The 55,794-nt window shown below is 63.8% G+C and carries 57 protein-coding genes (1 of these 57 only partly in view); 21 read left to right on the plus strand and 36 right to left on the minus strand.

What is annotated here, in order from left to right; genetic code table 11:
- Positions 1-972 (plus strand): alpha/beta hydrolase (locus AWB70_RS33380; protein ID WP_235024408.1); only part of this gene is annotated, 972 nt, incomplete at its 5' end.
- Here the strand turns inward: AWB70_RS33380 and AWB70_RS33385 are convergent.
- A complete protein-coding gene (locus AWB70_RS33385) occupies positions 969-1,784 on the minus strand; it encodes an exodeoxyribonuclease III (protein ID WP_053569889.1) in 816 nt (271 codons plus the stop codon). The genes AWB70_RS33380 and AWB70_RS33385 overlap by 4 nt on opposite strands.
- Positions 1,785-1,896: 112 nt before the next feature.
- Between AWB70_RS33385 and AWB70_RS33390 the strand changes: the two genes are divergently transcribed.
- Entirely contained in the window at positions 1,897-3,117 is a 1,221-nt protein-coding gene (locus tag AWB70_RS33390) for an MFS transporter (protein ID WP_053569826.1), read from the plus strand.
- On the opposite strand, the gene AWB70_RS33395 is transcribed toward AWB70_RS33390, so the two are convergent.
- On the minus strand, positions 3,114-4,118 hold the full coding sequence (locus AWB70_RS33395; protein ID WP_053569825.1) for an aldo/keto reductase: 1,005 nt from the start codon (positions 4,116-4,118) through the stop codon (positions 3,114-3,116). The genes AWB70_RS33390 and AWB70_RS33395 overlap by 4 nt on opposite strands.
- Positions 4,119-4,215: 97 nt before the next feature.
- Here AWB70_RS33395 and AWB70_RS33400 point away from each other — a divergent pair, with 97 nt between their 5' ends.
- Positions 4,216-5,109 (plus strand): LysR family transcriptional regulator, encoded by an 894-nt coding sequence (locus AWB70_RS33400; protein WP_053569824.1) that lies wholly within the window; start codon positions 4,216-4,218, stop codon positions 5,107-5,109.
- Positions 5,110-5,119: 10 nt separating this feature from the next.
- Here AWB70_RS33400 and AWB70_RS33405 read toward each other — a convergent pair whose 3' ends face one another.
- The 6 genes from AWB70_RS33405 to AWB70_RS33430 all read right to left on the minus strand — a co-directional run bounded on the left by AWB70_RS33405 (position 5,120) and on the right by AWB70_RS33430 (position 10,739).
- Positions 5,120-5,998, minus strand: a complete 879-nt coding sequence (locus AWB70_RS33405; RefSeq protein WP_053569823.1) for an ABC transporter permease — start codon at positions 5,996-5,998, stop codon at positions 5,120-5,122.
- Positions 5,995-6,819, minus strand: a complete 825-nt coding sequence (locus AWB70_RS33410) for an ABC transporter ATP-binding protein (protein ID WP_053569822.1) — start codon at positions 6,817-6,819, stop codon at positions 5,995-5,997. Before AWB70_RS33410 ends, AWB70_RS33405 begins: the two co-directional genes overlap by 4 nt.
- Before the next feature lie 102 nt (positions 6,820-6,921).
- Positions 6,922-7,944, minus strand: coding sequence for an ABC transporter substrate-binding protein (locus AWB70_RS33415; protein ID WP_053569821.1), 1,023 nt, complete (start codon positions 7,942-7,944; stop codon positions 6,922-6,924).
- 31 nt (positions 7,945-7,975) lie between these two features.
- Positions 7,976-8,881, minus strand: coding sequence for a TauD/TfdA dioxygenase family protein (locus tag AWB70_RS33420; RefSeq protein ID WP_053569820.1), 906 nt, complete (start codon positions 8,879-8,881; stop codon positions 7,976-7,978).
- A gap of 128 nt (positions 8,882-9,009) precedes the next feature.
- The gene (dinB, locus tag AWB70_RS33425; RefSeq protein ID WP_053569888.1) at positions 9,010-10,188 is read right to left on the minus strand and encodes a DNA polymerase IV; all 1,179 of its coding nucleotides are present in this window, start codon (positions 10,186-10,188) and stop codon (positions 9,010-9,012) included.
- 185 nt (positions 10,189-10,373) lie between these two features.
- Positions 10,374-10,739, minus strand: a complete 366-nt coding sequence (locus tag AWB70_RS33430) for a hypothetical protein (protein WP_014251744.1) — start codon at positions 10,737-10,739, stop codon at positions 10,374-10,376.
- A gap of 273 nt (positions 10,740-11,012) precedes the next feature.
- Between AWB70_RS33430 and AWB70_RS33435 the strand changes: the two genes are divergently transcribed.
- Positions 11,013-11,198 carry a DUF3563 family protein gene (locus tag AWB70_RS33435; RefSeq protein WP_053569819.1) on the plus strand — a complete coding sequence of 62 codons (186 nt, stop codon included), beginning with the start codon at positions 11,013-11,015 and terminating at the stop codon, positions 11,196-11,198.
- A 23-nt stretch (positions 11,199-11,221) separates the two neighbouring features.
- Here AWB70_RS33435 and AWB70_RS33440 read toward each other — a convergent pair whose 3' ends face one another.
- Both AWB70_RS33440 and AWB70_RS33445 read right to left on the minus strand, forming a co-directional pair.
- Positions 11,222-11,905 carry a response regulator transcription factor gene (locus AWB70_RS33440; protein ID WP_014251742.1) on the minus strand — a complete coding sequence of 228 codons (684 nt, stop codon included), beginning with the start codon at positions 11,903-11,905 and terminating at the stop codon, positions 11,222-11,224.
- A gap of 172 nt (positions 11,906-12,077) precedes the next feature.
- A complete protein-coding gene (locus AWB70_RS33445; RefSeq protein WP_053569818.1) occupies positions 12,078-13,430 on the minus strand; it encodes a sensor histidine kinase in 1,353 nt (450 codons plus the stop codon).
- 372 nt (positions 13,431-13,802) lie between these two features.
- On the opposite strand from AWB70_RS33445, the gene AWB70_RS33450 reads away from it, so the two are divergent.
- Both AWB70_RS33450 and AWB70_RS33455 read left to right on the plus strand, forming a co-directional pair.
- Positions 13,803-15,320 (plus strand): MDR family MFS transporter, encoded by a 1,518-nt coding sequence (locus tag AWB70_RS33450; protein WP_053569817.1) that lies wholly within the window; start codon positions 13,803-13,805, stop codon positions 15,318-15,320.
- A gap of 10 nt (positions 15,321-15,330) precedes the next feature.
- The gene (locus AWB70_RS33455) at positions 15,331-16,086 is read left to right on the plus strand and encodes an AAA family ATPase (protein ID WP_045452879.1); all 756 of its coding nucleotides are present in this window, start codon (positions 15,331-15,333) and stop codon (positions 16,084-16,086) included.
- 45 nt (positions 16,087-16,131) lie between these two features.
- Here the strand turns inward: AWB70_RS33455 and AWB70_RS33460 are convergent, their stop codons facing one another.
- From AWB70_RS33460 to AWB70_RS33475, 3 genes are all read right to left on the minus strand, one after another.
- On the minus strand, positions 16,132-16,359 hold the full coding sequence (locus AWB70_RS33460; protein ID WP_041732039.1) for a hypothetical protein: 228 nt from the start codon (positions 16,357-16,359) through the stop codon (positions 16,132-16,134).
- Between the two features lie 802 nt (positions 16,360-17,161).
- Positions 17,162-18,292, minus strand: a complete 1,131-nt coding sequence (locus tag AWB70_RS33470; RefSeq protein ID WP_053569816.1) for an FUSC family protein — start codon at positions 18,290-18,292, stop codon at positions 17,162-17,164.
- A 36-nt stretch (positions 18,293-18,328) separates the two neighbouring features.
- Entirely contained in the window at positions 18,329-19,267 is a 939-nt protein-coding gene (locus AWB70_RS33475; RefSeq protein WP_053569815.1) for a LysR family transcriptional regulator, read from the minus strand.
- Between the two features lie 116 nt (positions 19,268-19,383).
- On the opposite strand from AWB70_RS33475, the gene AWB70_RS33480 reads away from it, so the two are divergent.
- Positions 19,384-19,797, plus strand: coding sequence for a VOC family protein (locus AWB70_RS33480; protein WP_041732036.1), 414 nt, complete (start codon positions 19,384-19,386; stop codon positions 19,795-19,797).
- A 106-nt stretch (positions 19,798-19,903) separates the two neighbouring features.
- Positions 19,904-21,469 carry a serine hydrolase gene (locus AWB70_RS33485; RefSeq protein ID WP_053569814.1) on the plus strand — a complete coding sequence of 522 codons (1,566 nt, stop codon included), beginning with the start codon at positions 19,904-19,906 and terminating at the stop codon, positions 21,467-21,469.
- A gap of 89 nt (positions 21,470-21,558) precedes the next feature.
- Here the strand turns inward: AWB70_RS33485 and AWB70_RS33490 are convergent, their stop codons facing one another.
- The 10 genes from AWB70_RS33490 to phnG all read right to left on the minus strand — a co-directional run bounded on the left by AWB70_RS33490 (position 21,559) and on the right by phnG (position 31,061).
- A complete protein-coding gene (locus tag AWB70_RS33490; RefSeq protein ID WP_053569813.1) occupies positions 21,559-21,840 on the minus strand; it encodes a hypothetical protein in 282 nt (93 codons plus the stop codon).
- A gap of 139 nt (positions 21,841-21,979) precedes the next feature.
- Complete coding sequence (locus AWB70_RS33495) at positions 21,980-23,488, minus strand: methyl-accepting chemotaxis protein (protein WP_232355485.1); 1,509 nt, start codon at positions 23,486-23,488, stop codon at positions 21,980-21,982.
- A 297-nt stretch (positions 23,489-23,785) separates the two neighbouring features.
- Positions 23,786-25,150 carry an MFS transporter gene (locus AWB70_RS33500; protein ID WP_014251733.1) on the minus strand — a complete coding sequence of 455 codons (1,365 nt, stop codon included), beginning with the start codon at positions 25,148-25,150 and terminating at the stop codon, positions 23,786-23,788.
- A 179-nt stretch (positions 25,151-25,329) separates the two neighbouring features.
- On the minus strand, positions 25,330-26,463 hold the full coding sequence (locus AWB70_RS33505; RefSeq protein WP_014251732.1) for an alpha-D-ribose 1-methylphosphonate 5-triphosphate diphosphatase: 1,134 nt from the start codon (positions 26,461-26,463) through the stop codon (positions 25,330-25,332).
- Positions 26,457-27,227, minus strand: coding sequence for a phosphonate C-P lyase system protein PhnL (gene phnL / locus AWB70_RS33510; RefSeq protein ID WP_053569812.1), 771 nt, complete (start codon positions 27,225-27,227; stop codon positions 26,457-26,459). Before phnL ends, AWB70_RS33505 begins: the two co-directional genes overlap by 7 nt.
- 7 nt (positions 27,228-27,234) lie before the next feature.
- A complete protein-coding gene (phnK, locus tag AWB70_RS33515; RefSeq protein ID WP_053569811.1) occupies positions 27,235-28,005 on the minus strand; it encodes a phosphonate C-P lyase system protein PhnK in 771 nt (256 codons plus the stop codon).
- Complete coding sequence (locus AWB70_RS33520; protein ID WP_014251729.1) at positions 28,002-28,856, minus strand: alpha-D-ribose 1-methylphosphonate 5-phosphate C-P-lyase PhnJ; 855 nt, start codon at positions 28,854-28,856, stop codon at positions 28,002-28,004. Before AWB70_RS33520 ends, phnK begins: the two co-directional genes overlap by 4 nt.
- Entirely contained in the window at positions 28,853-29,953 is a 1,101-nt protein-coding gene (locus AWB70_RS33525) for a carbon-phosphorus lyase complex subunit (protein ID WP_053569810.1), read from the minus strand. The genes AWB70_RS33520 and AWB70_RS33525 overlap by 4 nt, the downstream gene beginning before the upstream one ends.
- A complete protein-coding gene (phnH, locus tag AWB70_RS33530; RefSeq protein ID WP_053569809.1) occupies positions 29,953-30,576 on the minus strand; it encodes a phosphonate C-P lyase system protein PhnH in 624 nt (207 codons plus the stop codon). Before phnH ends, AWB70_RS33525 begins: the two co-directional genes overlap by 1 nt.
- Positions 30,573-31,061, minus strand: a complete 489-nt coding sequence (gene phnG / locus AWB70_RS33535) for a phosphonate C-P lyase system protein PhnG (protein WP_053569808.1) — start codon at positions 31,059-31,061, stop codon at positions 30,573-30,575. The genes phnH and phnG overlap by 4 nt, the downstream gene beginning before the upstream one ends.
- A gap of 161 nt (positions 31,062-31,222) precedes the next feature.
- Here phnG and phnF point away from each other — a divergent pair, with 161 nt between their 5' ends.
- The 8 genes from phnF (at position 31,223) to AWB70_RS33575 (ending at position 37,579) form a co-directional block, all read left to right on the plus strand.
- On the plus strand, positions 31,223-31,978 hold the full coding sequence (gene phnF, locus AWB70_RS33540) for a phosphonate metabolism transcriptional regulator PhnF (RefSeq protein WP_014251725.1): 756 nt from the start codon (positions 31,223-31,225) through the stop codon (positions 31,976-31,978).
- Positions 31,975-32,682 (plus strand): DUF1045 domain-containing protein, encoded by a 708-nt coding sequence (locus tag AWB70_RS33545; RefSeq protein WP_053569807.1) that lies wholly within the window; start codon positions 31,975-31,977, stop codon positions 32,680-32,682. The genes phnF and AWB70_RS33545 overlap by 4 nt, the downstream gene beginning before the upstream one ends.
- The gene (gene phnN, locus AWB70_RS33550) at positions 32,679-33,239 is read left to right on the plus strand and encodes a phosphonate metabolism protein/1,5-bisphosphokinase (PRPP-forming) PhnN (protein ID WP_053569806.1); all 561 of its coding nucleotides are present in this window, start codon (positions 32,679-32,681) and stop codon (positions 33,237-33,239) included. The genes AWB70_RS33545 and phnN overlap by 4 nt, the downstream gene beginning before the upstream one ends.
- A gap of 169 nt (positions 33,240-33,408) precedes the next feature.
- Complete coding sequence (gene glnH / locus AWB70_RS33555) at positions 33,409-34,155, plus strand: glutamine ABC transporter substrate-binding protein GlnH (RefSeq protein WP_014251722.1); 747 nt, start codon at positions 33,409-33,411, stop codon at positions 34,153-34,155.
- Between the two features lie 22 nt (positions 34,156-34,177).
- Entirely contained in the window at positions 34,178-34,834 is a 657-nt protein-coding gene (gene glnP, locus AWB70_RS33560) for a glutamine ABC transporter permease GlnP (protein WP_014251721.1), read from the plus strand.
- Positions 34,831-35,580 (plus strand): glutamine ABC transporter ATP-binding protein GlnQ, encoded by a 750-nt coding sequence (glnQ, locus tag AWB70_RS33565; protein ID WP_041732028.1) that lies wholly within the window; start codon positions 34,831-34,833, stop codon positions 35,578-35,580. The genes glnP and glnQ overlap by 4 nt, the downstream gene beginning before the upstream one ends.
- A gap of 24 nt (positions 35,581-35,604) precedes the next feature.
- The gene (locus AWB70_RS33570) at positions 35,605-36,657 is read left to right on the plus strand and encodes a C45 family autoproteolytic acyltransferase/hydrolase (protein ID WP_053569805.1); all 1,053 of its coding nucleotides are present in this window, start codon (positions 35,605-35,607) and stop codon (positions 36,655-36,657) included.
- Positions 36,614-37,579, plus strand: coding sequence for a MurR/RpiR family transcriptional regulator (locus AWB70_RS33575; RefSeq protein ID WP_053569804.1), 966 nt, complete (start codon positions 36,614-36,616; stop codon positions 37,577-37,579). The genes AWB70_RS33570 and AWB70_RS33575 overlap by 44 nt, the downstream gene beginning before the upstream one ends.
- A gap of 6 nt (positions 37,580-37,585) precedes the next feature.
- Here the strand turns inward: AWB70_RS33575 and phnE are convergent, their stop codons facing one another.
- From phnE to phnC, 3 genes are read right to left on the minus strand one after another with little or no spacing between them, the layout of a single operon-like run.
- Entirely contained in the window at positions 37,586-38,404 is an 819-nt protein-coding gene (phnE, locus tag AWB70_RS33580; RefSeq protein WP_053569803.1) for a phosphonate ABC transporter, permease protein PhnE, read from the minus strand.
- Positions 38,405-39,373, minus strand: a complete 969-nt coding sequence (gene phnD, locus AWB70_RS33585; RefSeq protein ID WP_045452829.1) for a phosphonate ABC transporter substrate-binding protein — start codon at positions 39,371-39,373, stop codon at positions 38,405-38,407.
- Between the two features lie 35 nt (positions 39,374-39,408).
- Positions 39,409-40,251, minus strand: a complete 843-nt coding sequence (gene phnC / locus AWB70_RS33590; RefSeq protein ID WP_053569802.1) for a phosphonate ABC transporter ATP-binding protein — start codon at positions 40,249-40,251, stop codon at positions 39,409-39,411.
- Positions 40,252-40,479: 228 nt separating this feature from the next.
- Here phnC and AWB70_RS33595 point away from each other — a divergent pair, with 228 nt between their 5' ends.
- Complete coding sequence (locus AWB70_RS33595) at positions 40,480-41,868, plus strand: dihydrolipoyl dehydrogenase (protein WP_053569801.1); 1,389 nt, start codon at positions 40,480-40,482, stop codon at positions 41,866-41,868.
- 2 nt (positions 41,869-41,870) lie between these two features.
- Here the strand turns inward: AWB70_RS33595 and AWB70_RS33600 are convergent, their stop codons facing one another.
- Positions 41,871-42,317, minus strand: coding sequence for an SRPBCC family protein (locus tag AWB70_RS33600; protein ID WP_053569800.1), 447 nt, complete (start codon positions 42,315-42,317; stop codon positions 41,871-41,873).
- 268 nt (positions 42,318-42,585) lie between these two features.
- On the opposite strand from AWB70_RS33600, the gene AWB70_RS33605 reads away from it, so the two are divergent.
- A complete protein-coding gene (locus tag AWB70_RS33605; RefSeq protein ID WP_053569799.1) occupies positions 42,586-43,461 on the plus strand; it encodes a glycine betaine ABC transporter substrate-binding protein in 876 nt (291 codons plus the stop codon).
- 55 nt (positions 43,462-43,516) lie between these two features.
- Here AWB70_RS33605 and AWB70_RS33610 read toward each other — a convergent pair whose 3' ends face one another.
- The 7 genes from AWB70_RS33610 to AWB70_RS33640 all read right to left on the minus strand — a co-directional run bounded on the left by AWB70_RS33610 (position 43,517) and on the right by AWB70_RS33640 (position 50,782).
- On the minus strand, positions 43,517-44,620 hold the full coding sequence (locus AWB70_RS33610; protein ID WP_053569798.1) for a mandelate racemase/muconate lactonizing enzyme family protein: 1,104 nt from the start codon (positions 44,618-44,620) through the stop codon (positions 43,517-43,519).
- Positions 44,617-45,720, minus strand: a complete 1,104-nt coding sequence (locus tag AWB70_RS33615) for an alcohol dehydrogenase family protein (protein WP_053569797.1) — start codon at positions 45,718-45,720, stop codon at positions 44,617-44,619. Before AWB70_RS33615 ends, AWB70_RS33610 begins: the two co-directional genes overlap by 4 nt.
- A 40-nt stretch (positions 45,721-45,760) precedes the next feature.
- Positions 45,761-46,702, minus strand: a complete 942-nt coding sequence (locus AWB70_RS33620; protein ID WP_053569796.1) for a DMT family transporter — start codon at positions 46,700-46,702, stop codon at positions 45,761-45,763.
- Between the two features lie 93 nt (positions 46,703-46,795).
- Entirely contained in the window at positions 46,796-47,767 is a 972-nt protein-coding gene (locus AWB70_RS33625; RefSeq protein ID WP_053569795.1) for a LysR substrate-binding domain-containing protein, read from the minus strand.
- Positions 47,768-47,780: 13 nt separating this feature from the next.
- Positions 47,781-49,106, minus strand: a complete 1,326-nt coding sequence (locus AWB70_RS33630) for an NAD(P)/FAD-dependent oxidoreductase (RefSeq protein ID WP_053569794.1) — start codon at positions 49,104-49,106, stop codon at positions 47,781-47,783.
- 18 nt (positions 49,107-49,124) lie between these two features.
- Positions 49,125-50,015 carry a dihydrodipicolinate synthase family protein gene (locus tag AWB70_RS33635; protein WP_053569793.1) on the minus strand — a complete coding sequence of 297 codons (891 nt, stop codon included), beginning with the start codon at positions 50,013-50,015 and terminating at the stop codon, positions 49,125-49,127.
- 41 nt (positions 50,016-50,056) lie between these two features.
- Entirely contained in the window at positions 50,057-50,782 is a 726-nt protein-coding gene (locus AWB70_RS33640; protein ID WP_045452799.1) for a GntR family transcriptional regulator, read from the minus strand.
- Positions 50,783-51,064: 282 nt separating this feature from the next.
- Here AWB70_RS33640 and AWB70_RS33645 point away from each other — a divergent pair, with 282 nt between their 5' ends.
- From AWB70_RS33645 to AWB70_RS33655, 3 genes are all read left to right on the plus strand, one after another.
- A complete protein-coding gene (locus AWB70_RS33645) occupies positions 51,065-52,282 on the plus strand; it encodes a M24 family metallopeptidase (protein ID WP_053569792.1) in 1,218 nt (405 codons plus the stop codon).
- A gap of 25 nt (positions 52,283-52,307) precedes the next feature.
- Positions 52,308-53,510, plus strand: coding sequence for a formaldehyde dehydrogenase, glutathione-independent (fdhA, locus tag AWB70_RS33650; RefSeq protein WP_053569791.1), 1,203 nt, complete (start codon positions 52,308-52,310; stop codon positions 53,508-53,510).
- 81 nt (positions 53,511-53,591) lie between these two features.
- Positions 53,592-54,335, plus strand: a complete 744-nt coding sequence (locus AWB70_RS33655) for a Pr6Pr family membrane protein (RefSeq protein ID WP_053569790.1) — start codon at positions 53,592-53,594, stop codon at positions 54,333-54,335.
- On the opposite strand, the gene AWB70_RS33660 is transcribed toward AWB70_RS33655, so the two are convergent.
- A complete protein-coding gene (locus AWB70_RS33660) occupies positions 54,332-55,555 on the minus strand; it encodes a YbfB/YjiJ family MFS transporter (protein WP_053569789.1) in 1,224 nt (407 codons plus the stop codon). The genes AWB70_RS33655 and AWB70_RS33660 overlap by 4 nt on opposite strands.
- A gap of 69 nt (positions 55,556-55,624) precedes the next feature.
- A protein-coding gene (locus AWB70_RS33665) for a TetR/AcrR family transcriptional regulator (protein ID WP_053569788.1) crosses the window boundary here: on the minus strand, positions 55,625-55,794 show its 3' end. It continues 445 nt past the right edge of the window; only the last 170 of its 615 coding nucleotides appear in the window; the start codon falls outside the window, past its right edge; it ends in the stop codon at positions 55,625-55,627.

Below are 55,794 nucleotides of genomic sequence, written 5' to 3' on the forward strand. Positions count from 1 at the left end.
CTTTCTTTGGTGACTTTCTTTGCAGCAGCAAAGAAAGTTACCCCCGCCCCGGGGAGGGGCAGTGCTAATAAACCAACGAGAAATCGGGATCCGGCGAAAAATACCCACTACCATGTGAAGAACCACCCCGGCCCAAAAAAAGACCCAATGCGCGAAGCCCTCTGGATCCTCCTAACCGCGATAGCGCTCGCCTACGCTCTAGCCTTTGCGGCCTTATATTGGCTACAAGGAAGACTAGTCTATCCCCTAGAGCAGATTGAAGCCTTCAAAAGCCCCGAACTCGAGCACCAAACCGAGCCCATCAGCATAAAGACCGCCGATGCCCTCACCCTGACAGCCCGCTACAAGGCGCCGCCAACCGAAACCTCCCCCACGATCATCCTCTTCCACGGCAACGGCGAAGACCTGACCCAACGCGCCCATATCGCGCTGGAGATGATCGAAGCAGGCTACGGCGTACTACTCGCCGAATACCGCGGCTACGGCGGCAACCCCGGCAAGCCTCACGAAGCCGGCCTATACGCCGATGCCCGCGCCGCCTACGCCTACGCCGCAGCGCGTTCGAAACACATCGTGCTGCATGGCTATTCGCTCGGTTCAGGCGTCGCCGTGCAACTCGCGAGCGAAGCGAAAATCGACGCACTGATTCTCGAAGCGCCATTCACCAGCATCGTCGAAGTCGCCGCGAAGCGCTTCTGGCTCTTTCCCGTGCGCCTGTTCGCGCGCGACCGCTACGACAGTCTGTCGAAAATTGCGTCCGTTAATGCGCCGATCCTGATCTACGGCGGCACCAAAGACGGCGTGATCCCGCCCGAGCACTTCCAGCGCCTCTTCGGCGCGGCGCGCGGCGATAAACAACTCGCGCTCATCGAAGACGCCGATCATCTCAATGTCTGGACGAAGGGCGGACGCGAGCACGTCATGCGATTCCTCGCATCGCTGCAAGCCGCGCGCCACGCAATGCAAGCCTAAGCGCCCGCCTTCCTGCGTGCACGTCCGAGTTTGAGCGTGATCCATGCCGGTGCGTGATCGCTCGCATGCGGCTCGCCGCGCACCCATTTATCGACGCCCGCTTCATCGAGCTTCTTCGCCAGATCCTTGCTGAGCAGAAGGTGATCGATACGCAAACCCGAATTCGTCTGCCAGTGATTGCGAAAGTAATCCCAGAACGTATAGATGCGCTCGTCGGGAAACTTCTTGCGCAACGCATCCGTCCAGCCCTGCGCGAGCAGCTCCGCATAGGCGGCCCGGCTCTCGGGCTGCAACAGCGCGTCCTTGAGCCAGGAGCGCGTGTTGTAGATGTCCTCGTCGGTGGGCACGACGTTGTAGTCGCCCGCGAGCACCACGGGATGACCGCTGTCGAACAAGGCCTTCGCATGCGCGTTGAATCGCTCGAACCACGCGAGCTTGTAATCGAACTTCGGGCCGGGCTGCGGGTTGCCGTTCGGGAGATACAGACAGCCGATCACGATGCCGCCCACCGCCGCTTCGATGTAACGGCTATGCGTGTCGTCCTCGAAGCCGGGCAGCCCGCGCCGGCTGAGCACGGGATCGACGCCCTTCGCGAGAATCGCCACGCCGTTCCACGATTGCTGGCCGTGCCACAGCGCACCATAGCCCGCGCTGGCGATCGCATCGGCGGGAAACTGCGCGTCGGTCGCCTTCAATTCCTGCAGGCAGACGATATCGGGCGCTTCGCGTTCGAGCCATTTCAATAGCGCGTCGAGCCGCGGACGGATGCCGTTGATGTTGAAGGTCGCGATTTTCACTCGGCGTCTCTCCATCGGTGGATCGAATCGATCGTACACGCGTCGCAGATTGCGTGCCGCGTCGCGCGCGAGCAAGACGGCCGAAAATCTGCGACAGTCACGCACAAACGACAACCACGCGCGCCCCATGTCCGACGGCTCCATCCACTGGCAACGCAATCTCTACGTCTGCGTATTCGGCTCGTTCACGACCATCATGGCGATGACGCTGCTCCTGCCCTTCCTGCCGATCTACGTGCAGCAGCTGGGCGCGACATCGGTGGATGCGGCCGTGCAGTGGTCGGGCGTCGCGTTCGGCGCGACCTTTCTCGCGGCGGGGCTCGTCGCGCCGCTCTGGGGACGGCTCGCCGACCGCTATGGCAGAAAGCCCATCCTGATTCGCGCGAGTCTCGGCATGGCGATCACGATGTCGCTGCTCGGCGTCGTGCAAACGGTCTGGCAGCTCGTTGCGATGCGCTTTCTCGCGGGGCTCGTCGGCGGCTATGCGAGCGGCGCCATTGTGATGATCGCGACGCAAACGCCGCGGCATCGCACCGCGTGGGCGCTCGGCACGCACGCGGCGGGCATGATGGCGGGCAATCTCGTCGGTCCGCTCGTCGGCGGATTGCTGCCGGGTCTCATCGGCATACGCGCGACTTTCTTTCTCGCGGGCGGACTCATCTTCTGCTCGTTCATCATGACGACGCTGCTCGTGAAGGAAGAGCGCCGCTCGCCGGAGAGCGTGAAGCAAACGCCGCGCGGCGGATGGCGCGACGTGCCGCTTCTCACGCCCGTCTTCGCCATGCTCGCGAGCGCCATGCTGCTCATGTTCGCCAACATGTCGATCGAGCCGATCATCACGGTCTATGTTTCGCAGCTCGTCGACGATCCGAAGAAGATCACGCTCGTCGCGGGCTTCGTCATGTCCGCGGCCGCGCTCGGCAGCGTGCTCGCCGCGCCGCGCGTCGGACGGCTCGCGGACCGCATCGGCGCGCCGAAGGTCATCGTCTGTTGTCTTGCCGTGTGCGGCGTGCTGCTGATACCGCAGATCTTCGTGACCAACGGCACGCAGCTTGTCGTGCTGCGCTTTCTGATGGGCCTCGCATTGGGCGGCCTCCTGCCCGCGATCACGAGCGTCGTGCGTCACAACGTGCCGGACCATGCGGCCGGCTACATCCTCGGCTACGCGACCTCGGCGCAATACATCGGGCAAGTGACGGGACCGCTCGCGGGCGGCTTCATTGCCGCGCATTCGGGCATGCACGCCGTCTTCGTGATGACGAGCGTGCTGATGTTCGCGGGCGCCGCGTTCAACGCTTGGGTCTTTCTGCGAAAGAAGCGCGCCCGCGAGGTCGATGCGCAGACTTAAGCTTTCTCGCTGTCGAGATGGGCCATCTGCACGGCTTCATACCGATCGCCCGATGCCGCGCCCTTCGGCACGGCCGCTTCGATCGCGGCGAGTTCGTCGTTCGTGAGCTTCACCTCGAGCGCGCCGAGCGATTCCGTCAACCGGTCGCGGCGGCGCGCACCGACGACCGGCACGATGTCCTCGCCCTGCGCGAGCACCCACGCAATCGCGATCTGCGCCACGCTCACGCGCTTGGCATCGGCGATCTTGCGCAGTGCATCGACGAGCGCGAGATTGCGTTCGACGTTGCCTTGCTGAAAGCGCGGGCTGCTCGCGCGCCAGTCGCCCGTTTGCGCGTCGTCCTTGTTCCAGTGCCCGCTGATCAAACCGCGCGACAGCACGCCATATGCCGTAATTGCAATGCCCAGCTCGCGGCACGCCGGCAAGATCGCGTCTTCCATGCCGCGCGTGATCAGCGAGTACTCGATCTGCAAGTCGCACACGGGATGCACGGCGGCGGCCTTGCGAAGCGTCTGCGCGCCCACTTCCGAAAGTCCGACATGACGCACATAGCCCGCATCGATCAGCTCGGCGATCGCGCCGACGGTGTCTTCGACCGGCACGTTCGCATCGAGCCGCGCCGGACGATAGATGTCGATATGCTCGACGCCGAGCCGCTGCAAGGTGTACGCGAGCGCATTCTTCACGGCGACGGGACGGCCGTCGAAGCCGATGAAGCGGCCCGCCGGATCGCGCATGCCGCCGAACTTCACGCTGAGGATCGCGGCATCGCGGCGCGAAGGCGGCGCGCTTCGCAACGCCTCGCCGATCAGCATTTCGTTGTGACCCATGCCGTAGAAATCGCCGGTGTCGAGCAGCGTGACGCCTGCTTCGAGCGCGGCGTGAATCGTCGCGATGCTTTCCGCGCGATCGGACGGCCCGTACATGCCCGACATGCCCATGCATCCGAGTCCGATGGCCGACGATTGCGGGCCGGTCTTTCCGAGCTTGCGTTGTTCCATGCTGTTCTCTCCTGAAGGCGATGGAGAGCATTATGTGAGCAAAAAGCCCGTGCGATAATCCGCTTCAATGCGAATGGGCTGTGCGCCGAGGCGAACAATGAGCGAACCCGATCTGTCGGATCTTCACGCGTTTCTGGCTGTCGCGCGTTCGCGCGGCTTCAGGCAGGCGGCACTGTTGCGCGGCGCGTCGGCGTCGTCGCTGAGCGAGGCGGTGCGCAGGCTCGAAACGCGTCTGGGCGTGCGGCTTCTCAATCGCACGACGCGCAGCGTGACGCCGACCGAAGCGGGCGCGCGCCTGATCGAACGCCTCGCGCCCGCGTTCGCGGAGATCGCGGGCGCGCTCGATGCCGTGAACGGCTTTCGCGACAGCCCGACCGGCACGCTGCGCCTGAACGTGCCGACCATCGTCTCGCGCGAAGTCCTGCCGTCCATCGTCGCGCGCTTTCTTGCGACGCATCCGGGCATCACCCTGGAACTGAGCGCAAGCGATAACTTCATCGACGTGCTCGCGGCCGGGTTCGATGCGGGCATCCGCTATGACGAGCGCATCGAGCGCGACATGATCGCCGTGCCCATCGGGCCACGCACACAGCGCTTCGTCGCCGCGGCCGCGCCGGCCTATCTCGAGGCGCATGGCGAGCCGAAGCATCCGCGCGAACTCGTGAATCACGCATGCATCGCGCATCGCTTCGAAAGCGGCGTGCTGGCGACGTGGGAATTCATGCGCGGCAAGGACGTGATACGCATCGTGCCGCAAGGGCCGCTCGTGACGTCATCGATCGAAGTGAGCCGCGCGTGCGCCATCGCGGGCCTGGGTCTCGTCTATACGTTCGACGAGTTCGTGCGCGAAGCCATCGAGCGCGGCGCGCTGGTGCCAGTGCTCAAACCGTGGTGGCAGAGCTTCACCGGGCCGCGTCTTTACTATGCGAGCCGCGCGCACGTGCCGGGGCCGTTGCGCGCGTTCATCGACTTCATTCGGGCCGAGAGCTGATCTTCGGGCGTTATTGCTGTACGCCCCAGCGGCGCACGGTCACGCGCTCGAATGTATCGAACACGAGATGCTCGACCGCGAGGCCGATTACGATGACCGCCGCCAGTCCGGCGAACACGCGATCCGTATAGAGCTCGTTGCGGTTCTGGAAGATGTACCAGCCGAGGCCGCCCTTGCCCGAGCTCGCGCCGAACACGAGTTCCGCCGCAATCAGCGTGCGCCACGCGAACGCCCAGCCCACGCGCAGGCCCGCGAGAATCGAAGGCAGCGCGGCAGGCACCAGAATCAGCATGACGTGACGCATGCCGTTCAGACCGTAGTTGCGGCCCGTCATGCGCAAGGTCGAAGGCACCGCCTGAAAACCGGCATACGTGTTGAGCGCGAGCGGCCACAACACCGAGTGCACGAGCACGAAAAGCAGGCTGCCCGTGCCGAGTCCGAACCATAGCAATGCGAGCGGCAAGAGCGCGATCGACGGCAGCGGATTGAACATCGCGGTGAGCATCGAGAGGATGTCGCGGCCGATGCGCGTCGATACCGCGAGCGATGTCAGCACGAATGCGAGCGCCGCGCCGAGCGCATAGCCGCGCAACAGCACGGACATCGAAATGCCGATCTTTTCGATCAGTTCGCCCGACGCAATGCCCTGGACGAACGCGACGAAGGTTGCGCTGAAAGTCGGCAGCAGAAGATCGTTGTCGACGGCGCGCGCAGCGACTTCCCAGAGCCCGATCAAGACGAGCGCGATGATCGTCTTGCGCAGCCATGAGCGGTCAGCAAGCCGCTTCGAAAGCGGCAACGGCGCTTCGTGCTCGATACCGGCGGGCGCGGCGGGCGTGACTTCATATTCGGGCCGCACGGGCGGCACGGTGAGATGCGGCGTGCTCAAAGCGCGGTCTCCTCTTCAAACAACAAACGATGAATGCGCGCCACGCTCTGCTGAAACTCGCCGCGGCCCAGACTTTCCTGCGTGTATTGATGACTGTTCAGTTCGGCGCGCACGCGGCCTGGATGCGGCGTCAGCAGCAGAATGCGGTTGCCGACGATGAGCGCTTCCTCGATCGAATGCGTGACGAACAACAGCGTGAAGCGCTCGTCGCTCCAGAGGCGCAGAAGCTCTTCCTGCATGCGCCGGCGCGTGAGCGCATCGAGCGCGGCGAACGGCTCGTCCATCAGCAGCACGCGCGGCTGCATCGCGAGCGCGCGCGCTATCGCAACGCGCTGCTTCATGCCGCCGGACAGCGTGTGCGGATAGGCATCGGCGAATTTCGCGAGACCCACTTTGTCGAGATAATGCAGCGCGCGTTCGCGTGCCTCCGCGCGGCCGAGCTTGCGCGCGACGCGCAGCGGAAAGGCCACGTTCTGCACGACGGTCTTCCACGGCGGCAGTTGATCGAACTCCTGGAACACGACGATGCGATCCGCTCCCGGCCCGCGCACACGCTCTCCGCCGATCTCGATGCTGCCCGCAACGGGTTCGATGAACCCGGCGACCGCCTTCAGCAAAGTGGATTTGCCGCAGCCCGAAGGCCCCAGCAGCACGAAACGGTCGGCGCCGTAGACATCGAAGCTGACATCGTGCGTCGCGCGCACCAGCCGCTCGGGCGTGCGGTATTCGAGCGTGACGTTCTTCGCGCTGAGCAGCTTGCCGCTCGTGGAAACATCGCGCTCGGCATCTCTTGAGTACAGCGCTTGAGGATTGGCGGCCATGTTCGATGTGCTGGATTGCAAACGCACACGATACCGGCGCGCTCTGCGCGCGCGAACCAATCATTGCGCATATTCAATCCGCGATCCCGGATAAGCGCTGCGTCAGCTTCCGTCTTTCGTCGCGGGATCGCTGAAGAAGTAGTCCTGCCACGTCTTCGGTTCGTTTCTGATCACGCCCACGCGATGCATGAATTGCGCAAGCGCGAACGTGTTCTGCGGCGCGACCTTGAATTGCACCGAAGGATCCTTGATGACCTTGACGAGCAGGTCGCGATCGATCTTCGCATTGTTGACGCGCAGATAGATATCGGCGGCCTGTTCGGGATGCTGCGTGATATAGCGCGCGGCATCGGCGAGACCGGCCACGAACGCGCGATACGTCTTCGGATTCTCGTTGCGGAACTTCTCCGTCGCATAGAGCACGGTCGCGGAGCTGGGGCCGCCGAGCACATCGTATGAATTGAGCACGATATGCGCTTTCGGATTGCCCGCGAGTTCCTGCTGCTGGAACGGAGGATTGCCGAAATGCGCGTTGATCTCCGTGCCGCCCGCGATGATCGCCGCGGCCGCATCGGGATGCGGCACCGCTTGCGTGAGCTTGTCGAGGCGGTCGTATTGCTTGTCGCCCCATTGCTTCGCCGCCGCATATTGCAGGACGCGCGACTGCACCGACACGCCGACGGCGGGCACCGCGATGCGATCCTTATCGCTGAAATCGGCGATGGTCTTCGCACGCGGATCGTTCGACACGAGGTAATACGGAAAATTGCCGAGCGAAGCGACGCCCTTCACGTTCTGCTTTCCGTGCGTGCGGTCCCAGATCGTCAGAAGCGGCCCCACGCCCGCCGCGGCGATATCGACCGAACCGGACAGCAGCGCATCGTTGACGCTCGAACCGCCCGAGAGCTTGGCCCAGTCGACCTTGATATCGAGCCCTTCCTTCTTGCCTTCCTGCTCGATGAACTTCTGATCGCGCGCGACGTTGAGCAGCAGATACACGACGCCGAATTGCTCGGCGATGCGCAGCGTGCCTTCGGCATGCGCGCCAGCCGACGTGATGCCGAGCGAAACCGCGAGCGCGGCCACGAGCGCGCGTACGGCGCCCTTCCCTGTTCGAGAATGCATCGAGAAAACCCCGTGAATTAAGCGATATTTTTCAGAAAGGCGCGTCGCCTTCGATGGTCGTGCGATACAGCTTGCGGCGCTGATCGTCCGGCGTGCCCGCCGCGAGATGCATGACCGAGCGGTTGTCCCAGAACACCATGTCGCGCTCGCGCCATTGATGGCGATAGACGAATTCGGGCTGCGTGCTATGCGCGAAGAGTTCCGCGAGCAGTGCGCTGCTTTCGTCTTCGGGCAGGCCGATCACGCGCGTCGTGAAATGCTCGCTGACAAAGAGCGCGCGGCGTTTCGTTTCGGGATGCGTGCGCACGATCGGATGCGTCACGGGCTTCACTTGCGCGATCTGCTCGGCCGAGAGATTGGGCCGCCACGGACTGCGCTTTTGCAGCTCCGCATACTTGGCGAGATACGTATGCTCGGCAGCGCGCCCCTCCACCGCTTGCTTCAGATGCGCGGGCAACGTGTCCCACGCGAGATGCTGGTTCGCAAAGAGAGTGTCGCCGCCGGTGGCGGGCAATTCCTGCGCATGCAGCATCGAGCCGAGGCTCGGCTTGTCCTTGTACGAGAGATCGGAATGCCAGAAGTGACCCGCATCGCCAAGGCCGATCGGCGTGCCGTTCTCCATGATGTTCGACACGATCAGCACTTCCGGATGCCCCGCGAGCCCGAACTGATGCAGCACGTGAATCTGCAGCGGACCGAAGCGCCGGCTGAACGCGACCTGCTCGTCCGGCGTGATGCGCTGATCGCGAAACACGAGCACGTGATGATCCAGATGCGCGCGATGAATGCGCGTGAAATCGGCTTGCGAAAGCGGTTTCGAAAGATCGAGCCCGATGACTTCGGCGCCGAGCGGCGCGTCGAACTTGCGAATCTCGATGGATTGATCGGCGGCGTCTTGCGCGGCGCGCTCGGAATGAGGGGCGGTCTGAATCGTCACGTTCGAACTTGGGGCAATCGATGACTTCGGGGAAGCGATCAATCTAACGCGCGGCGATTCCCGCCGCAACGAAGCATCTGCGATTTCTTTATGCGCCAATGAAATAAGGCCCGCTTCATTTGCCTACTTCATTCGCCCGAAAGATCGAACGGCAATTCGACCTGCACCGGCTCGATAAAACCGCTTTCGTCGGGCCGCCCCAGCGCGCTCACTCTCACGCCGAGCAGCCTGATCCTGCGATCGAGCACGATGCGCTTCAGGCATTCGGTCGCGGCGCGGCGAATCTCGGCCGGGTCGGCCGTCGCGACGGGCATGGTCAGATCGCGCGTCACGGTGCGGAAATCGTCGAAACGCAGCTTGATGCCCACCGTGCGCCCGACATAACCTTTGCGCTGCAAGTCTTCGGCGACGCGCGTGCACAGGCCCGTGAACTCCGCCGAGAGCGTCGCGCGATCGTGCTTCGGATGAAAGTCGCGCGCGAAGGTCGTCTCGCGGCTCATCGATTTCGGTGTCGAACTGACGACGACGGGCCGCTCGTCCTGCCCCTGCGCGATGCGCGCGAGCCAGGCCGCATACGTATGACCGAAATGCGTCTGTAAAAGGCCAGGATCGGCCGCCGCGATATCGCCCACGGTGACGATGCCGAGCGCCGCGAGCTTCTCGTTCGCCTTCGGTCCGATGCCGTTGACCTTGCGCGCCGCGAGCGGCCAGATGCGCGTCGGCAGATCGTTCATCGTGAGAATGGTGAGGCCGTCGGGCTTGTCGAGTTCCGAGCCGATCTTCGCGAGCAGCTTGTTCGGCGCGATGCAGATCGAACAGGTGAGCCCGGTCGCGTCGCGCACGGCGTCCTTCATCTTCTGGCCGATCTCCGCCGATTCTCCGGCCAGATCGCTCACATCGATATAAATCTCGTCGATGCCGCGATTCTCGATTTGCGTCGTGAAGCCAGCGACGGCCGCCTTGAAGAGCCGCGAATAATGCCGATAAGACTCGAAATCGGTGGGCAGCAGAATCGCGTCGGGGGCGAGTTGCGCGGCCTTCATCATGCCCATCGCGGAGAACACGCCGAACTTGCGCGCCTCGTAAGTGGAGGTGGTCACGACGCCGCGGCCCGCGTAATCGCGCAGGCGCCTGAAGCGCCGCGTGCCGTCGGGAAGCGTTTCGGGAATCGCGTCGCGCCCGCCGCCGACCACCACCGGCATGCCGCGCAACTCCGGATAGCGCAGCAGTTCGACCGACGCGAAGAACGCGTCCATGTCGAGATGCGCGATGCGGCGCGGGGCGTGCAGGGAAGACGGCGCGTCCATCGGATAGATCAGCGTGCCGCCGCGCGAAGCGGCGCGCGCGCGGCAAAACGGGCGGGAACGAACGCGCGAAACATGCGGTGGCGATTCACGGCGCCCGTTGCGCGGCACCGTCATGAAAAGAAAATGGCTTACTGTACATCCATACAGGTCTTTGCGCTAGCGCCTCACCGCGCGCGCTGATCCGTTCATTCCGGCGTGCGCTTTTCCGCGAGCGCGCGGCGGCAATCGTCGAAAACCTGCCGCACGACATCCGACTGATAGTTGAGGTCTTCGCTGTCGAGAATTTCCTCGACGGCTTCGCGCGCCCAATCTGCTTCGAGCATGGCGCAATGCTGCGTGGCGATATCCCGCGCGATGGCCGCGAGCTTCGCGACCGTGAGCCAGTCCGCGTAGCGCTGATGCCGGTCGAGCCACTTATGCGCGGCCTGCACGTGAAACGAAGGAGCGGGCCAGTCGCCATTCAGGTAATACGCGCCGAGACTGCCGCACGTGAGCCAGCAGAGCAACTCGACGCGGTCGCGGGCACTGAGGGTACGAGACACATCGTTCATGGCGGCCTTCACGAAAGACGATCGACGAATGCGGATCACGCCGGCGCTCCGTATGAAACCCGTATGAAATCCGTATAAAAACAAGATAGCACGGGATGGTGCGGCGCGGCAGTGCCTTTCGCGCGTCGTAATCCGCTTCACGGTGCGTTGCCGAACGCTTCGTCGTTTCGAAAAGGAGGGGTGGCTTCGCTGCTCTCATTCACCGCTAATTCACGCGGCATAACCTGCATTCGTCGGCCCCGCATGCGGGCCTTTCAATGACAGGAGCACATCATGTTCGAACGTCTTTCGCACTCCGTCGGCAGCTTCTTCTCGATGCACGATGCCCACGACGACTACCTCGCCTCTTCGAGCGATCTCGCCGATCTCGAACGCCGCATGCGTCAGGTCGAGACCGAAGATCACGACTACAGCATGCATTTTTGCGGCTCGCTCGGCCGGCACTACGATGCGCAGTGAGCGCGCGACGCCCGCAACGTGCGCTACTTCGGCTCTTCGCGGCCCGCCTGGCCCAGCATCACCGTCCAGCCGAGCCCGCGCACGTTGCGAATCACGCTCGCGCCGAATTTCTTTCGCACCGAATGAATGAGCACGTCGACGGCGTTGCTCTCGACTTCCTTGCCCCAGCCGTAAAGCCGGTCTTCGAGTTGATCGCGCGAGAAGATCGTGCCGGGCCGTTCGAGCAGCGCGTGCATCAGCGCGAATTCGCGCGCGGACAGCACGCCGGAATTCTCGCCGCACGTGAGCGTGCGTTGATCGAGATTGAGGCTGAGCGAATCGTCGCCGAGACGCGAGACTGCATAGCCCGCCTTGCGACGCAGCACGGCGCGTATGCGCGCGAGCAGTTCGGGCATGTCGAAGGGCTTGAGCAGATAGTCGTCGGCGCCGAGATCGAGGCCTTGCACGCGCGTGTCGAGATCGTCGCGGGCGGTGAGGATCAGCACCGGCGTTGCGTTGCCCGCGGTGCGCGCCTGGCGTAGCAGTTCGATGCCCGTCATGCCCGGCAAGCCCAGATCGAGCAGCGCCACGGTGTATTCGGCGGCGTCGAGCGCCTCGCGGCCCGCATTGCCGTCGCGGACCCAGTCGACGGCGTAGTCGGCGTCCTTGAGCGCACGCATGAGGCTCGTGCCGATCTGCACGTCGTCTTCGATCAGGAGAATTCGCATGTTCCACCCCGCTCCCGCGAGAATGGCGCGCGCCACGCGCCCGGAAAGCGGCACGCATGAATTAATGCACGACCGGTCGTGTTATTTCATTCTGAACCGGCGAGTTTCATTTCGCGCCACGCAGCGAATGCATTGTAATCGGCGCAAAACGGCGCGCAAATCCCTACGTGTTTCATGCGCAATCGGTCACGGCCGCCGCGCTCTCCTTCACGTCCTCGACCGGAAAACCGATCGACGCCACGATGCCCGAGCGCCCGTCGTGGCGATTGGCCAGCATGACGTCGCCGCCATAACGCGCGGCGATCGCCTTCACGATCGAAAGGCCCAGGCCGCTGCCTTCCACGTCGGGATTCGCGCGGAAGAAGCGATCGAACACGCGCGGCAGCAGCGCTTCGTCGATGCCCGGCCCGGTATCGACGACATCGACCCAGACCATGCCGGCGTCGCGGCGCATGCGCAGATCGATGGTGCCGCCATCGGGCGTATAGCGCACGGCGTTCGAGACGAGATTCTTCACCGCCATGCCGATGTCCGTCTCGACCGCGCGCACGTGCGCCTGCAGCATTTCCTCCGCGCCGATATCGAGGCCGCGCGCAATCGCGATCGGCAGCACGTCGGAGACCGCGTTCGTCACGACCGTGGAGAGATCGACGCGCGAAAGCGGCGTGCCGTTCACGGGCGCATCGGCGCGCGCGAGCCGCAGAAGTTGCGTGATGAGACCGCCGGCGCGCGCAATGCCCTTGCGCAATTCCTGAAAGCGCTCCTGATTGCCGGGGTAGATATGCGGCGCGAGATTGTCCGCCTGAAGCTGAAGCGCGGTCAGCGGCGTGCGCAGTTCGTGCGCGGCGTCGGCGATGAACTTGCGCTCCTTGTCGATCGAATCGGCGAGGCGCTCGATCATCGTATTGATCGAATGAATGAAGGGCTTGATCTCCGTGGGTACGCCGACCGTCGACAACGGTTGCAGATGGCCCATGTCGATGCACCGCACCTCGTTGCCGAGCGCGGTCAACTGGCGCAGCGAACGCCTGACGACGAACGCGACCGCGATCCACACGAGCGGCAGCAGCACGGCGATCGGCCAGAGCGTGACCGTCGCGGTTTCCGTGGTGAGCTCGCGGCGCACGGACGAGCGTTGCGCGACCTGAATGGTCATCGTCGGCTCCTGGCGGGTGAAGATGCGCCAGTGCTCGCCGTTGAATTCGGCGCCGCTGAAGCCGGGCTTCGCGTCGCGCGGAAATTGCAGCGACGGGTCGGTCGTGCGGTACGGCAGGTCGGCATCCGGCTTCCACACGACGACCACGATATCGCGGAAATCCTGCGAGCCGCGCGCGGGATTTTCCGGTATGCGTTCGACGAAGCCGCCTTCGCGCAGGCGCGTGGCCACCTGTTCGAGGCGCATATCGAGCAGCGCGCTCATGCCGGTCTTGCTCAACTGATACGAACTCACGCCCTGCACGACGCCAATGATGCTCACGAGTAGCCCCAGCGCGACGACCAGCTGATTCTTCAGTGATTTGAGCATGCGTGTATGCCGCTTCGGGAAGGACCGGGACGAGCCGGGACGCAAACCATTTTCCGGTTCGATTTTAGGCGACATTGCGGGGGATTTCGGTCTGAAAGACGACATGTGAGTGAGAGAAGCGGCATCGAGCGCGACGGATAGGCATGCAGGCAGCGTAGCCGTGTTCAATTAGCGTTTAATGAGGAACGTCTCGCGCACGGCCGAGCAGCCCGCGGCTCACCGGGATAACATTGCATGCGGCGCTGATTTAATTGGCGGCCTCGCGCGGATTGCAAGGAGATCGCAAGCCTGAAGCGCTGTCGCCGCAACACCTTCCATTCGTCATGTATTCCCCGCACGCGCGCGGCGGGCGATATGCCATTCATAAAACGCATGTCACAAACCAAGAAAACCGCTCGTCCCCTCGTCATTGCCGCTGTCATGGCCTCGATGGCCATGGTCGCGATCGAAGCCACCATCGTCTCGACCGCGATGCCGCAGATCGCGACGCAGCTCGGCGGCCTCAATCTGTATAGCTGGGTGTTCTCGTCGTTCCTGCTCACGCAGACCGCGCTGACCGTCGTTTTCGGCAAGCTCGCCGACATTTTCGGCCGCAAGCCCGCGATTCTCGTGGGCATCGCGATCTTTCTCGTCGGCTCGATACTCGCGGGCTTCGCGTGGTCGATGCCCGCGATGATCGTGTTCCGGCTGCTTCAGGGCGTCGGCGCGGGCGCGATCCTGCCGGTCGCGCTGACGGTCGTCGGCGATCTCTATCCGGCGCGCGAGCGTGGCAAGGTGCAGGGTTATCTCGCGAGCGTGTGGGCGGTGTCGGCGGTGCTCGGGCCGATGGTCGGCGGCCTGCTGATCCGCCAGCTTTCGTGGTCGTGGATCTTCTGGATCAACGTGCCGATCGGCATTCTGGCCGCACTGCTCTTCACGCTCTTTCTGCACGAGGAAAAGCGCCACGACCGCCCCGCGGTCGATCTCGCGGGCGCGTTCTTCTTCACGGCCGCCGTCGCCGCGCTGATGATGGCGCTCACCGATGCCGGTCACGCGAGCAATGCGCGCGTCGGCGTGGAGATCGCGGTGCTGGTGCTCGCCATCGTGGGCTTCGTGGTGCAGGAGCGCCGCGCCGCCGATCCGATGATCTCGTTCAAGCTATGGTCGCATCGCCCGATTGCGGCGAGCAACGTCGCGACCCTGCTCGCCGGCATGGCGATGATGGGTCTCACCACCTTCCTGCCGATGTACGTGCAGGGCGTGATGCATCGCACGCCGGTCGAAGCGGGCCTCGCGCTCACGATGATGATGATCGGCTGGCCGAGCGGCGCCACGTTCACGTCGCGCACGTTCAGCCGCATCGGCTTGCGGCGTCTTCTGATGACCGGCCCGCTGTTCATCCCGCTCGGCGCATTGCCGTTCGTGCTGCTCGGCCCGGAATCGAGCCCGGTCTGGGCGGGCGTCGGCTCGGCGGTGCTGGGCTTCGGCATGGGCATCACGAGCGTGTCGTGCCTCATCCTGATTCAGGAAATCGTGCAGCCGCAGGAACGCGGCAGCGCGACGGCGTCGAACCTGTTCTCGCGCAATCTCGGCAACACGCTCGGCGCCGCCGTGTTCGGCGCCGTGCAGAATTACGGCCTCACGCACACGGACGGTCTGCCGCCCGTGCATGCGGATCAGTTGAAGCAACTGCTTTCGTCCGTGCCCGGCGACTTCTCGCTGAACAACGACATCCGCCTCGTGCTGCATCACTCGCTGCATATGACCTTCACGGCGATGTTCGTGATCGCGCTCGGCACCGTCGTCTCGATGATGTTCATGCCGAAGATCGACATTGGCCGCGCGCGGGGAAGCGCCGGCACAGCCAGCGCGGCCGATGCGAAAAACGCTGCAAATCAGGCTCTCCACTGAAATCCGCGCGATGATCTCGACGCAATACATCAGCCGCATCACGCTCATGCGCGACAAGGCGCCGTCCTTCGACGCTTATCCCTTTTCGCTGCCTGCCGTGCGCGCGCTCGATATGCTGGAGCCGCATCCGAAGGTCACGTTTCTCGTCGGCGAGAACGGCTCGGGCAAGTCCACCTTTCTCGAAGCGATCGCCGTCTCGATGGGCTTCAATCCCGAAGGGGGCACGAAGAATTTTCGCTTCGGCACGCGCGTGTCGCATTCGCCGCTGCACGAGTATTTGCGCATCGCGAAGGGATTCAAGCGGCCGCGCGACGGTTTCTTTTTGCGCGCGGAAAGCTTCTTCAATGTAGCGACGGAAATCGAGCAGCTCGACGATGAACCCGGCTTCGGCCCGCCGGTTATCGCGTCATATGGCGGCAGGTCGCTGCATGAGCAGTCGCATGGCGAGTCGTTTCTCACGCTGTTGATGGAGCGTTTCGGCGGGCAAGGGCTTTATCTGCTCGACGAACCGGAAGCCGCGCTTTCGCCGCAGCGTCAGTTGGCCGCGCTCGCGCGTATTCACGATCTCGTCAATGACGATTCGCAGTTCATCATTGCCACGCATTCGCCGATTCTCATGGCTTATCCCGATGCGTGGATCTATCAGTTCGGAGAAGACGGCATCGCGCGGGTCGCGTATGAAGACACCGAGCATTTCAAGGTGACGCGCGCGTTTCTTGCGAATCCCGAGCGCATGTTGCGCACGCTTTTCGACGGCGAGCGCTGAAGCGTCCTGCCGATGCGGCCGGGCAGGACGCTGAGCCTGCCGGTCTCAGTCTTGCGCCTGAATAAGCGGGCTGTCTTGCTTGGACTTGTCGACGCTCGCGTCGTTGCTTGGCTGAGCGTCCTGCGCCATCGTCTGCAGGTTCATGCCTTGCTGCGAAGCGGGGGCGCCGTCCATCGGCGCGTAATACGGCGAGGGGCCGTAGCCGCTTGCGAGCGCATAAGAAGCGGCGGCGAGCGCCGTGACGAAGATGATGCCTTTGAGATTGCCGATCATGATAGTGCTCCTGAGGGTTTCACGTAACCACTTCATCGGCCTCACTTGCACTGCCTGCCAGCAATCGAGCTTCTGAAATGTGATCGCAGTCTACTTGCATGTTTTGCGGTTGAAATCCCTACGGATGGTTGGGTAGGGATGGATGGGTTTTTTGGTTTGGTTTCGTGGAGCTTGCTTTCGTGTCGGTCTATTAGCACTGCCCCTCCCCGGGGCGGGGGTAACTTTCTTTGCTGCTGCAAAGAAAGTCACCAAAGAAAGCAGCTTTGTCACCGCCCGCGGTCACACGCAGTTTGACCATTTTTCTCCTCCGGGAACGGCCCTCGCCTAAAGAGTGCCCCCATAGGCCCAATCGGGCTTGGATCGCGCACGGTCCGTCACCTCGCACCACACAACAAACTGGTACAGCCATTTCAAGCTCCAGCCCGCTTCGCGGCCGATGGGTGAACTGGGTATGCGAGTGCATTCGTGTTCGCTGGTTTCCCTCGCATACCCAACGGCAGCGCGCAGCGCTGTGCCGGTGCTATCTCGTGCTGCGCCAGTGCGCTTCGCGCACTGGTTTGTCAGACCGTGCGCGATCCAAGCCCGGTTGTTTCTTTGAGGGCACTCTTTAGGCGAGGGCCGTTCCCCGAGGAGAAGAGTGGCCAACGTGCGTGTGACCGCGGGCGGTGACAAAGCTGCTTTCTTTGGTGACTTTCTTTGCAGCAGCAAAGAAAGTTACCCCCGCCCCGGGGAGGGGCAGTGCTAATAAACCAACAACAAAGCAAGTTCCACGAAACCCAAAAAACCAAAAAACAAAGACCCCCTACCCCCTAACCACCTTCAAAGGAAACAAAACCCTAGAAGCCACCAACCCCAAAGCCCCCCCAAGCAAAGTCTCCCAAGCCCGCGCCGCGAGCAAAGAAACCGAATGCACCCCGCTGGCAGCCAGCGTCACCACAAGCACAAACGCAAAAGCCCCACACGCGATGTCATACCGCTCCGGCAGCGCCATCGCATAAGCAATCATCGCCAAAGCGGAGAACCCCCACACGACAAGCGGCCAATGCTCCGCCAGCGGCAAACACACGAGCCCAAGCGGCACGCCAACCAGCGTCCCATAAATCCGCCGCCTGACGCGATCCGCCGTCCCCACCGCCGAAGTCGCGACGACATACACGCATGCCGTAATCGCCCACGCCGACTCCGCGAGCCCGAACACGCGATTGAGCGCCACCACGACCAGCGCGCCGCACGCAGCCTGCAGACCCATCGCCGTAGCAGGCGATATCGCCTCGCGCCCATATGCAGGCTCCGAAGCCAGCGCGGGCAGCAGCGCCGGATGCTCCGCCGGTCCGCTCAACACACGCGGCACGATGGCCGCGAGCATGCCGACCGGCAGCGCGATCAGAATCGCCGACGCATCGCCGGGCGAAAGATCCATTCCATAGCCGAGAAGTTGCCCGATATAAAGCTGCGAGCCGATGCCCGCCCCGGTCAGCCCGAAGCGCTTGAGATAACCCGCGAAGAACGCGCCCGTGACGAGAATGAGTTCGGCGCCGCCCCGTCCCAGTTCACGAAACATCGGCCCGAACAGCGCGAACGTGAGTGCGCCGAACGCCGCGGCGATGCACAGCATGGCCAGATCGCGGCTCGATTCGTAGCGTGTCGTGCGCGCCTCGGACACGCTCGCCCACAGCGCGAATCCGCCCGCGAGCGCGCCGACGGACACGCCCATCGGCACGCGCTGCGTCACGTCATGCAGCGCGCCGAGCGCCGCCGCGAGTCCGTACGCGGTCACGAGCCGCAAACCCTTGATGCGCCGATGCGTGCCCGGATCGACTCGATCGATCCACGCGAGCGCCCCCCGTACGCGACGCGCGCCCGATCGCGCGAGCAGGGCCGCCGAATCCGTGAGGCGCGCTTTCGCGTCGCCGATGTGCTGCTCGTCATCCATGGACGTCACCGTAGGAACACGCGCCTGCCACGCATTCTAGGCGATGCCGCGCCGAGTCTTCAGCGCGCGTGCACGCCCGGCCGGCGCGCGCGGCCCGCTTTGCCGCGCCGCCTCGACGATGCAGTCGGCCAGCCGCGCCGCCGCATCCGGCTCGTCGGTGCGCAGACGCCGCGCGCGCTCGACGAGACCGATCTCGCGATGAAAGACGTCGTCGCCGAGATCGAGCGCCACCGCGCCGCGCGGCCATGCGCCGATGCCATCGGACACCGGCACGAGCGCCACGCCCAGCCCGCGCGCGACCAGTTGCGCGATGCCCGGCAGTTCATCGACTTCGATCGAATCGCGCACCGCGATGCGCCGCTTGCGCAAGAACATGTCCACTTGCCGGCCGCCGAACGAGCGCCGGTCATAGCGGATGAACGGCTCCGACTCGATCAGTTGGCGCCAGTGCGCGCCCTTCTTCGCCGCGGGCGCGAGCAGCACGAACGGCTCCGCGGCGAGCGTGCGCCAGCGCAACTCGGCCGGCAGCGAGAACGGCGGACGGATGATGACGGCCATGTCCATCTCGCCCGCATCGACGCTCGCGAGCAGATTGAGCGACACGCCCGGCACGAGCCGGATGCGCCACGCGGGCGACGCGCGCCTGAACGCGCCGATCGCATCGGGCAACAACGCCGCATGCGCGGACGCGATCGCGCCGACCGACAGCAGACCGCCGCGCCCGTCCCCGCCCTCCGGTTCGGACAGGCGCGCGTAGAGCGCGAGCAGTTCGTCGGCGAGTTCGAGCGTGCGCCGGCCCGCCTCGTTGAGCGTCGCGGAACGCCCGGTGCGGTCGAACAGCGTCATGCCGAGATGCGCTTCGAGGCGCTGCATCTGCGCGCTCACGGCCGATTGCGTGAGGCCGATCTGCGCGCCCGCGCCCGCGAACGTGCCGTGGCGCGCCACCGCGATGAAAGTCTGAAGTTCGCGCAGCATGTCGATTCATCAAAAAAATTGGGGATGACTCCCGCAATATATCGTTTTTCAACACCGATATTTGTGAATAGACTGTGGTTCATCGTCTCCCCACTCATGACAAAAGGAATCACGCCATGCCGCCGTTTCACCTCGCATTCCCCGTCCACAGCCTCGCCGCCGCGCGCGAGTTCTACGGCGAACTGCTCGGCTGCCCGGAAGGCCGCAGTTCCGACGCCTGGGTCGATTTCGATTTTTACGGGCATCAGATCGTCGCGCATCTCGCGCCGGAAGAAATCGGGCATCGTTCGACGAGCGCGGTCGATGGCGACGCGGTGCCGGTGCGCCACTTCGGCGTCGTGCTGTCGATCCCGCAATGGGAAGCACTCGCCGACAAGCTGCGCGCCGCGGGCACGCGCTTCATCATCGAGCCGCATGTGCGCTTCAAGGGCGAAGTCGGCGAGCAAGCCACGATGTTCTTTCTCGATCCTTCGGGCAATGCCGTCGAGATCAAGGCGTTCGCCAATATGTCGTCGCTGTTCGCGAAGTAACGCGTTCGCCCAAGCGTCTCCTTTCGTTCGTGCGACGCGTGCCTGACGGATCGTTTCCACTATAGAATCCGTCGGGCGCGCCGTGCGCGACATCGGGGAGACGGGAATGAGACCTTTGGAGGGACGCCGACGCTTTCTCGGCGCGGCGCTGTGCAGCACGATCGCCGCGTGCGGTGGCGGTTCGGATTCCGGCGACGCCAACGCATCGACGCCATCCGGCGGATCGTCGACCGGCCCCGTGCCGGACGCGAACATCAACGCCGCTCTTGCACAACTCGACGCGCTCGCGAACGCCCTTCTAAGCACGACCGGCGTGCCCGGCATGGCCGTCGCGGTCGTGCGCGGCACGCAGACCGTGTACGCCAAAGGCTTCGGCACGCGGCTCGTCGGTTCGGGCCAGACGGTCGATGCCGACACGGTGTTCCAGCTCGCATCGGTATCGAAGTCGGTGGGCGCGTCGGTCGTCGCGCATCAGGTCGGCGCGGGCGGCATCGCGTGGAATACGCCGGTGCGCGCGCATCTGCCGTGGTTCACGCTGTCCGATGAAGACGTGAGCGCGGCCCTCACCATCGGCGATCTCTACTCGCATCAGTCGGGCCTGCCCGATCGTGCCGGCGACACGCTCGAAGACATGGGCTACGGCCAGCGGGACGTGCTCGAGCGCCTGCGCTATCTGCCGCTGCATCCGTTCCGTCATTCGTACTTCTACACAAATTTCGGCCTGACGGCGGCGGCGGAATCCGTCGCGGCCGCGGCGGGCGTCGACTGGGCGACGTTGTCGGAAAACGTGCTCTACAAGCCGCTCGGCATGACGAGCACGAGCTCGCGCTATGCCGATTTCATTGCGCGGCCGAACCGCGCGACCGGGCACGTGAAGCGCGGCGATCAATGGGTGCAGGGCGCGGGCACGATGCCCGATGCGCAATCGCCCGCGGGCGGCGTGAGCGCGTCGGTCAACGACATGGCGAAGTGGCTCGCGATGATGCTCGGCGCGGGCGTGTTCAACGGCAACCGCATCGTCGATGCCAACGCCCTCGCCGCCGCGACGACCGCGCAGGTGCAAAGCTCGCCGCCCGGCGACGGCCGCCCCGCGGGCTTCTACGGCTACGGCTTCAACGTGGGACAGACGGAAGCCGGACGACCGTCGTACAGCCATTCGGGCGCGTTCGGCGTGGGCGCGGCGACGAACATCATGGTGGTGCCATCGACGAATCTCGCGATCGTCGCGCTCACGAACGGCTATCCGGTCGGCGTGCCGGAAGCGCTCAACCAGCAGTTCTTCGACATCGTGCAATACGGCTCCGTCCAGCACGACTGGTTCAAGCGCTACAACGACGGGCTCCTGCCGCTCACGAAGCCGTCGGGTTCGCTCGTCGGCGCGACGCCGCCCGCTTCGCCGCTGCCCGCGCGTGCGTTGTCGACCTACGTCGGCACGTACAAGAACGATTACTTCGGGCCGATTCAGGTCGTCGATAACGGCGGCGCGCTCGCCATCGTGATCGGTCCTCGTCCGCTGACGCTGCCGCTCTCGCACTGGGACGGCGATGTCTTCACGTTCGCGTTCGTCAACGAAAACGCGAACCCCGGCACGATCTCGAAGGCTTCGTTCCTGAGCGATCGCGTGACGCTCGAATATTACGACGCGGACGGCCTCGGCACCTTCGTGCGCTAAAGCAACGCGCATCAAAAGCAAACGGGACGCCGCGCGGGCGTCCCGTTTGTGCTTTCATCGCGCGCTGCTTGCTACCTGCTACTTGCTGCTTACTTGCCCGAGCCGCTCGCGCTGACGGGCGCGCCGGGGCCGCTCGGCGTCGCGGTGCCGCCCGGTTCCGTGGACGGTCCCGCGTTCATCGGGCTCTTGTGCATCTGCTTCGAATGCGCAGACTTGTTGGCGTGCGGCTTCGCGTGCGCGGGCTGCGTGGTTTGTGCGTTGTCGCCGGCCTGAAGGCCGGTGTTCGAACTCGGCGGATTGTCCTGCGCGAAAGCGGACGCACAGACGAGCGCGAAAGCGCCGGCAGCGGCGGGAAGGGCGAAACGTTTCATGTCGGAGACTCCTGTTGGCGGTTTGCAAAAATGCCTGCCGGCCGCCGCAAGCGCGGCGGTCCGGTCGCACGTTACGAGTCAGCACGCGCTATGCCACGGTCTGACGATTCGCAAACGCCGAAGTCTCCGATGAAAGTTTTCAGGTCTTGAACACGGCGACGGTGCGCTTCAACTCTTCCGCCTGCACGGCGAGCGCGGCGGCGGCGGCCGTCGCCTGCTCGACGAGCGCGGCGTTCTGCTGCGTGACCGCGTCCATCTGCGTGATTGCGACGCCGACCTGCTCGATGCCCTGCGTCTGCTGCGAAGAGGCCGTCGAGATCTCGCTCATGATGTCGGACACGCGCGTCACGGACGAGAGAATCTGCTGCATCGTGTCGCCCGATTGCTGCGCGAGGTCTTGCCCCGCCGTCACGTTCGTCACCGATTCGTCGATGAGCGTCTTCACGTCCTTCGCGGCGGCGGCGCAACGCTGCGCGAGCGCGCGCACTTCCGATGCGACCACCGCGAAACCGCGCCCGTGCTCGCCCGCACGCGCCGCTTCGACGGCCGCGTTCAACGCGAGAATGTTGGTCTGAAACGCGATGCCTTCGATCACGCCGATGATATCGACGATCTTCTCGGAGCTGCCCGCGATCTTGTCCATCGTCGCGACGACGCCGAGCACGACGCCGCTGCCGCTTTCCACCGTCGCCGAAGCGCTCGCCGCGAGCTGGGTCGCCTGGCCGGCGTTATCGGAATTGAGGCGCACGGTGGAGGTGAGTTCTTCCATGCTCGATGCCGTTTCCGCGAGCGAAGCCGCCTGCTCCTCGGTGCGCGACGACAGATCGTGATGGCCGTCGGCGATCTCGCGCGATGCGGCCGTGATGCCGTCCGCGACCAGCTTGATCTGCGCGATGGTCTGCGTGAGACGCGATTGCATGGTGTGCATCGAGTGCATGAGGCTCGACTCGTCGCCGCGCTGCACGTGCACGGCTTGCGCGAGATCGCCCGCCGCGATGCGCTGGCAGACGGTCGCCACGTCCTGCGGATCGCCGCCAATGCTCTTCAGCACGCCGCGGATGATGAGCGTCATCGCGAACGTGAGCGCCGCGCCGATCGCGCCGATGAGCAGCAGCGACTTCAGCAGGATCACGCGAAAGGCCGCGTCGATATCGTCGATGTAAGCGCCCGAATAGACATGCCAGTCCCATTCGCGCACGTAGTCGCCGTAGGTGATCTTGGGCAGCGGCTCCTGCTCGCCGGGCTTCGGATAAAGATAGGTCGTGATATGCGAGCCATCGAGACCGTGCTTGACGATCTCGGCCGTGAAGTGCTTGCCGGTGCTATCGACGAAATCGTTGATCTTGTTTTCCGTATCGGGCCGCACGGGGTTCATGATCTGGAACAGCTTCGAATCCAGAATGCCGATGTAGCCGCTCGTGCCGTAACGGATTGCGCGCACGCTGGCGATGGCGAGCCGCTTCGCCTCGGCCTCGGGCAGCGCGCCGCTTTGCGCCTGCTTCACGTAGAACCTGACGACGCTCGTCGCCGATTGAACCTGTTCGGCGAGCCCGTCCTGGCGGTTTTGCATCAGGGCGTGTTTCGTGGAGATCGCGTTGAGTGCGCAAAGAAGAATCAGGCTGAGCCATACGAAGCCCACGATGCTCATGAGCTTGGTTTTGAAAGAGAGTTTTTTCACGATCTGATGGAAGAGCCGAGGGAGAGCGCCCGGGCGGCGCACGCTGTGCGGCTTTCGAATCGTGGCTCTTTTACGTTTGCGCGCCGGAGGGCGGCACGGCCTCGATTTCGAAAGCTGCGTGCAGATTAACGGCCGTGCGCGGGGGTTCTTTAGGGAGGGATGGGCGGCGCTTCAGGCAACAAAAAACGCCCCGCGCGACCGAAGTCGCACGGGGCGCTCAACTACTGCCACACACGTCGAATCAATGACCGGAGTAAATGCCCGGAGTTAATGCCCCAAAGGCTCCGTCGACTTCAGATCGCTCGCCATGGCCGTCTGCGGATGCGCGGCCTGCTTGATCAGCAACGCGACCGCCGAAACGATGCCCGCCACCGCGATCGTCGCGAAGATGCCGCCGAAGGTGAAGTGCAGACGCGTCAGTTCGGCGACGAGGAACGACCCCGCGATGCCGCCGAATCGCCCGATGCCCAGCATCCAGGCGACGCCCGTGCCACGCCCTTGCGTCGGATAGAACGCCGCGGCGAGCGCGGGCATCGACGATTGCGCGGTGTTCATCAGCACGCCCGCCAGGAACACGACCAGCACCAGCATGCCGACATTGCCCGCCGCCTGACCGATCAGATACACGCTCACGGCCGTGAGCGCATAGCACGCCGCGATGATGCGGTTCGCGTTGAACTTGTCCATCAGCACGCCGCACAGCACCGCGCCGACGCCGCCAAGCGGGAACAGCGCGGAAATCAGCGTCGCCTTTTGCGGCGGCAGGCCGGATTCCTTGAGCAGGATCGGCATCCAGTTGATCGACGCGTAGAAGATCACGAGGCCCATGAAATACGTGATCCACAGCATGACCGAGCCGACGATGTACTGGCGCGACAGCACCACGCTCATGCCGCTCTGACCCGCCGCCGCCGGCGCGGCTTCGGTCATGAAGAACGAGCCGGCCTGCATCGCGTCCGACGAAATGCGCGCGAGCGTCGCGCGAATCTTCTCGACGGGCTTCGCTTTCGCCACCATGTAGCGCACCGATTCCGGCAATGTGGCGATGAGCAGCACCGAAAGCGCCAGCGGCGCGACGCCGCCCAGCACCAGCACGCTGCGCCAGCCGAAATGCGGAATCATCCACGCCGCTAGAAAGCCGCCGAAGGCAGCGCCCAGCGGAAAGCCGCAGAACATCAGATTGATGAGCGTCGCGCGGCGGTTGTCGGGGCAGAACTCGCTCATCAGCGTGACGGCGTTCGGCATCGCGGCGCCCAGGCCGATGCCCGTGATGAAGCGCAGCGCCGTCAGTTGCGTGATGTCGGCCGAAAACGACGACGCGAGACACGCGACGCCGAAGATCAGCACCGACGAAAGCAGCATCGCGCGGCGGCCGAGCCGGTCGGACAGCGGCCCGGAGAGCAACGCGCCCGCGGCGAGGCCGAAGAGCGCCGCGCTCAGCACGGGCGCGAGCGCCGGACGGCTGATGCCCCATTCGGTCACGAGCGACGGAGCGATGAAACCGATGGCGGCGGTATCGAAACCGTCCAGCAGGACGATCACGAAGCACATTCCGAAGATCAGCCATTGAAACGGCGAAAACGGATGCTCGTTGATGAACGTCTGTACGTTCACGGCAGGACTTCTACTCACTTCATTCCCTTTTCGATGATGGACGCGCAACCGGCAAAAGCGCGCCCCGGACCAAAATGTTCGCTGGACGAACAGCGATTCACATAGCGAACTCGCGCTGAGGGTACTGAAGAAGCTTGCGCCTCGTCAACGCGGGCTTACCCGCGTATGACGAAAGCGCCGGGAATGAAGCCTGTCTGTCAGGCGACGCGGCGTCCGGCGCGCCAGGTTTCGCGCGGCACCTGCACGTTGTCCACCGCCGCGACGCGCACGAAATCCGCGCGCAGGCCCGTCGCGATCGCGCCGCGGTCCGCGAGTCCCGCCGCGTGCGCCGGCGCCCACGAAACCGTGGCGACGGCGCGCGGCAGCGACCAGCCCGCCTTGCCGACGAGATCGAACACCGCGATCAGCAGGCTCGACGGCACGTAGTCCGACGAGAGAATATCGAGCAGCCCTTCCTTCGCCAGTTCCAGCGCCGACACATTGCCCGAATGCGAGCCGCCGCGCACGACATTGGGCGCGCCCATGATCGTCGCGATGCCGTGTGCGCGCGCGGCGCGGGCCGCTTCGAGCGTCGTCGGGAATTCGGCCAGCGCGATGCCGTCGCGCGCCGCTTCCTCGACGTGCTCGACGAGCGTGTCGTCGTGACTCGCGAGCGAGATGTTCAAACCCTTGCAACGCCCGACGATATCCGCGCGATGCTTCGCCGCATAGCGCTGCTGATGTTCGGCAAGCTCGGCGAGAATCTTGTCCGCGTGCTCGTCACTCCACTTGCCGTGACGCTCCTGATACTTGCGCCATTTCTCGTGATCCTGCCATTGGCGCTGACCCGGCGTGTGATCCATCACCGATGCGAGCTTGAAGAGCGGATGCGCGGACAACGAATCGAACACTTCGACGACATCCGTCGTGCCGACTTCGCAACGCAGATGCAGGAAGTGATCCGCGCGCAGCAGATCGCGCTCGACGAACTTGCCGATCGATTGCGCGCATTGCACCTGCAACTCGCGTCCACGCACGCCGTCTTCGGGACGCGAACCGACGCCCAGCGCATCGAACACGGTCGTGATGCCCGCCGCCGCCACCTGCGCGTCATGCACGATGATGGCCGCCTCGTGATTCCACAGCACGCCCGGACGCGGCGCGAGATGCTTTTCGATGTTGTCCGTATGCAGTTCGACGAAGCCCGGCAGCAGATAATCGCCGCCCCAGTCTTGCGCCTCGCGCGCGGCGGTATTGCCCGGCGCGATCTCCGCGATGCGTCCGTCCTCGATACGCACGGTGCCCACGAAGTCTTCATCGCGCGTCACGATGCGCGCATTCTTGATCAGCATGTTTGCAATATCCCGGATTCGGTTTGAACGGACGCGGCGTTCGCGCTCGCGAGCCGCACGATGCGCGTCGCGACGCGCTCGCGCGTGTCCTCGTCATGAAAGATGCCGACGATCGCCGCGCCCTGCTCGCGCGCCTCGACGATCAGATCGGCGACCACGTCGCGGTTCCCGGCATCGAGCGACGCGGTAGGTTCGTCGAGCAACAGAAGCGGATGCGCCGCGATCAGCCCGCGCGCGATGTTCACGCGCTGCTGTTCGCCGCCGGAGAACGTGGCGGGTGCGAGCGTCCACAAACGGCGCGGCACGTTGAGGCGTTCGAGCAGCGCGCTCGCGCGGTCGCGCGCTTCGTCTTCGTCGAGGCCGCGCGACACGAGCGGCTCCGCGACGAGATCGAGCGACGACACACGCGGAATCGCACGCAGAAACTGGCTCACGTAGCCCATCGTGGTGTTGCGCAGGCGGATGATCTCGTGCGGCAGGGCATCGGTCAGCACGACGTGGCGCGAAGGCGCGCTGTCGTCGCGAATCGCGATCTTGCCGCGCGTCGCGAGATAGTTGCCGTACATGCAGCGCAGAAACGTGCTCTTGCCCGCGCCCGAAGCGCCCGCGAGCACGACGCATTCGCCGCGCGCCACATCGAGCGATACGCCCGACAGCGCCGTGATGCGCGCCCCGCCCTGCTGATGCAGCGTGAACGTCTTTTCGATATCGCGCGCGCTCAGCATCAGCGCATCGTTCGCGACGAATTCATTACTCAATGTCATGTTCACCTCAGACCGGCAACACGGACGCCACGAGCGTCTGCGTATAAGGATGTTGCGGATCGTCGAGCACCTGATCGGTGAGTCCGCTTTCGACGACGCGCCCGTCCTTCATCACCATCAGCCGATGCGCGAGCAGACGCGCCACGCCGATATCGTGCGTGACGATCACGGCCGCGAGATGGAGCTTGCTCGTCAGCGTGCGCAGCAGGTCCAGCAGCCGCGCTTGCACGGAGACATCGAGGCCGGCGGTGGGCTCGTCCATGAACACGAGACGCGGTCCCGTCACCAGATTACGCGCGATCTGCAGACGCTGTTGCATGCCGCCCGAAAACGCGGAAGGCAGTTCGTCGATGCGCGCGGCGTCCAGCTCGACGCGGCTCATCCAGTCGGCCGCCGTTTCGCGCAGCCGGCCATAGTGGCGCGCGCCGATTGCCATTAAAGGCTCGCCGATGTTCGCGCCCGCCGACACGTTGCGGCGCAGGCCATCGCGCGCGTTCTGATGCACGAAGCCCCATTCCGTGCGCGACAGTAGGCGTTTTTTCGGTTCCGCGAGCGTCAGCAGATCGAGCGCTTCGCCTTCACGCGTGGTGTAGGCGAGCGCGCCGCCGTCGATTCCGCTGCGCAACGCGAGCGCATTCAGCAAGGTCGATTTCCCCGATCCCGATTCGCCGACGATGCACAGCACTTCGCCCGGATGGACGACGAGATCGACATCGACGCAGCCGCCGCGCCCGTCATAACGCTTCGTGAGGCGTCTTGCTTCGAGCAGTGCGTTCATCGCATCACCTCGTCGTCGCCGCGGCGGCTGTGGCAGTAGTCGCTGTCGGAGCAGACGAACATGCGCTTGCCTGCGTCGTCGACGATCATCTCGTCGAGAAAGCTCTCGCGCGAGCCGCACAGCGCGCACGCATGCGCCCACTTCTGCACGCTGAAAGGATGATCCTCGAAATCCAGGCTCTTCACTTTCGTATAAGGCGGGATGGCGTAGATGCGCCGTTCGCGCCCCGCGCCGAACAACTGCAAAGCCGGGTTCATGTGCATCTTCGGATTGTCGAACTTCGGGATCGGCGATGGCGATGTGAGATAGCGCTCGTTCACCATCACCGGATAATCGTAAGTCGTCGCGATGCTGCCGTGCTGCACGATATCCTCATAGTATTTCACGTTGATGAGACCGTAGTCCGCGAGCGCATGCAGCTTTTTGCATTCCGTCACGCGCGGTTCCAGACGGAACAGCGGCTCGGGCATCGGCACCTGATAAACGAGGATCTGCTTGTCCGTGAGCGGCGTTTCGGGAATGCGGTGACGCGTCTGCACGATGGTCGCATCGGCCGTGCGCGTGGTCGTCGCCACGCCCGCCGTGCGCGCGAAAAAGCGCCGGATATTCACTGCATTCGTGGTCTCGTCGGAGCCTTGATCGATGACCTTCAGCGTATCGCGTTCGCCGATGATCGCCGACGTCACCTGCAGGCCGCCCGTGCCCCATCCATACGGCAGCGGCATTTCGCGCGATGCGAACGGCACCTGATAACCCGGCACCGCCACGGCCTTGAGCAGCGCGCGGCGGATCATGCGCTTGGTCTGCTCGTCGAGATACGCGAAGTTATACCCTTCGGTGAGCGCGTTCATGCCGCATTCTCCTTGTTGCCGTCCGCGCCGTGCGCCGCGCGCAAACGGCGCAGCAATTCGAGCTCGGACTGGAAGTCCACGTAATGCGGCAGCTTCAGATGCTGCACGAAACCGGACGCTTCCACGTTATCGCTGTGATACAGCACGAACTCCGCATCCTGCGTCGGCGAGCCGACCGTTTCGCCCAGCTCTTCGGCGCGCAATGCGCGATCGACGAGCGCCATCGCCATGGCCTTGCGTTCCGAATGGCCGAAGGCGAGGCCATAACCTTGCGTGAAGGCCGGCGGCACCTCGCCGCTGCCCGCAAACTGATTGATCATCTGACATTCGGTGATGTCGATATCGCCGATCTCGACCGCAAAGCCCAGTTCGTCGATATGCATTTCCACCGCGACTTCGCCTTGACGGATCTCGCCCGCGAACGGATGGCTATGCGCATAGCCGCGCTGAGTCGCATAACCGACCGCGAGCAGGAAGCCTTCGTCGCCGCGCGCGAGATTTTGCAGGCGCGTGGCGCGATCCGCGGGAAACGACAGCGGCTCGCGCGAGAGATCGCCCGGTTCCGGCGCGTTCTCGTGCGCACGCTCCTGTTCGATCAGCCCTTCCTTGTCGAGCATCGAAAGCACGCGCGGCATCGACTTTGCTTCGGATTCCTTTTCTTCGATAGCCGCGCCATTGGCGTGTTCGCCCTCGGCGAGCAAGGTGAAATCGAGCAGACGCTGCGTGTAATCGTAGGTGCCGCCCAGCATCTGCCCGCCGGGAATGTCCTTGAATGCCGCTGAAATGCGGCGCTCGACGCACATCGCTTCCGTATCGACCGGCAGCGTATAGCCGAAGCGCGGCAGCGTCGTGCGATACGCCCGCAACAGGAAGATCGCCTCGACGAGATCGCCCGCCGCCTGCTTGATCGCGAGCGCGGCGAGGTCTTCGTCGTAGACGGAGCCTTCGGTCATCACGCGCGCGACGGCAAGCCGCATCTGCTCGCGAATCTGCGCGACGGAGAGCTCCGGCACCGCGAGGTCGCCGCGGCGCTTCATCGCAAGCACGTCCCATGAACGTTCGATGGCGCGTTCGCCACCCTTGACCGCGACGTACATCAGTTCACCTCCACTTGCGTCGTGCGCGGCAGGCCGGCGAGCGCGCCGCCCGCCACGAAATAGCAATCGATGCCGCACGGAAAGAGCGCGGTAAGCGTCGCGCGCTGATGCCAGAACGCGCGCGTCAGTCCCGCGATCGCCACCGTGCGCGATTGTGCGATGCCCGGACCGCGCCACACGAGCGGCTCGCCTTCGGTCAGCGACGGCACGCGAATGAACAACGTCGCGGCATCTTCGGGCGATTCGGGCTCGCCATGCGAGAACGCTTCGAGCGAAGGCATGGCGCGCGCATCATCGATATAGGCGAACGCGGCCTCGCGGCGATCGTTCGTCAAGGGCGCACTTGCGTGAAAGCGCAGCGCATCGCCGAGCACGTTGTCTTCACGGTCGATATGGACGGGCGTCGAATAATCCGTGATCGCCAGCAGCGACGCGAATGCGGCGAGCGGCACGCGGCCCGCGAGCGCATCGCGCAGCGCGTGGTTATCGGGCAGCGCGGCATCGATCGCGACGATGCTGCCGGGGCGCGACAGCGCATCGAGCAGCGCGCGGAACACGCGCTGCGCGTCGTGCACCGTGTCGTTGAAGCCGGGCACGAGCGTGGTCATGTCGATCTGCATCATTCGCCTCTCACCATCGTGAAGAATTCGACTTTCGTTGCAGCCGCTTGCGCTTGCCTGCGATGTCGTTCGTCCGCGATGCGCGCGGCCAGCGGCTCGATGACGCGCGCCTGCAAGCGGTCCGCGTAGTGCGGCATTTGCAGCAGCGCATCGACGAGCGCGGCGAGCATCGCGCGTTCCTTGTCGCGGCCCATGTGCACCGCGACGCCGACCGGCGCGCTGCCGTCGCCGGTGCGCACACGCAGCGTGGCGCGCGTCACGGTCGTCTCGCCGAGATTGAAGGCATCGCCCGTGCCGCCGATGCGCGCACGCACCATCGCAAGCCCGATATCCGGCGCGCGCAGCCATTCGTAAGCAGGCAGGCGCTCGCCGTCGAGCGCCGCGTCCAGCGCCGCTCGCAGCGCCTCGCGCGGCGTGCGGGCGAGCACCGCCATCCATTCGCGGCGGCCCCGCGCGTGGGGCGCGTGCGGCTCCATTGAAGTACTCATCGCTTTCCCTATGTCTGTAGGACCGGTTCTCGCTATGCTACTCGTGGTCTTATCTAGTCGTCTAGACGTTTGGTCATGTGGTGAAGCTTTCACATTTCCATCACGAGTTGCGCACTACAATCCGGGAGAACGATATTCAAACCGACAGGAATGACAGCGCAATGACATCGAACGAAAATGCCGCGCCTCATGCGGTCGAGCGCGGCGCGGGGGTCGCGGTCTGGCGGCAGATCGAGCAGATTCTCGCCGCCGAGATCGCCGCGAAGAGCTTCGGCGACGAGGGGCGGCTGCCGAGCGAGGCGGAACTCGCGAAGCGCTTCGACGTGAATCGTCATACCGTGCGCCGCGCGATGTTGCGGCTCGCGGCGACGGGCCTCGTCAGCGTCGAGCAGGGGCGCGGCACCTTCGTGCAGCCCGGCGCAATCGACTATCAGATCGGGCGGCGCACGCGATTCACCGAGAATCTGCGGCGTCAGAAACATGCGTCGGCGGGCGTCGTGCTCACGTCCGAGCGCGTGAAGGCCGATCCGTCCGTCGCGAAGGCGCTCGGCGTGCGCGCGGGCACGCTCGTCTATCAGATCGAGACGCGTCACGATTCCGACGGCATTCCGATGACCTATGCGCGCAACTGGTATCCGGCCGCGCGCTTCAACGAGCTGCCCGCGGCGATCGAAGCGGCGGGCGGCGTGAGCGCCGCGCTCGAAACCTTCGGCGTGAAGGATTACACGCGCAAATGGAGCCGCATCGGCAGCGTGCTGCCTTCGTCGGAGGTCGCGCGGCGCTTGCAGATCAATCGCCAGCAGCCGGTGCTGTGGGTCGAAAACGTCGATGTCGACGAGCACGGCGTGCCCATCAAATACGGCATCACGCATTTCGCCGCCGATCGCGTGCAATTGATGATCGAGCACGATCTATGAGCGGCGCGCACGTGAATGGCGGCAATCCGCGCGTGGCCCTCTATTACGCGCCGCCCGCATCGTCGGCATGGTGGCGCGAAGGGTGCGAATGGCTCGGCCGCGATGCCGAGAACGGCCTGGAAAGCGCCACGCCCGCGCATGCCCTCACGCACGCGCCGCGCCGCTATGGCTGGCACGCGACGCTCATCGCGCCGTTTCACCTGGCGCCGGGCATCGAGCTGGCCGACGTGCTCGCGTGCGCGCGCGCCTGGGCCAGTTCGGTACCGCGCTTCGACATGCCGGTGCAAGCCGCGGAACTCGGCAACTTCGTCGCGCTGCGTCCCGCGCAGTCCTTCGACGACGACTGGCTGCGCACGCTCGCCGGCAACGCATTGCAGGCGCTCGCCGCGCTGCGCGCGGTGCCGTCGCGCGAAAGCATCGAGCGCCGCATTGGCGCCGGCATGAGCGCACGGCAGATCGCGCTGCTGCGCGAATGGGGCTATCCGTATGTCTTCGATGAATACCACTTCCACATGACGCTCTCCGATTCGCTCGACGACGCCAGCGCGCGCGCATCGATCATGTCGGAGTGGACGCGTCGCATCGAGACGCTCGGCCCCTTGCCGATGCATGGCGCGGCGCTCTTCATCGAGCCCGCGCCGGGCGCGCCGTTCACGCTATGGCAGCGCCTTCCGTTCAACAACGCACAGGATGTCGTGGCATGACCAGATTCGACAGCGCAAAGCTGATCTACGTGATGGGGCCATCGGGCGCGGGCAAGGACTCGCTGCTCGGCTTCGCGCGCGAACGCGTGGGCGCGCACGTGATGTTTTCGCATCGCTACATCACGCGCGCGGCGGCGGACGGCGAGAATCACATCGTGCTCTCGCACGACGAATTCGCATCGCGGCTTTCGTACGGCCTCTTCGCGATGCATTGGGAAAGCCTCGGTCTTTGCTATGGCATCGGCATAGAGCTGGATGCATGGCTCGCGCGCGGCATGCCGGTCGTCGTCAACGGTTCGCGGCAACATGCGGAACTCGCGCTCGAACGTTATCCGGATGCGCGCTTCGTGCATATCGATGCCGCGCCTTCGGTGCTCGCCGCACGTCTCGCGCGTCGCGGACGCGAAGATGCGCGGCAGATCGAAGCGCGCCTCGCGCGGCGTCCCGCGTTCGAATTGCCCGCGCATGCGCATGTCGTGAAGATCGACAACTCCGGCATGCTCGCCGACGCGGGTACGCAATTCCTCGACTTGCTCGCGCTCGCGGGCCGCGCTTAACGCCGCTTTTTCGCCTTCCGCGTCGCAGACGGCGGCGCGGACCCGGCCCCCTTCTCCGCGTATACCCTCAGTTGCAAGTGGATTTTCGTTCGCCGACACTTCGCAAATAGATTTGCGTGTTCTGTAATCAAGCAAATTGACTTGCCACCACTTCGACAAGGGGTCGATCATGAAATTCGCCGCAAAACTCGCCGTGGCCGCCGTCGCCGCGTTCTCTCTCGTCAGTGGCGCGGCCCGCGCCGAGACGCTGCTGGTCGCCTGCGACACCGCGTTCGTGCCGTTCGAATTCAAGCAGGGCAACGAATACGTCGGCTTCGACATCGATCTGTGGAAGGAAATCGCGAAGGATCTGAAGATCGACTACAAGCTCCAGCCGATGGACTTCAGCGGCATCCTGCCCGCGCTGCAGACGCATAACGTCGATGTCGCGCTCGCGGGCATCACGATCAAGGAAGAGCGCAAGAAAGTGATCGACTTCTCCGACGGCTACTACGACAGCGGCTTCACGCTGATGGTGCCGGCCGATAGCGCGATCAAGGGACCGGACGACCTGAAAGGCAAGACGCTCGCGATCAAGACCGGCACCTCGTCCGCCGATTATGCGAAGGCGAACTTCAAGGGCACGGATCTGCGCGCGTTTCCGAACATCGACAACGCGTATCTCGAACTCGCGACCGGCCGCGTCGATGCCGCGATGCACGACACGCCGAACGTCCTCTACTACATCCATACGGCGGGCAAGTCGCGCGTGAAGGCCGTTGGCCCGCAGATGATGGCGCAGCAATACGGCATCGCGTTTCCGAAGGGCAGCCCGCTCGTCGCGAAGGTCAACGCGGAGCTCGTGAAGATCAAGGCGGATGGCCGCTATGCGGCGATCTACAAGAAATGGTTCGGCGTCGAGCCGGCGAAGTCCTGAACGCGGGCCACGGAGAAAAACGATGCAGTTCGATCTCTCGGTCATCGTCGACGCCGTGCCCGCGCTCATGCACGGCGCGCGTCTCACGGTGCTGATCACCCTCGCGGGGCTCGCGGGCGGCATGCTCGTGGGCCTGCTGTTCGGTTTGATGCGCGCTTACGGGAATGCGCTCTGTCAAAGAATCGCGTTCACGTATATCGAGTTCGTGCGCGGCACGCCGATCGTCGTGCAGGTGATGTTCATCTACTTCGCGCTGCCCTTGCTGCTGCACGTGCGCGTCGATGCGATGAGTGCGGCCATCGTGTCGATCGTCATCAATTCGGGCGCGTATATCGCGGAGATCGTGCGTGGCGCGTTTCTCTCCGTGCCGCGCGGCCTCAAGGAAGCCGGGCTCGCGCTCGGCATGCCGGGCTGGCGCGTGCTTGCGTTCGTCGTCGGTCCGGTCGCGCTGCGGCGCATGACGCCCGCGCTCGGCAATCAGTTCATCGTGAGCCTGAAGGACACGTCGCTGTTCATCGTGATCGGCGTGGGCGAACTGACGCGGCAGGGCCAGGAAATCATGGCGTCGAATTTTCGCGCGGTCGAAATATGGACGGCCGTCGCGCTCATCTATCTCTGCATGATCGGCGCGCTGACCTTCGGCCTGCGCACGATGGAACGGCGGATGCGCATTCTATGACTACGATGAATCACAACGGCCGCATGGTGCAGTTCAAGGGCGTGACCAAGCGCTTCGGCAAGACGGTGGTGCTCGATGAAGTCGATCTCGACATCGACGCGGGCGAAGTCGTCGTGCTGATCGGCCCGTCCGGCTCGGGCAAATCGACGCTTCTGCGCTGCATCAACGCGCTGGAGCAGATCGATGGCGGCGATCTCGTCGTCGATGGCGTGAGCGTGCTCGGCGGTGCGAAGAAGGTGCGCGAGATCCGTCAGGAAGCGGGCATGGTGTTTCAGCAGTTCAATCTGTTCCCGCAGATGACGGCGCTCGAAAACGTCGCGTTCGGCCCGCGTCAGGTGCGCGGCATGAGCAAGCCCGACGCCGAATCGCTCGCGCGCGATCTGCTGACGAAGGTCGGGCTCGGCGAGCGCGTCGGGCACTACGCGAGCGAGTTGTCGGGCGGACAGCAACAGCGCGTTGCGATCGCGCGGGCGCTCGCCGTGAAGCCCAAACTCATGCTCTTCGACGAGCCCACGTCCGCGCTCGATCCCGAGTTGCGGCAGGAAGTGCTGCGCGTGATGCAATCGCTCGCGGAAGAAGGCATGACGATGGTCGTGGTCACGCATGAGATGGCGTTCGCGCGCAAGGTCGGCACGCGCCTGATCTTCATGGAGCACGGGCATATCACGGTTGACGGCGCGCCCGCCGAATTGCTCGATAATCCACCGAATCAGCGTTTGCGCGATTTCCTGCAACACGTCGAATAACTTTTAGCGATTCACTTCGAATTTATGGCAGCACTCGGTTTTATCGACATTTCCGGCTCCCCGCGCGAAGCGGGCGAAGCGCTCGGCCGGTTCGGCGCGCACGCGGTTCATGCGCACTTGCTCAACACGCGCGCATGGCAAACGGTCATGCAATGGCGCGGCAGCGACACGGCGCGCGCCATGGCCGCGCTCGTGCGCGAACGCTTCCCGCGCGTGTGGGACGAGCTTCACGGGCTCGCGGCGGGTCTCGCCCTGCCCTTCGAAGAGGTCTTTCTCTGGAATTGCCGCGGCGATGTCTGGGCGATGTCGCCCGATGGCTGCACCACGGTGCAGCTTCCCGGCGCGGATGTTCGGCGCGTGAGCCACAACGAGGACGGCATGCCCGGCTTCGACGGACATTGCGCGATTGCCGAATGCCGCATCGAAGGCGGTGCGGGATTCGCGGCTTTCGTCTATCCCGGCTCGCTGCCGGGACACACCTTCGCCGTGACGAACAACGGCCTCGCGATGACCGTGAACAATCTGCGTCAGCGCGAAGTCGTCGCGGGCGTGCCGCGCATGGTGCTCACGCGCGCGATCCTCGATGCGCCCACGCTCGACGAAGCGGTGCGCATCGTGCGCGACAGTCCGCGCGCGGGCGGCTTTCATCTGACGCTCGGCGCCTGCGGCAATCCCGCGCTGCTGAGCGTCGAGTTCAGCGCGCATGACTGCTCGGTCGTCGAAGTGAACGCGCCTTCGTTACATGCGAATCACGCGATTCATCCCTCGATGCACGGCTTCTCGCAGATCGTCACCGACTCGTCGCGTCACCGGCAGGCGCGTGGCGATGCGCTGATCGCGTCGGCTGAATCGATCGATCCGCTTGCGATTCTCGCCGATCATGCAGACGCGGCGCTGCCGATTCATCGCACGCATCCCGACGATCCCGACGACGAGAACACGCTCGCCACCGCCGATATAGTCATTCATGCGTCTCACATAGAATGGGAGGTTCACGAACATCCCGGGCATCCCGCCCGGTATCGGATGATCAATGGACACAGGCAAACGGAAGGGGCGTCGCGCGAGCGAGGCTGAAGTGGGCGCGCAGATGCCGCCGCGCAACGTCGATGGGCTGCGCGAGCTCGTGATACGCATTGGCCGTGACGAAGCCGATGTCTCGCTCGGCGGCAAGGCGCATACCGTGCTCGCGAAGCTGCTGGAACGTCCCGAGGAAGTGGCGGTGCGCACGATCACCGATCTGGCGGCATCGCTCGATGTCAATGCATCCACGCTCACGCGCCTTTCGACGAGGCTCGGCTATGCGGGCTTCGCCGACTTCCAGAGCGTGTTCCGCGATAGCCTCGCCGAGCGGCATCGGCATTTTTATAGCCAGCAGGCGGAACGGCTCGTCGCGAGCAGCAAGGCCCATGCGCCCGATGCCGCGCCCGAAGTGGATATGGTCGTGAAGCTCGCGCGCGAATCGATCGGCAACGTGGAAGGATTCATTGCGCAGTTATCGCCAGCGGATTTGCGCAGCGCCGCGCGCCTGCTCGCCGAGGCGAAGCGCGTGCGCGTTCATGGCCTGCGCCAGTTCAGCGCGCTCGCGAGCTTCGTGTGTTATGGCCTCGGCATGATCCGCACGGATGTCGCGCTGCTCGATGCGCAAGGCCTGGGCGTCGCGGAAGGCCTCGCGCAATTGCAGCCCGGCGATGTCGTGATCGTCACGAGCGTCGCGCCCTATACCCGCAGCGTCGCCGATGCCGCGGCCGCCGCGAAGGAAGCCGGGCTCGATGTCATCGCGATCACCGATACGCTTGCATCGCCGCTCGTGCCGCCAGCGCGTCACGCGTTCCTCATTCCGCACGAAAGCAGTTTCTTCAGCAACAGCATGGGCGCGTATCTCGTGTTCTGCGAAGGCTTGCTGAATCTCGTCGCGGCGCAGCTCGGCAAGCGTGCGCTGCATGCGCTCGAGCGACGCGAAAAACTCATCACGTCGCTCGATATCGAAATGTCGTGACGTGCCTCAGATCACGCGCTCGCGCACCCAGCCCGAGACAAGATCGATCAACGACACGATCACGATGACGATGATCATCACCGCGGCCGTCTGCGCATAGTTGAACGAGCGGATGGCCTCGTACAGCACCACGCCGATGCCGCCCGCGCCGACCATGCCGACGACCATCGCGGAGCGCACGTTCGACTCGAAGCGGTACAGCGCGAACGAAATCCACAGCGGCAAGACCTGCGGCAGCACGCCGTAGACGATTTCATCGAGACTGCTTGCGCCCGTCGCGCGCACGCCTTCGGCGGGACGGGCATCGACAGCTTCGACGGCCTCGGCGAAGAGCTTCGCGAGCACGCCCGTCGTATGCACCCACAACGCAAGCACGCCGGCGAACGGACCGAGACCGACCGCGACGATGAACAACATCGCGAAGACCATCTCGTTGATCGCGCGGCACGCGTCCATCAGGCGGCGCACCGGCTGCGCGATCCACACCGGCGCGATGTTCTGCGCCGACAGCAGGCCGCACGGCACCGCGCAGATCAGCGCGAGCGCCGTGCCCCACACGGCGACCGCGAGCGTCACGATCATTTCATGCGCATACGTGCGCCATTCCGTGAAGTCGGGCGGAAAGAAATCGCGCGCGAACTGGCTCATGTTGCCCGATGCGCCGAGCAGATCGAGCGGGCGCATGTCCGCGCTCGACCATGACAGACCGAGCACCGCGATCACGACGATCCAGCCGAGCGTCGATGTCCAGCTTCGTTTGGGCGCCGTTGCGTGAACGGGCCTTGCGATGCCCGCATCGAACGTGATTGCGTCGAACGGCTTCATTTACTTCGCCGCCGTATCGAGCGCGGCGATCTTCTGATCGAGCGCGGCGATTTGCGCCTTCTTGTCGGCATCGTCGATATGCGCGTCGTTCTGGACTTGCTGCTTCTTCTGAAACAGCGCCATCTGACGAATCGGCACGAGTTGCGCGTTCGACGAATCCGCAAAGCCGGAGTAGCCCGAAATCGCGCTCATGACGGACTGCTCGCGCGGATCCTTCTGCGCGTAGTGATCGAAGAAGTTGCGCAGCTTGTCCTTCGTCGCCTGCGGCAGATCGCGACGCCACACGAGCGGGTCCGACGGAATCAGCGGCGACTTCCACAGCACGCGCACCTTCGGATACAGCTCGGGATGCGTCGACTTGATCGTGTCGAGCATGTCGGTGTTGTTGGTCGCGATATCGATCTTGTCGTTCACGACCGCGAGCATGTTCGACTCGTGGCTCGACGGCAGCACGCTCTTGAACGCGGTCTTTACGTTGATGCCGTTCTTCGCGAAGAGATAGTACGAAGGCACGAGCGTGCCCGAAGTCGAGTTCGGATCGCCGAAGCCGAGGTTGATCTGCTTCGTGTTCTTGAGCACCTGATCGAGCGACTTCCATTCGCTGTTCGCGTTCGTGATAAGCAGCGAGTAATAGCCCGCCTCGCCGTTCTTGTACTTCACCTTCGCGAAGACTTCGCCATTCGAGCGGTCCACCGCCTCGATCGCCGATGCATTGCCGAAGAAGCCGATCTGCACCTTGTTGAACCGCATCGCTTCGATGATGCCCGCGTAGTCGGTCGCGAAGAACGCCTTCACGTCGAGACCGGTCTGCTTGTTCAGATCGTCGATGAGCGGCTGCCAGCGCTGCTTGAGCGCGGCCGACGAATCCGTCGAGATGATGCCGAAGTTGAGCGTTTCGGCGCTGGCGGTCTGCGTCAGCAGGCACGACGCGAGCGCCGCGCCAGCCAGAAGGAAACGGGCTGCTTTCATGTTGCGATCCAGGGGTTGTGATGGAGGTTGATGACTCAGGACGTGGCGAATGCGGGCGATGGCCGTGCGGCGTCCGCTGTCTCGGCGCGTTCCTGCGCGGCGCGATGCGTGAGCAGTTCATCCGCGGACGAGCCGTACAGATCGCGCAGCACGTCGGGCGTGAGCCGTTCGCTCGCGCCATCGAAGACGACGCGGCCATCGCGCAATGCGATCGTGCGCGCGCAGTACTTCATCGCGACATCGATCTGATGCAGCGACACGACGACCGTCAGCTTGTGCTCGCGATTGAGCGATTGCATGAGTTCCATGACGCGCCGCGCGGATTCCGGGTCGAGCGATGCGATCGGCTCGTCGGCAAGCACGATGCGCGCGCGCTGCACGAGCGCGCGGGCCAGCGCGGCACGCTGTTGCTGGCCGCCCGACAGGTTGCTGGCGCGTTCGAAGGCGTGGTCGCCGATGCCCATCGCGCTCAGCGAATCCATCGCGAGCGCTTGCTCGCCGCGCGGAAAACGGCCCGCGAGACGCCGCCACAGCGACACGCGCGAGAGCGCGCCGATCAGCACATTGGTCTGCACCGACAGCCGGCCGACGAGATTGAACTGCTGAAACACAAAGGCGACGTCGCGGCGAATCGAGCGCACTTCGCGCACGATCCTGCCGTTCTGCTGGATCGGACGGCCGAGTAGCGTCACGTGCGACGGCGCGGGGTCGGATGCCGTAAAGCCGGCGATATGCCGCAGAAGCGTCGATTTGCCCGATCCCGACGCGCCGATGAGCGCGACCATCTCGCCCTCCTCCACGCGCAGATCGACGGAGTCGAGCGCCTTGCGGCCGTTCCTGAACGTCTTGGTGAGACGCTCGATGCGAATTGCGTCCATAGCTTCCCTCGATGGGCGCGCTCGAAAAGGCGCGCTGAAACGTTCGGGAGATTCTAGGAAGCGAACATGACGAGACAGTGACGCGCATGAGACGTCTAGATGAATACATCACTTTGGCCGCGCACGCGTTGAGACGATCGAGCAGAAATACGATCCGAACGAGCATTCACGTTTTCGGCGCCGCACCGCATGATTGATCCCAATGCATCGACCATTCGAGACACCATCATGAACACGATCCACAAGGATGTCGCCATCATCGGCGCGGGCAGCGCGGGACTGACGGCGTATCGCGCGGCCAGGGCGGCGGGCGCTTCTGCAATCCTGATCGAAGGCGGCGCGCACGGCACCACCTGTGCGCGCGTCGGCTGTATGCCGTCGAAGCTGTTGATCGCGGCTGCCGAGGCGGCGCATCACGCGACGCATGCGGCGGCATTCGGCGTGTATATCGACGGTAACGTGCGCATCGACGGACGCGAGGTGATGGGGCGCGTGAAGCGCGAGCGCGACCGCTTCGTGAGCTTCGTCGTCGCGGGTGTCGATGCGATGCCTGCGGAGGACAAGCTCACGGGCTATGCCCGCTTCATCGACGATAACCTGCTGCAAGTCGGCGAGCATACGACGGTGCGCGCAAAGAGCGTCGTCATCGCGACGGGATCGAGTCCGGTCATGCCGGCGATGTATCGCGCGCTGGGCTCGCGCGCGATCATCAACGACGACGTGTTCGCGTGGGACGATCTGCCGAAGCGCGTCGCGGTGATCGGCGCGGGCGTCATCGGACTGGAACTCGGACAGGCGCTGGCGCGGCTCGGCGTGCGCGTGTCGGTGCTGGGTGCGCGCGGGCGCGTCGGGCCGCTGACCGATCCCGAGATTCGCGGCTATGCAGCGCGCGTGTTCGGCGAGGCGTTTCGTTTCGATTCGCGCGCGCAAGTCGAAGCCGCCGTGCGCGATGGCGATGAAGTGCGCTTGCGCTATGTGTCCGGCGCGGGCGAGACGATCGAAGACACCTTCGATTACGTGCTGGTGGCGGCGGGACGCAAGCCCAACGTCGCATCGCTGGGTTTGCAGAACACGTCGCTCGCGCTCGATGCCGATGGCTTGCCCGTCTATGATCCGCTGACCCTGCAGGCGGGCGCGCATCCGGTGTTCATCGCGGGCGATGCCAACGGCGTGCTGCCCTTATTGCACGAAGCAGCCGACGAAGGGCGCGCGGCCGGCACGAATGCGGCGCGTTATCCGCAGGTCGCGCCGGTCGAGCGCCGTGCGCCCATCGCGATTGCTTTCACGGACCCTGGCATCGCGATGGTCGGTGCGCGTCATGTCGATCTCGCGCCGGATTCGTTCGTGACGGGCGAAGTGAGCTTCGAGGATCAGGGGCGCGCCCGCGTGATGCTCAGGAATCGCGGGCTCATGCATGTGTACGTCGATAAGGCGAGCCGCCGCTTCGTTGGCGCGGAATGGATCGGACCGGATGCGGAGCATATCGCGCATCTGCTTGCATGGGCTTTGCAGATGAAGCTCACCGTCGATGACATGCTGGGCATGCCGTTTTATCATCCGGTCGTCGAGGAAGGATTGCGCACCGCGCTGCGCGATGCGGCTTCGAAGCTGGCGTGACCTCAGTCGGGAATCTCCGGCTCGACCAGTCTCGCCAGCTGAAGCAGCGACTCCTGCCAGCCGAGATAGCACATCTCGACGGGGATAACCTCAGGCACGCCTTCCTGCACGATGTCGAGTTCTGTGCCGCACGAAACCTGCCGCAGCGAAACGGTGACATGCATTTCGCCCGGCAGGTTCGCATCGTCGAAACGGTCCGTGTAGCGAATCTTTTCGAAGGGCACTAGTTCAAGATATTCGCCGCCAAACGAATGGCCGTGACCGGTGCTGAAGTTATGAAATGACATCTTGTGGGTGCCGCCCTGCCGCGCATCCATGTGATGGACCCGGCAAGTGAACCCGTAAGGCGGCAGCCATTTCGACATGGCGTCGGGTTCGAGAAAAGCGCGATAGACGCGCTCGGGCGTCGCGCGCAAGACGCGATGAAGACGGACGGTTCCGGTAGTCATGGTGTGTTCACCTTTCAAAAGAGTTTGGACACATCTCTACGACGATGCGTGCAAGCCCGGATCGACATTCGCTGGATCAGGGAAATCCCCAAGCAAACCCGCATACATAAACCAATGTAATGCTGCGCGGAAAAGAAATAGCATTGACGGTGCTTTTATGCCCTCGAATACTAGGGCTCCTTGGGGTACCGCCCGCGTCTCTCGTCCTCATCGTTCGGAGGATTGGCCGGCACTCCTTCTTCGGGCCACAACGAACAGGGAACGCGACATGAAGAATGCCTTATTCGCACGTTTCGTCATGAAGGCGGCACTTGCAGTTTCAGCAGTCACGTTCACGATGCACGCGCAATCCGCCGAGCCGATCAAGATCACGCTCGCCAACTGGGCCGATACCCAGGCGGTCGTGTACACCGCGAAATACGTTCTCGAAACGAAGCTGCAACAGCCCGTGACGCTCGTGAATGCGGATCTCGGCATCCAGTTCCAGGGTATTGCTCGCGGCGACGTCGATCTCATGCTGGGCGCGTGGCTTCCCGTCACGCACGCGGCCTACTTTGCCCGCTACAAGAATGACATGGTGGATATGGGCATCATCTACACGGGAGCAAAGATCGGCTGGGCGGTCCCCGACTATGTGCCCGAAAGCGACGTGGCTTCGATCGCCGATCTCAACAAGCCCGATGTCAAGACGAAGCTGAACAGCACGATCCAGGGCATTGAGCCCGGCGCTGGAGAGATGGTCGCCTCGGAGAAAGCGATGAAGGACTACGATCTCGCCGGCTACACGCTGATCCGAGCGAGCGAGGCCGGCATGCTGACCGCGCTTTCGCGTGCCTATCAGTCGAAGCAGTGGATCGTGGCAACCGTCTGGAGCCCGCACTGGTTGTGGCAGAAGTGGAAGATGCGCTATTTGAAAGACCCCAAAGGCACGCTTGGCGGCGATGAACAGATTCATGGCTTCGCGTCGAAGCAGTTTGCGAGCAAATATCCTCGCGCCGACGTCTTCATTCGCCACTTCAAGCTGACGCTGGCCGATGTCGAAGAGATCGAACTGACGGGCAATAACACGAACGACTGGAATGCGGCAGCGAAGAAGTTCGTCGATGCGCATCCCGACAAGGTTCAGGCATGGCTGCAACAGTAATCGCCTGAGCGCGGCCTGACATGCATCGTGTCAGGCCGCGCATCGCTTCCTATCGTCAGAACGACGCCAAAGGCGCGCCGAAAACGCCTTCCTCAGGCACGATTCCGAGCCCCACGCCCTGCGGCGGCCTGACATGACCGCCCTCGACGCGAACGCCATGCTTCGCATCGAAGTGCCCTTCGATCATCGGCGCCGCGATCCAGACGCCATCGAGCAATGCGGGCGGCACCGTCGCGCCGATATGCGCACACGCCGCCGCGATGAGATCGCCGCCCCACGCGTCATCGCATGTATGAGGCAGGTTGCGCGCGACGCAGACATCGCGGAAAGCGCGCATCGGATGCAGGCCGCCGAGCCGCGTCACCTTCATGCCGAATCCATCGACGAGACCCGTGCCCGCAGCGGTGATGGCCGTGCCGAGATTCGTGCAACTCTCGTCCATATACAGCGGGTGACCGATCCGGTTGCGAATCGATTGCAGGTCTTCGATCGTATTGCACGGCTGTTCGAGAATGAACGGAACATGCGCGCATTCCCGGCTGAGCCGGATGGCGTCGCGCGTGCTCAGGCTGCGATTTCCATCGACGGCGAGACGTATGCCTGAGCCTCGAATGGCCTCCCATACCTTGATGACCGATTCGACATCTTCTTCGATGGCCCTGCCGCCGACTTTCAACTGCAGACGCGGATAACCTTCGGCGCGCTTTTCCGCCGCCACGCGCGCCACTTCGTCGGGCGCGCCGATGGTCACGGCGTAATAAGAAGGCAGGCGCTCGGCCAATGCGCCGCCAAGAAGATCGGATACGCTCACGCCGTAATGTTTGCCCAGCAAATCGTGCATGGCGATATCGACGGCAGCCTTCGCATAGCTGTGACCATTGAGCAAGCTTTCCATGCGATCGTGCAGCGGCACCGGCAACGCCTCGACGCCGATGATGCCGGGCGCCATTTGCGAAAGCGCCGCGAGCGCGCCAGCCGGATGCGACTCGGCGTAAGTGGGACCAACGGGGCAGGTTTCGCCCCAGCCGCTCAGGCCATTGTCCGCGACGAGTTCGACCAACGTGGTCGTCAGCGAATAGACATCCGCGCGGGCCATCCTGTAAGGGCCATTAACGACAGGCAGTTCACATTGATACAAACGGATCTGCTTGATCTTCATGCTTTTACCTCGGGAATGGTCAGCACGAGTTTGCCGAGATGCGCTTTGCTCAAGAACGCCTCCTGAGCTTCGCGGATGTTCTCCAATGGAAAAGTCAAGGCCACGAGCGGCTTGATTTCGCCTCGCTCGATGTATGAGATCAGGTTCGGAAAAACTTCCTCGTCCTGAAAGGTGCAGCCCATCAGCGTCAGGTCCTTGAGGTAAAGCGTGCGCAGGTCGATCTTCGATATCGGCCCTGCAATCGCGCCCGCGATCGCATAGCGGCCGCCCAGGCGCAGAACCTTGAGAAGCTCGGGCCACTGCTCGCCGCCGACGACATCGATCACCACATCGATGGCGTTTTCGCCGAGCACCGAAACGAGATCCGCGTCCCGATCGATGACGCGATCGGCGCCGAGATCGCGCAGCGCCGACGCCTTGCCCGGCGATGCTTGCGCGATGACGGTCGCGCCGCGACGCCTGGCCAGTTGCACCGCCGCCGATCCCACGCCGCCGGACGCGCCGGTTATCAGCACCACTTCGGCGCCGAGCTTCACGCGATGCAGCATGTTCTCGGCGGTGGAATAAGAGCAGGGAATGGAGGCGAGTTCCGCGTCCGACCAGTCGCACACGACCTTGAAGGTTTCTCTCGACGGCGCCACGGCGAACTGCGCAAAGCCTCCGTCACATTCGCTTCCGAAGGTCCAGCATTCGAACGGCCGATAGCCCACATAGCTGCGCAGCATGCTGCTGATGAGCACGCGCTCGCCGATGCGCGAGGCAGGCACGCCGTCGCCCACCGCGACGATAGAGCCGCAGCAATCCGCGCCCTGAATCCGCGGGAAGTCGAGCGACGCGCCCGACCACGATGCGTCCGCGCCATCGACATGTTCGAACCCTTGCGCACCGCCGGTTCCCGTATCGCTGTCGATGGATTTCGAGTACCACCCGATACGCGTATTGATGTCGGTGTTATTCACCGCGGAGGCGTGCACCTGAACGAGCACCTCGCCTTGCTTTGGCCGAGGCACGGGTACATCGGTGCGATATTCGAGCTTGTCGAAGCCGCCCAGCCCGGTGAGGCGAACGGCGTGCATGGTGGCAGGCAATGGCGACATCATCGTTTCTCTCTCCGATACTCGGATAACACGGGAAGGCTTGTCACTCGTCCATCTCGGCGAGGCGTGGCCGGGGCACAATCGCGGGCGCGATCTTTTGCGCACCCGCCGCGCGCTGCTGGCCGATTTGCAGTAAAGCGATGCTGATGAAGATCAGCACGATCGCGACGGCTTCGAGCATCCCGAAGCGCTCTCCCACCGCCCAGCCAATCAACAGCGCAACCGCCGGCGCGAGATAGTTGGAACTCGACGATGCCACCGCACCGAGCTTGTCGAGCAGGTAGTAGTAGATCAGGAATGCCGCGCCCGTTCCCAGAAAGCCCAGCCCGATAACAACGCCGCCCGTCGCGTGCCAGTCTTCGAGCAGGCGGCTCATGCCGGAGAAGTCGGTCACGGTGCAAAGCATGATGAGGGCGAGCCCCATTTGCCAGGTCGCCAGTGCAAGAGGCGGAAGATTCGCCGGCGAAAGGAATCGCCGCACATAGATGTATGAAAGCCCGAGCGTCATCGAACTCGCCAGCAGCCAGCAGACGCCCGTCAGATCGATGTCGCTCTCCGCGCCTTCCCAGGGCCGCGCTATCAGCACGATGCCGGCGAATCCGAGCAAGACGCCGACGCCCATCATCCCGTTGAATTTCTCGCTGCGCAGGAAGAGTAGCGAGAACACGGCGGTGAATAGCGCGATCGATCCGCCGAGCACACCGGCGATGCCCGAGGGAAGCACGGCCGTTCCCTTGATGATCGCGACATAGTAAAAAGCGGTGGCCGCACCCGCCATGACCAGAAAGTGCGGCAGCAGGCGCAGTTGCTCACGCGTGATGACTCGCCTGCGCCAAGCGAAAAATGCGAGCGGCAAGAAGCCGAAGAGAACACGGAGAAATGCCACCTGAATCGGGCTGATCAGCGCCGTGGCCCACTTCATGTAGATGAAGTTGGAACCCCATAGAACACCGAGGAAGACGAACGCGATTCTTGAAAGTGGCATGCTCGATGGATGGTTCGCTGTCGGATCGTTCGAGCACTCGCCAAGATTCGAATGCTCGCGCTGTGCCCAGTATTGGTTTGCCGGAAAACGTCGTCAATGCGCTTTATTTTCCTGGACGCATAACTCCACGTTATGCGTCGTTACGCCCGCGGCGTGACGAAGAAGCTCGATGAGCGTCTGAATCGTCGGCGTGATGCTGCGGCCGTGAGGTACGACCACGTAATACGCATCTTGCAGCGGAAGTGCCGCACTCGTGAGACGGACCAGCTCGCCCGACGCCAGATGTTCGTGAAGCAGTCTGCCCCAGCCGAGCGCTACGCCTTGACCGTGACGTGCCGCCTGAACCGCATCGTTATACAGGCAGGTGCGAAGGCCATACTTCAGCTTCGCCGGCCGCAAGCCCATCGCGCGGAACCACTCTTCCCAAGTCAGCCAGCCTTCGGACGTGGGGTCGTACGAGATGAGCGTCAGATTCGCCAGCTCTTCGAGCGAGCCGGGCGCGCCGTACTCGTCCAGCCATGCGGGCGAGCAGACGGGAAAGACTTCTTCGCCGAACAGCAGATGCGATGTGCCGTCGCTCCACTTTCCGTTGCCCCAGCGCACGGCCGCATGAACTTCGTTGTGCCGCAGGTCCGCCGTGAACATCGTCGTCGTCAGGCGAAGCCGGAGATTCGGCTGAAGACGCTTGAGTTTGGCGAGGCTCGGCATGAGCCGGAAATGCGAAAACGCGGCCGTTGTCGCGAGCACGAGTTCTTCTTCCTCGATACCGTTCGATAAACGGTCGAACACGCCCGCGATTTTGCCCATCGCTTCCGCGACGACCGTGTAGAGCGCCTCGCCTTCGCTTGTCAACGTCGAAGCGCGATGCAGCCGGTCGAGCAGACGCACGCCCAGCAATTCCTCGAGAATGCGGATTTGCCGGCTCACGGCCGCCTGCGTCACGCCCAGTTCCGCCGCGGCATGCGTGAAGCTGCGCAAGCGCGCAACAGCCTCGAATTCGACCAGCGCCGTCAACGAAGGTATCAGCCGCCGATAACCTTTCACGCCATCCATAGCAAGTTTCATCGTGGTCGAATTGTCATTCCGGTCCGGCGGACCATTCCTTCATGCTGAGATTCGCCGTCGCGCCCAAGGTCAAAAAAGGCTGAGGCGGAAGGCGCTTCGGCGCGGCAAAGCCACGAAACACCTGTACCAGCCATGAATCGATGCCAAGCGCCGCCTCGGCCGCCGCGATGCCCGCGGCCGTGGCTTTCGTCGCACCGACGCCATTGCAGGCGATGGCCGCGAACATGCCGGGCTCGATCTCGCCGAAGGCGGGCACGCCGTTCCATGTCAGCGCCATTGCGCCGGCCCACCGGTATTGCATGGACAACGCCTTGAGCATCGGGAAGCGTGCCTCGAACTTGCGGTCGTGAACGCGTCCCGCGCGTGCGATTGCAGCCTGGCTCACCTGCATGCGCGGGTTATAGGTGTATCGCGAGCGAATCAGGATTCGATCGCCGTCTTCGCCTCGCACTCTTCGCACCGTCGTTCCCATCGGGAAGGCCGGCGTGGCCGCCCATGAGCGATCGCCGCCAAGCAGGGAAGGATCGAATGCTTCGGTCATCGACGCGTACGTATAGACGTGCAGAAGCTGACCACGAAAGAGGCCGAAGCTCTGCGCCTGCCCGTTATTCGCAAGGATGATCTTGCCCGCGTTGACCGCGCCCTTGGGCGTCTCGATGCGCCACGCCGCGCCGCGCCGTTCCAACGACAGCGCGGGCGTGTTTTCGTAGAGCCTGACCGAAGCGCCGAACGAATCGGCCAGACCGCGGATATACGCCGCCGGCTGGATAATGACCGTGCCCGGCGTATAGATAGCCGACGTGAACGCGCCCGTACCGGTGACGGCCGCAATCTCTTTCTCATCCAGCAGCCGATACGGCTCGCCGACCTTCTCCAGTTGCTTCGCATAGGACACGACATGCCTGTCGCCCTGCGGACCGAGCGCGACGTTGTACTTGCCGCAAGGATCGAATACGTCCTTGCCCCAGCCTTTCTCGCTGGCAAGCTGGCGCGCAAGCGCAATGGCGATGCGATGGACCGCGATATCGTGCCGCCTCGCATCGCTATCGGAGCCGCCATAGTCTTCCGATGAAACCTCATGAGGCAAATCGATGATGAAACCCGAGTTGCGCCCCGTCGCGCCCTCCGCTATTTCACCGGCCTCCAGGATGACGACGTCGAGTTTCGAATCGAGTTGAGCAAGACGCCGCGCCGCGGAAAGCCCCGCGAAGCCGCCGCCGATCACGACGATATCGGCGTTCACTTCGCCATCGAGCGATGGACACGGCGTGCGGCGAGGCAGCATCGTCACCCAGCCGGACTCGCCGAGATGCTGAGGCAGTTTGTTCGCTACGAACATGATGTGTCGCCCGATTTGCTATACCGCGCTTTCGCGCTCGACGAGTTCGCCCAGCGCGCTGCGCAAGGCGTCGGCCTTCTCCGATGAAAGACGCGACAAGGGACGACGCGGATTGCCCGCGCCATAACCTGTCATGTCCGCCGCCGCATAAACGGACTGCACGTAATCGCCTTCCCAGATCAGGGACATGACCGGCTCGAGCAGCCGCCAGATGTCGCGCGCGTCGTCCCATCGATGTTCCTGCGCCGCCGCAACGAATCGAAGGCACGTTTTCGGCGCGAAGTTCGCGCCGCCCCAGATCAGTCCTTTCACGCCCGCGTACATCGCGTAAGGCACGAGCGCGTCCGCGCCGTTCATCATCGGCAGGCCGGTGCGGATTAGCGCCGCCTGCTTCGCGAGATCGCCGCTGCTGTCCTTCACCGCGAGGAACTCCGGTATGTCGCAAAGACGGCGCAGCAATGCAGGCGTGATTTCGACGCCGACGGCTTGCGGCACGTTGTATCCGATGATCGGAAGTCCGCCGCGTGCGGCCGCCGCATAGAACTCGAAGACACCATCGTCGTCTGTCGGGCCTTCGAAGAACGGCGGCAGCACCATGACGCCGTCGGCGCCGCAATCGGCGGCATGGCGCGTACGCTCGATGACATCGTCGACAAGCAAAGCCGACGTCTGCGCGATGACTTTGGCGCGGCCATCGATCACCTTCGCGCCGAACGCGACGAGCGCTTTCGATTCCTCTTGCGAGAGATAGACGTGCATGCCCGTACCGGAACTCAGCACGAAGCCGCGAATGCCTGCGGCAAGATAGCGCTCGATCAGCGCTTCCAGCCGTGCGTGGTCGGGCTTTCCATTTGCATCGAAAGGAGTGCTAATCGCCAGATTGATGCCGGGAAAAAGAAAATCATTCATGTCTTTAAGGTCGCGTCAGATTGAAATCGTCGAGAACAACGTCAGAACTCGATCGCCACGGCAACGCCTTCGGGCGCTACGTAGGAAGCCATGTTGCGCCGCGCCAGATAGACGTGCTCGCGCACGATCTCACCGGCGGCGTCGGCATCGCGACGCTGAATCGCATCGATGATGTCTTCGTGTTGCTGCACCGCCTCCGCGAGTTCGGCGTCCATGCGCTCGTCGCGCGGCTGATAAAAGGTCTTGCCGAGCCGTGCATGGTCGATCAGCAAACGGCACAGGCTCGGCAGCAGATAAGGGTTATGCGCCATCTTGCCGATCGCGAAGTGAAAGTGATCGTTTTCGAGCACGCGTTCATCCACCGCATTGCCTTCGACCGCCGCGCGAAAGCGTTCCTGTATGCGTTTGAGTCCGTCTATTTCCGCTTGCGTCGCATGCGCCGCCGCCAGCTTGGTCGTGGCGACATAGATAAGCGGGGCCGCAAGAAAGTAATTGCGCAGCGAGTCATAGTTCATCGACGCCACGCGGGCCGTGCGATTCGCTTCGAGCTCGATATAACCCTCGGCTGCCATCTGCCGCATGAGTTCACGTACCGGCGGCCGCGATAGACCGAACTCCTCGGCGAGCGCCACTTCGTCCAGGCTCGCGCCCGGCGCAAGTTCCATGCGCAAGATACGGTGCCGAAGCGCTTGCGCGAGTGTCGCCTTGCGGTCTTGCGACGGCGCTTGTGCATCGTCCCGGTCGAGTTCCTCCACGTTCCGCTTCATGTGCTCTCCTGTTGTGCGCATCGTGTGTCTTCAATTTGTATTCGTCAAGACTTCAATGTGTCTTATCAGGGAATTCACGGATATGTGCGGCCATCCTGCGGGTAAATGCGTCGAACGCGCATAACTTAATGTAATGCGGCCTGGAAAATAAAGCCCATTGACGCTGTTATCGACGCCCTCAATACTCAGCGCTCAAACGAGGCGGTCTGAACCTGACGAGCAATACAAAAAGAGCGGGCGCATAGCTCGACACATCCACAAACGTGCCTGGAGCAAACAGGAATGGCGCATAACGAGCTTCAAGCGGTCCAGTTGAGTGAGAGAGACAGACTTCTGCATGATGTGCGCGCGTATCGACTCGCACGCGTGCAGGAGCAGTTACGCAAGCACGACTGTCCGGCAATCCTGCTATACGACCCGGTGAACATTCGCTATGCCACCGATACGTCCAACATGCAGGTATGGGCAGGCCGCAATCCCGCGCGCTATGTGATGGTCTTCGCCGACGGCCGTATCGTCGCGTGGGAATTTCACAGCAGCGAGCATGTCTGGGACGGACTGAACCTCGATGTCGAACTGCGCGGCGCGCTCAGTTGGACATTCTTCAACGCGGGCCACGAAGCGGAACGCCGCGCGCAAGCGTGGGGCGCCGAGATCGTCGATGTGCTCACTCAGCACGCGCCCAATGGCCGCGTGCTTGCCGTGGACCGGCTCGATCCGTTCGGCACGGCGTATCTGGAAAAGCAAGGCATCACCCTGCTCGACGGGCAGGCCTTGATGGAAACCGCGCGGCTCATCAAGTCGCCGGGCGAACTCGTTCTTATCGGCGAATCGCTGCGCACCGCGGAGAAAGGTATCGAACGCATGCGCCGCGAGCTACGCCCGGGACTGACCGAGAACGACATCTGGGCGCATCTTCACTTCGAGAACATCCGCAACGGCGGAGAGTGGATCGAAACGCGGCTGCTCGCTTCGGGCGATCGAACGAATCCGTGGATGCACGAGTGCTCGTCGCGCGTATTGCAAAGCGGCGATCTGCTCGCATTCGACACCGACATGGTCGGACCGAACGGCTATTGCTCGGATATCTCCAGAACATGGCGGGTCGGCGACGGCCGGCCATCGGATGACCAACGCAAGCTCTATGAACTCGCGTATGCACAGGTCCACTACAACATGGATCTCCTGCGCCCCGGCATGACGTTCAAGGAGTTTTCGGAAAAGGCATGGAAGATTCCGGATCAGTTCGTGAAGAACCGGTACTGCTGCCTTGCACATGGCATCGGCATGGTCGATGAATATCCTTCCATCGCGCATCAGGTCGATTGGGAAAGCTCGGGTTATGACGGACGTTTCGAAACCGGCATGACGGTGTGCGTCGAAAGTTATATCGGCGCTGAAGGCGGCACGCAGGGCGTCAAACTCGAACAACAGGTCGTGCTCACCGAAAACGGCTGCATCGCGCTGACGGATTGCAGTTTCGAAACCGACTGGCTGTAGTTATCGCATTTCATCAGGAGACAGCATGTCAGGCAATCGTGGAGTGGTGTATGTAGGGCCGGGAAAAGTCGAAGTGCGCAGCATCGCGTTTCCGGAACTGGTGGACCCTGCCGGCCGCAAGGCCAATCATGGCGTGATACTCAAAGTCGTCGCGACGAATATCTGCGGATCGGATCAGCATATGGTCCGCGGCCGAACGACCGCACCCGCGGGGCTTGTGCTCGGCCATGAGATCACGGGCGAAGTGATCGAGGTCGGCGCGGACGTCACGACGCTGCAAAAAGGCGATCTCGTTTCCGTGCCGTTCAACGTGGCCTGCGGCCGTTGCCCGATGTGCAAAGCGCAGAACACCGGTGTCTGCCTGACCGTGAACCCCGCGCGCGCCGGCGGCGCCTATGGCTATGTCGACATGGGCGGCTGGATCGGCGGTCAGGCGGAATACGTCATGGTCCCGTATGCGGACTTCAATCTGCTGAAGTTTCCCGACCGCGATCGCGCAATGGCCAAGATTCGCGATCTCACCTGCCTGTCCGATATCCTGCCGACCGGTTATCACGGCGCAGTGACGGCGGGCGTCGGACCGGGCTCGACGGTGTATGTGGCGGGCGCGGGTCCGGTCGGCCTTGCCGCTGCCGCGTCCGCGAGACTGCTCGGCGCGGCCGTCACCATCGTCGGCGACGTGAATCCGGTGCGTCTCGAACATGCGCGAAAAGTCGGCTTCGAGACCGTCGATCTATCCAAGGATGCATCGCTGGCTGAACAGATCGCGGCGCTGCTCGGCGAGCCGGAAGTGGATTGCGCGATCGATTGCGTCGGCTTCGAAGCGCGCGGTCATGGACACTCGGGCTCGCAAGCCGAGGCGCCCGCCACCGTGCTCAACTCGCTGATGGAAATCACGCGCGCGGCGGGCAAGATCGGCATTCCGGGCCTCTACGTCACCGACGATCCCGGCGCCACCGACGCCGCCGCGAAGCACGGCAGTCTCTCGGTGCGCTTCGGCCTCGGCTGGGCGAAGTCGCATTCCTTCTTCACGGGGCAAACGCCCGTGATGAAGTACAACCGCAATCTGATGCAAGCGATCCTCTGGGACCGCCTGAACATCGCCGAAGTCGTGAACGTGTCCGTCATCGAACTCGATCATGCACCCGGTGGCTATGCCGAATTCGATTCGGGCGTGCCTAAGAAATTCGTCATCGATCCACATGGCAGTTTGCTGGCAGCCGCCTGACATAACCACCTGTTTCAACGCTCGAACGCCCGCATTCGATGCGGGCGTTTGCGTTTTGCCGCGGGTCGCTAAAATGGCGGCATGTCGAATGCACTTTACAAACGCTCGCGGCACGAACCCGAATTGCCGCTTCACACACCGAGCACCGCGTCACTCGCCGTCGCGGCCGCCATTGCGATGATCGCGTGGCTCGCGTTCGCAGCGCAAACGGATATCACCGTCGCGCGGCTCGTGAATCGCGGCTATACCGTGTTCGATGGCCTCGCGCGCATGAGCAGCTATCTGACGAACGTGACGGTGCTGCTCACCGCGTTCTGTTTCACTTGTGTCGCGACGCGCGCGCAATTTCCGCTGGCCCGGTTCTTTCGCAAGCCGACCGTCATCACCGCGGTGGTCGTGTATATCGTCTTCGTCGGGATCGCGTATAACGCATTGCTGCGCTATCTGTGGACGCCGTCGGGTTATCGCGCCCTCGTCAATGAATCGCTGCATACGGTCGTGCCCGCGCTGGCTGCCTTGTACTGGCTGCTGTTCGTGCCGCGCTTTCATCTGTCGTGGCGGCGATGCGCATTCTGGCTCGTCTATCCGCTGTCTTATCTTTGCATCACGCTATGGCGCGGCAGCCTGTCCGACTTCTATCCTTATCCATTCATCAATGTTACGGAACTCGGCTATGAACGCGTGCTCGTCAATGCGACGATGCTCGTCGGCGCGTTCATCGTGCTGATGAGCGTGTTTCTCGTGATCAATCACCGGCGTCAGGACTTGAACGTGGCCGATCCGGAAGTCGAGTCGGGCGATTCGTCTTCCGGCGGCGTCGACTAACTTTGTGCGCGCTCGCGGTTCACGACGAGATCCGCAATAAAGGCAAGCGCCAGCGCACACGCGCCGCACGCAAAGATCAGCGCGTAGTTGTTGTGCGTGTGCGAGAACAGAAACGAATAGCCGTATCCCGCGAGCGCCTGGCACAGCGCAAATGCGGATGTCGCCCTGCTCCATGCGGCGCGCTGCTCGGTGTGATCGTGCGGCAGTAGTTCATGCACGCGGCCAAGCGCGAGCGGCACGATTCCCGGCGTGAAGATCCCGAGCGCGACGGTTGCGACGGCAATCGCAGTCGGATTCGCCGATAACGCCAGCAGCGCCGCCGCGCACGCCTGCCCCAACAAGGCATAACGGTATGCCAGACGAAAGCCGATGCGATCGCCCACGTTGCCGCAGATAAGCGGCCCGAATATCGCCGCGACGCCATACAGCACCCAGTAGCGCGCACCCACTTCCGCCCCGCGCCCATAGCCGCGCGCGATCCAGTCGACGAGCAGAATCATTGCGGGCACGAGGCCGAACGCATTCGCCGCATATTGCGCGTAGAGAAGGCGCAGACGCGTGCCGTGATGCGCGGTGGAACGGATCGCCGCGCGCTGTGTTGCCGCGGCTGGCGGAGCCGACGCGGGCCAGCCGAACCACGCTATCGCGGTGAGCACGAGCGAGAACACGCCAAGACCGATCCAGGTGTCGTAGAGGCCGTGCGGGATGAGCTTCGGTATCAGCGTGCCCGATGCGGCGATACCGAAGCCCAGGCCGAGAAAGATCATCCCGCTCGCGAAGCCACGACGCGCGGGCGGAATGTGCGGCAGGATCGTCGTGGCGACGAGCACCATGATCGCGCCGCCCGACAGCCCCGATAGAAAGCGCCACGCAAAGAACCACGTTATCGACAACGGATAGGCACACGCGAAAAACGCGGCCGTCGCCACGGCCATCAGGAGACGCAGCGCGTGACGGTTCGTGAGCGCATTCGCTATCGCGCGGCCAAAGAGCGCGCCCGCGAAATAGCCCGCGAAATTCGCCGCGCCGAGCGTCACCGCTTGCGACGACGTGAACCAGTGCGCTTCGATGAGCGGCGGTATGAGCGGCGTATAGGCGAAGCGCGCAAGGCCGATCGCCACGAGACTCGCGCAAAAGCCCGCCAGCATGGCGAAGAGCGTGCGTGCATCGAGTGAAGCGTTTTGATCGGCGCGTGCGGCCGATCCCGTTTGATTCGACATGACGAAAGCTCCCGCAGCCGTGCGTGGCAGCACGCGGCCGGTCGATGTAACGTGAGAAGAATTGAAGAACTAGCGCTTGCCGGCGGTCAGGCCGAGCGGCGGGAGCTTCAGCATCGCCAGCGTGGGCGCGACAGCGCCAGTCAGCACCGCCGGCTCCGGATCGACGCGCGCCAGCACGCGCACGCCGATCAGCAAGGCGAGCAGGCTGGATGCGGCGGCTTCGGCGGACACCACGCGCT

Origin of the sequence: Caballeronia cordobensis (assembly GCF_001544575.2) — a bacterium.
Classification (GTDB): domain Bacteria; phylum Pseudomonadota; class Gammaproteobacteria; order Burkholderiales; family Burkholderiaceae; genus Caballeronia; species Caballeronia cordobensis.

Excerpts from the sequence above, each read along its gene's own strand:
- AWB70_RS33495 (WP_232355485.1), bottom strand. The coding sequence starts at position 23,488 with ATGAGCATCGTGGGCTTCGTATGGCTCAGCCTGATTCTTCTTTGCGCA.
- AWB70_RS33490 (WP_053569813.1), bottom strand. The coding sequence starts at position 21,840 with ATGAAACGTTTCGCCCTTCCCGCCGCTGCCGGCGCTTTCGCGCTCGTC.
- AWB70_RS33645 (WP_053569792.1), top strand. The coding sequence starts at position 51,065 with ATGGCGCATAACGAGCTTCAAGCGGTCCAGTTGAGTGAGAGAGACAGA.
- AWB70_RS33415 (WP_053569821.1), bottom strand. The coding sequence starts at position 7,944 with ATGCATTCTCGAACAGGGAAGGGCGCCGTACGCGCGCTCGTGGCCGCG.
- AWB70_RS33460 (WP_041732039.1), bottom strand. The coding sequence starts at position 16,359 with ATGATCGGCAATCTCAAAGGCATCATCTTCGTCACGGCGCTCGCCGCC.
- AWB70_RS33545 (WP_053569807.1), top strand. The coding sequence starts at position 31,975 with ATGAGCGGCGCGCACGTGAATGGCGGCAATCCGCGCGTGGCCCTCTAT.
- AWB70_RS33640 (WP_045452799.1), bottom strand. The coding sequence starts at position 50,782 with ATGAAGCGGAACGTGGAGGAACTCGACCGGGACGATGCACAAGCGCCG.
- phnG (WP_053569808.1), bottom strand. The coding sequence starts at position 31,061 with ATGAGTACTTCAATGGAGCCGCACGCGCCCCACGCGCGGGGCCGCCGC.
- AWB70_RS33610 (WP_053569798.1), bottom strand. The coding sequence starts at position 44,620 with ATGAAGATCAAGCAGATCCGTTTGTATCAATGTGAACTGCCTGTCGTT.
- AWB70_RS33390 (WP_053569826.1), top strand. The coding sequence starts at position 1,897 with ATGTCCGACGGCTCCATCCACTGGCAACGCAATCTCTACGTCTGCGTA.
- AWB70_RS33430 (WP_014251744.1), bottom strand. The coding sequence starts at position 10,739 with ATGAACGATGTGTCTCGTACCCTCAGTGCCCGCGACCGCGTCGAGTTG.
- phnD (WP_045452829.1), bottom strand. The coding sequence starts at position 39,373 with ATGAAAGCAGCCCGTTTCCTTCTGGCTGGCGCGGCGCTCGCGTCGTGC.
- phnK (WP_053569811.1), bottom strand. The coding sequence starts at position 28,005 with ATGAACGCACTGCTCGAAGCAAGACGCCTCACGAAGCGTTATGACGGG.
- AWB70_RS33660 (WP_053569789.1), bottom strand. The coding sequence starts at position 55,555 with ATGTCGAATCAAACGGGATCGGCCGCACGCGCCGATCAAAACGCTTCA.
- phnF (WP_014251725.1), top strand. The coding sequence starts at position 31,223 with ATGACATCGAACGAAAATGCCGCGCCTCATGCGGTCGAGCGCGGCGCG.
- glnH (WP_014251722.1), top strand. The coding sequence starts at position 33,409 with ATGAAATTCGCCGCAAAACTCGCCGTGGCCGCCGTCGCCGCGTTCTCT.
- AWB70_RS33400 (WP_053569824.1), top strand. The coding sequence starts at position 4,216 with ATGAGCGAACCCGATCTGTCGGATCTTCACGCGTTTCTGGCTGTCGCG.
- AWB70_RS33505 (WP_014251732.1), bottom strand. The coding sequence starts at position 26,463 with ATGCTGATCAAGAATGCGCGCATCGTGACGCGCGATGAAGACTTCGTG.
- AWB70_RS33520 (WP_014251729.1), bottom strand. The coding sequence starts at position 28,856 with ATGAACGCGCTCACCGAAGGGTATAACTTCGCGTATCTCGACGAGCAG.
- AWB70_RS33480 (WP_041732036.1), top strand. The coding sequence starts at position 19,384 with ATGCCGCCGTTTCACCTCGCATTCCCCGTCCACAGCCTCGCCGCCGCG.
- AWB70_RS33625 (WP_053569795.1), bottom strand. The coding sequence starts at position 47,767 with ATGAAACTTGCTATGGATGGCGTGAAAGGTTATCGGCGGCTGATACCT.
- AWB70_RS33600 (WP_053569800.1), bottom strand. The coding sequence starts at position 42,317 with ATGACTACCGGAACCGTCCGTCTTCATCGCGTCTTGCGCGCGACGCCC.
- AWB70_RS33525 (WP_053569810.1), bottom strand. The coding sequence starts at position 29,953 with ATGTACGTCGCGGTCAAGGGTGGCGAACGCGCCATCGAACGTTCATGG.
- AWB70_RS33445 (WP_053569818.1), bottom strand. The coding sequence starts at position 13,430 with ATGCTCAAATCACTGAAGAATCAGCTGGTCGTCGCGCTGGGGCTACTC.
- phnH (WP_053569809.1), bottom strand. The coding sequence starts at position 30,576 with ATGATGCAGATCGACATGACCACGCTCGTGCCCGGCTTCAACGACACG.
- AWB70_RS33485 (WP_053569814.1), top strand. The coding sequence starts at position 19,904 with ATGAGACCTTTGGAGGGACGCCGACGCTTTCTCGGCGCGGCGCTGTGC.
- AWB70_RS33605 (WP_053569799.1), top strand. The coding sequence starts at position 42,586 with ATGAAGAATGCCTTATTCGCACGTTTCGTCATGAAGGCGGCACTTGCA.
- AWB70_RS33450 (WP_053569817.1), top strand. The coding sequence starts at position 13,803 with ATGTCACAAACCAAGAAAACCGCTCGTCCCCTCGTCATTGCCGCTGTC.
- AWB70_RS33470 (WP_053569816.1), bottom strand. The coding sequence starts at position 18,292 with ATGGATGACGAGCAGCACATCGGCGACGCGAAAGCGCGCCTCACGGAT.
- AWB70_RS33575 (WP_053569804.1), top strand. The coding sequence starts at position 36,614 with ATGGACACAGGCAAACGGAAGGGGCGTCGCGCGAGCGAGGCTGAAGTG.
- AWB70_RS33410 (WP_053569822.1), bottom strand. The coding sequence starts at position 6,819 with ATGGCCGCCAATCCTCAAGCGCTGTACTCAAGAGATGCCGAGCGCGAT.
- AWB70_RS33385 (WP_053569889.1), bottom strand. The coding sequence starts at position 1,784 with ATGGAGAGACGCCGAGTGAAAATCGCGACCTTCAACATCAACGGCATC.
- AWB70_RS33655 (WP_053569790.1), top strand. The coding sequence starts at position 53,592 with ATGTCGAATGCACTTTACAAACGCTCGCGGCACGAACCCGAATTGCCG.
- AWB70_RS33435 (WP_053569819.1), top strand. The coding sequence starts at position 11,013 with ATGTTCGAACGTCTTTCGCACTCCGTCGGCAGCTTCTTCTCGATGCAC.
- AWB70_RS33395 (WP_053569825.1), bottom strand. The coding sequence starts at position 4,118 with ATGGAACAACGCAAGCTCGGAAAGACCGGCCCGCAATCGTCGGCCATC.
- AWB70_RS33440 (WP_014251742.1), bottom strand. The coding sequence starts at position 11,905 with ATGCGAATTCTCCTGATCGAAGACGACGTGCAGATCGGCACGAGCCTC.
- AWB70_RS33615 (WP_053569797.1), bottom strand. The coding sequence starts at position 45,720 with ATGATGTCGCCATTGCCTGCCACCATGCACGCCGTTCGCCTCACCGGG.
- phnL (WP_053569812.1), bottom strand. The coding sequence starts at position 27,227 with ATGACATTGAGTAATGAATTCGTCGCGAACGATGCGCTGATGCTGAGC.
- AWB70_RS33570 (WP_053569805.1), top strand. The coding sequence starts at position 35,605 with ATGGCAGCACTCGGTTTTATCGACATTTCCGGCTCCCCGCGCGAAGCG.
- AWB70_RS33620 (WP_053569796.1), bottom strand. The coding sequence starts at position 46,702 with ATGCCACTTTCAAGAATCGCGTTCGTCTTCCTCGGTGTTCTATGGGGT.
- glnP (WP_014251721.1), top strand. The coding sequence starts at position 34,178 with ATGCAGTTCGATCTCTCGGTCATCGTCGACGCCGTGCCCGCGCTCATG.
- phnE (WP_053569803.1), bottom strand. The coding sequence starts at position 38,404 with ATGAAGCCGTTCGACGCAATCACGTTCGATGCGGGCATCGCAAGGCCC.
- dinB (WP_053569888.1), bottom strand. The coding sequence starts at position 10,188 with ATGGACGCGCCGTCTTCCCTGCACGCCCCGCGCCGCATCGCGCATCTC.
- phnC (WP_053569802.1), bottom strand. The coding sequence starts at position 40,251 with ATGGACGCAATTCGCATCGAGCGTCTCACCAAGACGTTCAGGAACGGC.
- AWB70_RS33455 (WP_045452879.1), top strand. The coding sequence starts at position 15,331 with ATGATCTCGACGCAATACATCAGCCGCATCACGCTCATGCGCGACAAG.
- AWB70_RS33475 (WP_053569815.1), bottom strand. The coding sequence starts at position 19,267 with ATGCTGCGCGAACTTCAGACTTTCATCGCGGTGGCGCGCCACGGCACG.
- phnN (WP_053569806.1), top strand. The coding sequence starts at position 32,679 with ATGACCAGATTCGACAGCGCAAAGCTGATCTACGTGATGGGGCCATCG.
- AWB70_RS33635 (WP_053569793.1), bottom strand. The coding sequence starts at position 50,015 with ATGAATGATTTTCTTTTTCCCGGCATCAATCTGGCGATTAGCACTCCT.
- glnQ (WP_041732028.1), top strand. The coding sequence starts at position 34,831 with ATGACTACGATGAATCACAACGGCCGCATGGTGCAGTTCAAGGGCGTG.
- fdhA (WP_053569791.1), top strand. The coding sequence starts at position 52,308 with ATGTCAGGCAATCGTGGAGTGGTGTATGTAGGGCCGGGAAAAGTCGAA.
- AWB70_RS33595 (WP_053569801.1), top strand. The coding sequence starts at position 40,480 with ATGAACACGATCCACAAGGATGTCGCCATCATCGGCGCGGGCAGCGCG.
- AWB70_RS33630 (WP_053569794.1), bottom strand. The coding sequence starts at position 49,106 with ATGTTCGTAGCGAACAAACTGCCTCAGCATCTCGGCGAGTCCGGCTGG.